Annotated in this window: 41 protein-coding genes and 1 pseudogene (1 of these 42 running past the window's edge); 18 read left to right on the forward strand and 24 right to left on the reverse strand. The window is 74.1% G+C overall.

From position 1 onward, the window contains the following. Positions 1–89: 89 nt before the first annotated feature. From GVV04_RS33435 to GVV04_RS25110, 12 genes are all read right to left on the reverse strand, one after another. Positions 90–713, reverse strand: coding sequence for a helix-turn-helix domain-containing protein (locus GVV04_RS33435; RefSeq protein WP_235966996.1), 624 nt, complete (start codon positions 711–713; stop codon positions 90–92). 441 nt (positions 714–1,154) lie between these two features. Beyond that, positions 1,155–2,030, reverse strand: a complete 876-nt coding sequence (locus tag GVV04_RS25060) for a phosphotransferase family protein (RefSeq protein ID WP_268926347.1) — start codon at positions 2,028–2,030, stop codon at positions 1,155–1,157. Between the two features lie 35 nt (positions 2,031–2,065). Further along, positions 2,066–2,935 carry a hypothetical protein gene (locus GVV04_RS33440; RefSeq protein WP_235966997.1) on the reverse strand — a complete coding sequence of 290 codons (870 nt, stop codon included), beginning with the start codon at positions 2,933–2,935 and terminating at the stop codon, positions 2,066–2,068. Between the two features lie 1,252 nt (positions 2,936–4,187). After that, complete coding sequence (locus GVV04_RS25070; protein WP_161691094.1) at positions 4,188–6,089, reverse strand: hypothetical protein; 1,902 nt, start codon at positions 6,087–6,089, stop codon at positions 4,188–4,190. Further along, positions 6,086–9,835, reverse strand: a complete 3,750-nt coding sequence (locus GVV04_RS33445; RefSeq protein WP_161691096.1) for a DUF5682 family protein — start codon at positions 9,833–9,835, stop codon at positions 6,086–6,088. Before GVV04_RS33445 ends, GVV04_RS25070 begins: the two co-directional genes overlap by 4 nt. Next, entirely contained in the window at positions 9,832–11,022 is a 1,191-nt protein-coding gene (locus GVV04_RS25080; protein ID WP_328822565.1) for an ATP-binding protein, read from the reverse strand. Before GVV04_RS25080 ends, GVV04_RS33445 begins: the two co-directional genes overlap by 4 nt. Positions 11,023–11,058: 36 nt before the next feature. Further along, entirely contained in the window at positions 11,059–16,197 is a 5,139-nt protein-coding gene (locus GVV04_RS25085; RefSeq protein WP_161691098.1) for a DNA-binding protein, read from the reverse strand. Next, positions 16,194–17,069 carry a DUF4132 domain-containing protein gene (locus GVV04_RS25090; RefSeq protein ID WP_328822566.1) on the reverse strand — a complete coding sequence of 292 codons (876 nt, stop codon included), beginning with the start codon at positions 17,067–17,069 and terminating at the stop codon, positions 16,194–16,196. Before GVV04_RS25090 ends, GVV04_RS25085 begins: the two co-directional genes overlap by 4 nt. Positions 17,070–17,563: 494 nt before the next feature. After that, entirely contained in the window at positions 17,564–19,666 is a 2,103-nt protein-coding gene (glgB, locus tag GVV04_RS25095; RefSeq protein WP_161691100.1) for a 1,4-alpha-glucan branching protein GlgB, read from the reverse strand. Then, positions 19,654–21,747: an alpha-1,4-glucan--maltose-1-phosphate maltosyltransferase gene (locus tag GVV04_RS25100; RefSeq protein ID WP_161691102.1), complete on the reverse strand. Its 2,094-nt coding sequence runs from the start codon at positions 21,745–21,747 to the stop codon at positions 19,654–19,656. The genes glgB and GVV04_RS25100 overlap by 13 nt, the downstream gene beginning before the upstream one ends. Before the next feature lie 82 nt (positions 21,748–21,829). After that, positions 21,830–22,675, reverse strand: a complete 846-nt coding sequence (locus tag GVV04_RS25105; RefSeq protein WP_161691104.1) for an SDR family oxidoreductase — start codon at positions 22,673–22,675, stop codon at positions 21,830–21,832. A 760-nt stretch (positions 22,676–23,435) separates the two neighbouring features. Continuing rightward, positions 23,436–23,663 carry a winged helix-turn-helix domain-containing protein gene (locus tag GVV04_RS25110; protein ID WP_161691106.1) on the reverse strand — a complete coding sequence of 76 codons (228 nt, stop codon included), beginning with the start codon at positions 23,661–23,663 and terminating at the stop codon, positions 23,436–23,438. Positions 23,664–23,718: 55 nt separating this feature from the next. Here GVV04_RS25110 and GVV04_RS33450 point away from each other — a divergent pair. The 4 genes and pseudogenes from GVV04_RS33450 to GVV04_RS25125 form a co-directional block, all read left to right on the forward strand. Then, a pseudogene (locus GVV04_RS33450) lies at positions 23,719–23,904 on the forward strand (helix-turn-helix domain-containing protein); the annotation flags it as partial. 310 nt (positions 23,905–24,214) lie between these two features. Continuing rightward, entirely contained in the window at positions 24,215–24,373 is a 159-nt protein-coding gene (locus GVV04_RS33455; RefSeq protein ID WP_235967078.1) for a hypothetical protein, read from the forward strand. Between the two features lie 97 nt (positions 24,374–24,470). After that, the gene (locus GVV04_RS25120) at positions 24,471–24,710 is read left to right on the forward strand and encodes an AbrB/MazE/SpoVT family DNA-binding domain-containing protein (protein WP_161691110.1); all 240 of its coding nucleotides are present in this window, start codon (positions 24,471–24,473) and stop codon (positions 24,708–24,710) included. Next, complete coding sequence (locus tag GVV04_RS25125) at positions 24,700–25,155, forward strand: type II toxin-antitoxin system VapC family toxin (protein WP_161691112.1); 456 nt, start codon at positions 24,700–24,702, stop codon at positions 25,153–25,155. Before GVV04_RS25120 ends, GVV04_RS25125 begins: the two co-directional genes overlap by 11 nt. A 7-nt stretch (positions 25,156–25,162) precedes the next feature. Here GVV04_RS25125 and glgA read toward each other — a convergent pair whose 3' ends face one another. Next, entirely contained in the window at positions 25,163–26,383 is a 1,221-nt protein-coding gene (gene glgA, locus GVV04_RS25130; RefSeq protein ID WP_161691113.1) for a glycogen synthase, read from the reverse strand. Between the two features lie 62 nt (positions 26,384–26,445). Between glgA and glgC the strand changes: the two genes are divergently transcribed. Together glgC and pgm are read left to right on the forward strand one after the other, a co-directional pair. Beyond that, positions 26,446–27,678 (forward strand): glucose-1-phosphate adenylyltransferase, encoded by a 1,233-nt coding sequence (gene glgC / locus GVV04_RS25135; protein ID WP_161691115.1) that lies wholly within the window; start codon positions 26,446–26,448, stop codon positions 27,676–27,678. A 67-nt stretch (positions 27,679–27,745) separates the two neighbouring features. Then, entirely contained in the window at positions 27,746–29,389 is a 1,644-nt protein-coding gene (gene pgm, locus GVV04_RS25140) for a phosphoglucomutase (alpha-D-glucose-1,6-bisphosphate-dependent) (protein WP_161691117.1), read from the forward strand. Here pgm and GVV04_RS25145 read toward each other — a convergent pair. The 3 genes from GVV04_RS25145 to GVV04_RS25155 form a co-directional block, all read right to left on the reverse strand. Then, positions 29,376–30,146: a GNAT family N-acetyltransferase gene (locus GVV04_RS25145; RefSeq protein ID WP_161691119.1), complete on the reverse strand. Its 771-nt coding sequence runs from the start codon at positions 30,144–30,146 to the stop codon at positions 29,376–29,378. The two genes, pgm and GVV04_RS25145, sit on opposite strands and share 14 nt — an antisense overlap. After that, a complete protein-coding gene (locus GVV04_RS25150; RefSeq protein WP_328822567.1) occupies positions 30,131–30,826 on the reverse strand; it encodes a sugar transferase in 696 nt (231 codons plus the stop codon). The genes GVV04_RS25145 and GVV04_RS25150 overlap by 16 nt, the downstream gene beginning before the upstream one ends. A gap of 227 nt (positions 30,827–31,053) precedes the next feature. After that, positions 31,054–34,164: a M14 family metallopeptidase gene (locus GVV04_RS25155; RefSeq protein WP_161691123.1), complete on the reverse strand. Its 3,111-nt coding sequence runs from the start codon at positions 34,162–34,164 to the stop codon at positions 31,054–31,056. A gap of 227 nt (positions 34,165–34,391) precedes the next feature. Between GVV04_RS25155 and GVV04_RS25160 the strand changes: the two genes are divergently transcribed. Then, positions 34,392–34,961: an acyltransferase gene (locus GVV04_RS25160; RefSeq protein WP_201754124.1), complete on the forward strand. Its 570-nt coding sequence runs from the start codon at positions 34,392–34,394 to the stop codon at positions 34,959–34,961. After that, entirely contained in the window at positions 34,961–35,665 is a 705-nt protein-coding gene (locus GVV04_RS34550) for an acyltransferase (RefSeq protein ID WP_161691127.1), read from the forward strand. The genes GVV04_RS25160 and GVV04_RS34550 overlap by 1 nt, the downstream gene beginning before the upstream one ends. Here GVV04_RS34550 and GVV04_RS25170 read toward each other — a convergent pair. Further along, entirely contained in the window at positions 35,551–36,843 is a 1,293-nt protein-coding gene (locus tag GVV04_RS25170) for a glycosyltransferase (protein WP_161691128.1), read from the reverse strand. The two genes, GVV04_RS34550 and GVV04_RS25170, sit on opposite strands and share 115 nt — an antisense overlap. Positions 36,844–36,951: 108 nt before the next feature. On the opposite strand from GVV04_RS25170, the gene GVV04_RS25175 reads away from it, so the two are divergent. The 5 genes from GVV04_RS25175 (at position 36,952) to GVV04_RS25195 (ending at position 43,298) form a co-directional block, all read left to right on the forward strand. Continuing rightward, positions 36,952–38,079: a glycosyltransferase gene (locus GVV04_RS25175; RefSeq protein WP_161691130.1), complete on the forward strand. Its 1,128-nt coding sequence runs from the start codon at positions 36,952–36,954 to the stop codon at positions 38,077–38,079. 3 nt (positions 38,080–38,082) lie between these two features. Next, positions 38,083–39,417 carry a glycosyltransferase family 4 protein gene (locus GVV04_RS25180; protein WP_161691132.1) on the forward strand — a complete coding sequence of 445 codons (1,335 nt, stop codon included), beginning with the start codon at positions 38,083–38,085 and terminating at the stop codon, positions 39,415–39,417. 113 nt (positions 39,418–39,530) lie between these two features. Continuing rightward, positions 39,531–40,490 carry an NAD-dependent epimerase/dehydratase family protein gene (locus GVV04_RS25185; RefSeq protein ID WP_328822568.1) on the forward strand — a complete coding sequence of 320 codons (960 nt, stop codon included), beginning with the start codon at positions 39,531–39,533 and terminating at the stop codon, positions 40,488–40,490. Then, the gene (locus GVV04_RS25190; protein WP_161691134.1) at positions 40,490–41,899 is read left to right on the forward strand and encodes a lipopolysaccharide biosynthesis protein; all 1,410 of its coding nucleotides are present in this window, start codon (positions 40,490–40,492) and stop codon (positions 41,897–41,899) included. The genes GVV04_RS25185 and GVV04_RS25190 overlap by 1 nt, the downstream gene beginning before the upstream one ends. Beyond that, positions 41,880–43,298, forward strand: coding sequence for a glycosyltransferase family protein (locus GVV04_RS25195; protein WP_161691136.1), 1,419 nt, complete (start codon positions 41,880–41,882; stop codon positions 43,296–43,298). The genes GVV04_RS25190 and GVV04_RS25195 overlap by 20 nt, the downstream gene beginning before the upstream one ends. Positions 43,299–43,435: 137 nt before the next feature. On the opposite strand, the gene GVV04_RS25200 is transcribed toward GVV04_RS25195, so the two are convergent. Next, on the reverse strand, positions 43,436–44,758 hold the full coding sequence (locus GVV04_RS25200; protein WP_161691138.1) for an O-antigen ligase family protein: 1,323 nt from the start codon (positions 44,756–44,758) through the stop codon (positions 43,436–43,438). 485 nt (positions 44,759–45,243) lie between these two features. Here GVV04_RS25200 and GVV04_RS25205 point away from each other — a divergent pair, with 485 nt between their 5' ends. The 4 genes from GVV04_RS25205 to wecB are packed head-to-tail and all read left to right on the forward strand — an operon-like array spanning position 45,244 to position 49,761. After that, the gene (locus tag GVV04_RS25205; RefSeq protein WP_161691140.1) at positions 45,244–46,284 is read left to right on the forward strand and encodes an SDR family NAD(P)-dependent oxidoreductase; all 1,041 of its coding nucleotides are present in this window, start codon (positions 45,244–45,246) and stop codon (positions 46,282–46,284) included. Further along, positions 46,278–47,405: a polysaccharide biosynthesis C-terminal domain-containing protein gene (locus tag GVV04_RS25210; protein ID WP_161691142.1), complete on the forward strand. Its 1,128-nt coding sequence runs from the start codon at positions 46,278–46,280 to the stop codon at positions 47,403–47,405. The genes GVV04_RS25205 and GVV04_RS25210 overlap by 7 nt, the downstream gene beginning before the upstream one ends. Next, positions 47,402–48,640 carry a glycosyltransferase family 4 protein gene (locus GVV04_RS25215; RefSeq protein ID WP_161691144.1) on the forward strand — a complete coding sequence of 413 codons (1,239 nt, stop codon included), beginning with the start codon at positions 47,402–47,404 and terminating at the stop codon, positions 48,638–48,640. Before GVV04_RS25210 ends, GVV04_RS25215 begins: the two co-directional genes overlap by 4 nt. Then, positions 48,637–49,761, forward strand: a complete 1,125-nt coding sequence (gene wecB, locus GVV04_RS25220) for a non-hydrolyzing UDP-N-acetylglucosamine 2-epimerase (RefSeq protein ID WP_161691146.1) — start codon at positions 48,637–48,639, stop codon at positions 49,759–49,761. The genes GVV04_RS25215 and wecB overlap by 4 nt, the downstream gene beginning before the upstream one ends. Before the next feature lie 48 nt (positions 49,762–49,809). On the opposite strand, the gene GVV04_RS34555 is transcribed toward wecB, so the two are convergent. From GVV04_RS34555 to GVV04_RS25250, 6 genes are all read right to left on the reverse strand, one after another. After that, the gene (locus GVV04_RS34555) at positions 49,810–50,865 is read right to left on the reverse strand and encodes a GNAT family N-acetyltransferase (protein ID WP_161691148.1); all 1,056 of its coding nucleotides are present in this window, start codon (positions 50,863–50,865) and stop codon (positions 49,810–49,812) included. Next, complete coding sequence (locus tag GVV04_RS25230) at positions 50,862–51,995, reverse strand: DegT/DnrJ/EryC1/StrS family aminotransferase (protein WP_161691150.1); 1,134 nt, start codon at positions 51,993–51,995, stop codon at positions 50,862–50,864. The genes GVV04_RS34555 and GVV04_RS25230 overlap by 4 nt, the downstream gene beginning before the upstream one ends. Before the next feature lie 443 nt (positions 51,996–52,438). After that, positions 52,439–52,819 carry a hypothetical protein gene (locus tag GVV04_RS25235; RefSeq protein ID WP_161691152.1) on the reverse strand — a complete coding sequence of 127 codons (381 nt, stop codon included), beginning with the start codon at positions 52,817–52,819 and terminating at the stop codon, positions 52,439–52,441. Positions 52,820–52,952: 133 nt separating this feature from the next. Further along, positions 52,953–53,417: a hypothetical protein gene (locus tag GVV04_RS25240; RefSeq protein ID WP_161691154.1), complete on the reverse strand. Its 465-nt coding sequence runs from the start codon at positions 53,415–53,417 to the stop codon at positions 52,953–52,955. A gap of 325 nt (positions 53,418–53,742) precedes the next feature. Continuing rightward, a complete protein-coding gene (locus tag GVV04_RS25245) occupies positions 53,743–54,174 on the reverse strand; it encodes a hypothetical protein (protein WP_161691156.1) in 432 nt (143 codons plus the stop codon). A gap of 73 nt (positions 54,175–54,247) precedes the next feature. Next, on the reverse strand, positions 54,248–56,764 hold the full coding sequence (locus tag GVV04_RS25250) for a Tex family protein (protein ID WP_161691158.1): 2,517 nt from the start codon (positions 56,762–56,764) through the stop codon (positions 54,248–54,250). Between the two features lie 176 nt (positions 56,765–56,940). On the opposite strand from GVV04_RS25250, the gene GVV04_RS25255 reads away from it, so the two are divergent. Then, positions 56,941–57,671: the 5' portion of a deoxyguanosinetriphosphate triphosphohydrolase family protein gene (locus GVV04_RS25255; protein ID WP_161691160.1), read on the forward strand. 781 nt of this gene lie beyond the right edge of the window; 731 of the gene's 1,512 nt are visible here — the first part of the coding sequence; its start codon is at positions 56,941–56,943; its stop codon lies beyond the right edge, outside the window.

Genomic DNA, 57,671 nt, shown 5'->3' on the forward strand with positions numbered 1-57,671 from the left:
GCGGCCATCGCGCATCACTCTCCTTCACTCGGACTTTGCCGTCTCGAAGGATCGCGCGGTGGCCGTCTCTCATCTACGCAACACGCCCATCACGGGCAAGTCGTACACCACTTCCGTGGACGCGACCGGGAGCCGGTCGCGGCGATGCCCGCGAGGGCGGCCAGGGCGTGGAACTGTCGGCGGTCCGTGGTGCCACCTCCTACATCGGATGCCGTGGTCGCGGCATCTGCCGGGGCTGGTGGGGTGCCCAGTCCGGCTGTCTCCCGGGGGCTGGCCGGTTGCTGTTCGTCTGCTTCCGGTGCGGGGTGGTAGGGCTGGTCGGGCAGGGCGAACCACAGGTGCTTGGCGGGTATGCGCAGGACCTGTGCCCAGTGGGCCAGCCGGTCCAGGTGGACGATCGGTGAGCCGTTCTCGACCCTGCTGAGCTGCGCCTGGGTGATTCCGAGCCATCCCGCGACCGGGCCCTGTGGCAGGGGGTTGCGCCCGTGGTACGGGTGGCAGCGGAAGGCCCGGATCACTCGCCCGAGGTGCCGATCGGTCAGCGCCCGGCGTACCGGCTCGTGCTCCCAGAAGGTGGCCGGGACCGTGGGTGGTTGGCTCAGCCGGTCGCGTTCGGCGGCCTGGCAGGGGGCGCACCGTCCGCCGTCGTTGTCGCGGGCCAGTCGGCCGCCGCAGCGGGGGCAGGTGGGGTGTGCCACGGGAAACCTCGCCATTCGCGGTGGCTCCATCCGTATCGCCTCGTTGAGCGTACCCATTCAACTCCGCTGCGTGCGGGACCGGTATACGTACCGCGCATATCGAAGCGGCGTGCCCGGATCCCTCCGGCGCGGCGGTCCCCGCAACCGGCCCGTCCTGTCCCGCCGCCGGTCCTGCCCCATGGGAGCCCCGCCCCGGGGGAGCCCTGCCGCGCCGAGCTGGTCGCCGCCGCCTTCGACTCTGCCGATCCCGCCCGAAGTTCGTCCACCTTCCGGAAACTCTGTTCCGCTCCTTAGGACGGCCGGAGATCTTGGTAGGAAATGGCCCCTCGAAGGGCCATTTCCTACCAAGATTTCCCGTGTGGCCAGCCGCACTGCCGCAGCCGCAGACCCGCTCGCGTACGGTCGTGGCCGAACCGAGGTCGACACCGTTGAGCTGCACCGACCCCGTGTCCGGGCTCAACCGGTCAGCTCGGCGAACGGCGTCCAGCGCGCCCGGTGGTCGCCTTCCACCACGGAACGGAGCCGGGTGGTGAACTCCCGGTCGATGGTGGCGGAACTCGCCAGCAGCGGAACGGCCGCCGCGATCATCTTCAGCTCGCGGGCCTCCCGCAGCAGGGGCCAGTCCGGGTCGGTGGTGACGTCGTACCCGTAGGTGTCCGCCAGCGATCGGTACGCGTCGTCGCCGCCGAACCGGGCTTCGCCGACGGCGACTGCCGCCAGGTCGACCTGCCGGGGTCCGAGGCACGTCGCGTCGAAGTCACACAGCACGACCCGACCTGACGGCTCGCGGAGCAGGTTGCCGACGTGGGCGTCGCCGTGGATCAGTTGCCCCTCCGTGGCCTGGCGTAACGCATCCAGCCGAGGTTCGAGGCGGTCGCACCAGTCCACCAGGAAGGCGCGATCGTGATCACCGAGCCCCTCGGCATCGTCCAGCCGCCGGCGCGCGTCGCCGACCGGATCCCACATCGGTAGCGGAAAGGGCGGAACGCCAGGCGTGTGGAACTCCCGCAGGGCTCGGCCGAGGTCTTCGGCGGTCGGGGCCGGCGAGGTCGGCGGAACGTACTCCCAGACGGAGGCCAGCAGGCGGCCGACCCGCACCGGCTGCTCGACATTTGCCGCCAGCCGGATGGTCGGCGAGTCGACGTTTGCGAACCACTGCGCGAGCCGGACAACCTTGCTTACCCGGTCATAGAGCTGGTGGGTGCGGGCGATACGGATGACGATCGCAGCGCTGGGCAGCGCGAAGACGGCATTGTTGGTCAGGCGCAGCAGCCGCGCATCCCCGGTGGGGACTCCCAGGCCGGTGGCGACCTGATGCATGGCCGCCGTCATCGCCTTCTCGGTGAACCGCCCCGGTTCAGCCACGCTCAGCCCGCTGCCGGCTGGATTGCCGCAATGCTCAGGCGATGTGCGAACTCGGCGACCGCAGGCAGCTTGCGGTGCCGCGTCAGATCGCGTCGCAGGTCGCCGACGCGGTCCATCACTCGCCTTGAACTCAGGGCTCGGGCCTGGTCCAGGACGCGCGCGCCGACCGTCAGCGCCTGCTCGGGCTGATCGGCGAGGAACAGCGCGCTGCACAAGCCGACCTCGTTGAGCACCGTGCTGCGAACGTTGCCCAGGCTGAAGGCGGCGATGGCGCTCTCCACCCAGCGCACCGCCTCCGGCGCGTGCTTCTCGTCCCGGCGTGCCAGGTCCCGATAGACGCGGCCGTACTGGGCGAACAACTCGCCGCGGTCGTAGAAGCTCATCCATTCCGGTTCGTGGCCGCTGCCGATGCGGTCGCACTCGTCACTGGCCCGGCCGAGGGTGGCCACCGCCTCCCGGTGCGCGCCGAGCGCGGCGAGCGAGGCGGCCTCCGCCCCCAGCAACAGCGCGTTGAGCGCTGGTGTGGCCTGTGCCCCGACGTGGGCGCGGGCAAGCTGCAACGTCGCCAGCGCGTCCCGGTTGTGGCGGAGGTGTTGTAGCTGCTTGGCCTGGGAATAGCGGACCAGGGCGGCCAACGGGGCATCGTCCGCAGCGAGTGCGGCACGCTCGGCTGCGACGAAGTGACGGTGGGCATCGCTGTGCTTGCCCGTGTCGAGAGCCGTCCACCCGGCCAACTGCCGAGCCGCCGCCACCGACGCGACGAGGCGGGAGGTCAACACCTGCGGGTGCGACCAGTCGAGCATCCCGTACACCGACTCCGCGAAATGAGCCACCTCTCGATACAGCAGGCCGCCTCCGCTCTCGCGGTCCACCGACCGGTACAGCTCCAGAACCGCGTTGAGGCGGGCGACGTCCCTGGCGTCGATGCGACGAGGATGTGCTACGCCCGTTGCCGCGATCAGCCCGGCCCCTGCGGCTACGGCTGCGATACCGGCCAGCAGCGCCCGCCGGCTCCCCTCGGGAGAGTCCCCGGAAGGGCGAGATGCGGGCGGACATCCCGTTCTTGCCCTGCCGTTCCCCTGGGGAAGCGAGAACCACAGGTGCTCCCCGGGGATGCGGAGCATCTGCGCCCAGTGGATGAGCCGGTCGAGGTGGACGACGGGTGTGCCCTTTTCGATTCGGCTGAGCTGCGCCTGGGTGATGCCCAGCCATCCCGCGACGGCGCTCTGCGGCAGGGGGCTACGTCCGTGGTACGGGTGGCAGCGGAATGCCCGGATGGCCCGCCCGAGGTGCCGTTCGGCGAGTGCCCGGCGGACTGGCTCGTGTTCCCAGAAGGTGGCCGGGACCGCCGGTGGTTGGCTGAGGCGGTCTCGTTCGGCTGCCTGGCAGGGGGCGCAGCGTCCGCTGTCGTTGTCGCGGGCCAGTCGGCCGCCGCAGCGGGGGCAGGAGGGATGTGTCACGGAAAATCTCGCCATTCGAGGGTGGCCCCGTTCGTATCGCCTGATGGAGCGTACCCAATGAAATCCGCTACGTGCAGGGCCGGTATACGTACCGTGCATAGTGAAGTCGCGCGTATGGATGCCGCCGGTGCGGCGGCTACCACGCAACCGGCCCGCCCTGTCCCGGATGCTTGCCCGCCTGAAGGGGAACAGGCTCGGCGGCTCCTACAGAGTTGCCCCGTCTATGCTCCCGCCCGTCGGTAGCACAAACGGGGCAGGTCCATAGGAGCCAAAGGAGGGAGAGCCGACCCGGCGGGAGCCCGCGTACCGACATCCCGGCCGGAGTGTCGCTCCGGTGGCCAACAGACGATCAAGGGGTAGCCCATAAAGAAGCGCGCCGGGCGACGGCGGGGCGTCCCCGTCCGGCTGCGTCGCACCGGTGCAGATCAATGGGTGATCGTGGTCCTGGCCTCTGCCCTGGGGCCAGCCCGCCTCAGACGTCGCTCGCCTGCTGCCGACCAGCGAGGACGACGTCCAGCGGGGACGACGTCCGCGACGTGATCCGCGTGCGACGAGCGGACGTTCGACACGCCCTACATCCGGGTCAGCCTCTGCGCAGCCAGAACGCGCCGAGTGGCGGCACCCGCAGTGCTACGGAGGCCGCCATCCCGTTCCACGGCGCAGGTCAGATATCCACCGAACCCGGGGCGGTCCAGGAGGAGCGGATCAGCTCCCGCTCGGTGGCGGCGAGGTGGGCGGTCGTGGCGAGCCAGGCCCAGGCGTACCGGTCCGGGTCGGGATCGATGCGCCGACCGAACACATCCCGCCCGCGCCGGTCGGACTCGTCGGCGAGCGCGGCGGCCACCGCGGCAGCGGTGGTGAAGCCGGCGCGGCGCAGCGTCCCGGTCAGCCCGGCGCCCTCGCTGCGGGCCGCCTCGACGACGGCGCGGCGACCGCCGGAGACGGCCAGCTCCACCAGCCGGCGAACCCGCCACAGCGGGGACTCCGCGACCGCGTCGACGCCCGCGCCGAGGACCGGTTCGGTCATCGACGCCGGTTCGCGAGGCGGTAGGTGGCCGCCCTGGATCTTGTCGTAGCCGAGGTCCGCCCGGCCGTGCCAGTCCGCCGGCAGCCGGAGCGTCGTGGCGGCACCGGGCACCGGGCCGACCGCGAGCGGGTGCAGCGTGCTGGCCCGGTCCGGGTCCAGCCGGCCGACCACCCGGATCCGCAGGCCCGGCCGGGCGGCGAGCTGCCGCAGGTTGGACACGTGGGCCAGCAGCGGGTGAGAGTCGATCGGCGCCAGCCGGATCAGCGGCCCATCCGGCGCCGGCGCTCGCTCCGGTCCGGCGTCGGTGCCGGGGGCCAGCTCGCGGGCCAGCACCTGGTCGCCGACGGCACCCACCACCATCAGGTCGCAGCCGACCAACGCGGTCCCCGCCCCTGCCGGGTCCTCCGGATCGTCGACGGCGAACTGGGCGGTCACCACCTCGGCGAGTGGGCGGGCGAACAGTTCCGCCAGCGGTCCGGTGGACCAGTCGGTCCGGGTGAGCGGGCTGGCGCGGACCCCCTTGCCGGCGCCGAGCCGGCCGTCCGGGGAGACGGTGGTGCCGGTGATCCGCAGGCCGCCGCGGGCCAGCACCGCATGGTTGACCGCGACCGCGCCCATCTCGGTGACCGCCTGAGCGCAGTCCCGTGCCCGGTCCGGGCCGCCCGGTTTCACGTCGCCGAAGGAGAGCCGGCGCCCGTCGGCGGCGACCAGGTGGGTGACCACCCCGGCGTATCCGTTCGCGCTGATCACCGGCTCCCGGCAGACGCCGTACACCTCCAGCGTCCCGTCCGGCTGGTAGGCCCGCCGAAGGATGCCGACCAGCGCCGGGTCGGGATCGCCGGCGGCCAGTCGGCCGGCCACGTACAGCAGGTCGTGCAGCACCTCGACCAGCTCGGCCAGCCGGTGGCCGGCCTGTCGTTCCCGGTGGGCGCGCAGGCCACGTACCGCGCGCAGCGCGGCGCTCTCGGCCCGAGGCAGGCCGGCCAACCGGGCGCCGTGCGCGGCCCGGAGCAGTTCGGCCTGGGGGACCGCGCCGGCGGCCGGCGCACCGGCGGCGAGCACCGCGGCGGCGGCCCGCCACAGCGCACCGGCGGCGGCCCGTTGCGCCTTCGTCGGTGCCGCGTTCTGGCCGGCAGGACCGGCCGCCGACTTCCCGGTCCGGCCGGTTTTCGCGCCATGGCTGTCCGGAGCGGACGACGCGACGGTGGACGCCGGGTCGGGATGGATGGCCGGGTCGGCGACCGGGCAGGCGACCAGGACCGCGGTCCGGTGCAGACAGCGGGGCGCCAACAGGCAGCTGCACCGCGCCTGGTGCGGTTCGGTGACCGCGCCGGTCGGTCCGGGCGTGAGGGTGACCAGGGCCTCGGTGCCGCAGTCGACCGATACGCCGCCGTCGACCCGGCCGACCGGCACCCCGGCCAGCCGTCCGACGGTGGCGTCCAGCCGCTTGTGCAGCCGGGGCGGCAGGGCGGCCACCGCCGCAGCGGCGACCTCCGGGAGCACCGGCGGCAACAGGTCGGTGGGTGTGCGGTCCGTCAACGTGATCCTCCGCGGATGCGATCGCCCACCCAGCGGGCGAGTTCGAGCGGGCTGAGAGCGGCGACCGGCATCCCGGCCGCGACGAGCTGCTCGGCGACCGGCACCGAATAGCAGGGCATCCCCCTGTCGTTCAGCGCGGCGCAGCCGAGCAGGTGCACGCCGGAGCTGGCCAGGGTGCGGACCTCACCGAGCAGCCCGGCCAGCGGGTAACCCTCCTCGAAGTCGCTGACCACCGCGACGATGGTGCGGCTCGGCACGGTCACCAGCGAGCGCGCGTGGGCCAGCCCGGCGGCGATGTGCGTACCGCCGCCGACGCGCACCTCCAGCAGCAGCGACAGCGGGTCGTCGACCCGGTCGGTCAGGTCGGCCACCTCCGTGGAGAAGGCGAGGAAGTGGGTGGACAGGGTGGGCACCCCGGCCAGTACGGCGGCCGTCAACGCCGACCACACCACCGACGCCTCCATCGAGCCGGACACGTCGACCACCAGCACCAGCCGCCAGTCGGCCTCCCTGCGGGTGCGGGTGTTGAAGACCGGGCGTTCCGGCACCACCACCGTCCGGCCGTCCTCGAGGCGCTGGGTGTGCCGCAGGTTCGCCTGGAGCGTACGGGCGAGGTTGATCCGGCCGCCGGGACGACGCGACGGACGCGGGTTGGTCAACCCGGTCAGCGCCGGGCGCACCTGGGTGGCCAACTGCTTGGTCAGCTCCTCGACCAGCCGCCGGACCAGTGGCCGCAGCTTGGCCAGATGCCCCTCGGGCAGGCCACCGGCCAGCGACAGCACCGAGGTCAGCAGCTCCATCGAGGGGCGTACCGAGGCCGGGTCGAGCTCGACGAGCACGTCGGTACGGCCGTTCTCGGCCGCCCGGGCGATCACCTCCTCACGTACCGCGGTGCCGAAGAGCGCCTCCAGTTCGGCGGCCCACTCGCGCGCGGTCGGGAAGGAGGCTTCCTGGCCGCCTCCGGCCGCCTGGCCGAGGTCGGTGGCGCCCTCGCCCTGACCCGCCCCGTACAGCTCGTCGAGGGCACGGGCGTAGCGGCGGGCGTCGGCCGGCAACCGGTCGGGTTGGCGGCCGAGCAGCAGCCGCCACCGGTCCGTGGGGGTGAGCTGGGCGGCCGGGGTGTCCGGGCCGGGCTCGGCGTCGGTGGAGCCGGTCGGCGTGTCCGGGCCGGGCTCGGCGTCGGCGGAGCCGCTCGACGGGCCCGGGATCGGGATGTCGCGGGCGATCAGGGCGGCCCGACCGGCCAGGTCGGCGGCGGTCCAGCGGGCCAGCAGCTCGGGCGGGACGGACAGGGTCAGGTCGAGCCGATCGCCGAGCCGGTCCGCGACGGTGTGCAGCAGGCGGTCCCGGGCCGCCGGGGTGAGCACGTGGAACCCGCCGCGCAGCGCCGGCAGCCGATCCAGGAACTCGGTGTCCGTGAGCCGCTCGATCCGCTCCAGTAGCGGGTCCAGCGCCGCCGGGGCGGACTGCAGCAGCGGGTGCGCCGCGGTGAGCAGACCCGCGAGCAGCCGGTGCAGGTGCCGGCGGGTGTCCGGGCCGGTCGCCGCGTCGATCCAGCCGGCCACCCGGGTGCCCAGGACCTCCAGGCCGGTCAGGTCGAGCAGCACCCGGGCGGCCAGGGCGGCGCCCTGGATCAGCGGCGAACCGGCCCGGGCCAGGTGGCCGAGGGCCTCGTCCAGGCGCAGGCCGATCCGATCCTCGCCGGCGCGGACCGCGAGGTCGACCAGCGCGGCGGCGTCGGCGGTGGCGTCGCTGCCGGCCAGGCCCGGCAGCCCGCGGACCGCCGCGTCCAGCAGCACGACGGCCAGCTCGGCCGCCCGGGCCCGGCCGTCGGCGGTGGTGCCGGGCAGATGCTCGCGGCGCAGGGCCTCCAGCAGGTCCAGGGCGGCCAGCAGCTCGGGCAGCGTGCCGGTGCCCGGCAGCACCACGGCGGCCAGCTCGAGCCGGTCGGTGACCAGATCGGGCAGGTCGCACCGGGCGGCGTCGCGCAGCCCGGTGAGTAGCCGCTCGGCGGTGGGGCCGCCGTCGGCGGCCTCCCGGCGGAACCGCTCCCGCAGGGTGCCGGCCGCGGCCAGCGCCGCGGTCACCCCGCGTACGCCGACCAGGTCCAGCCGGGCCGCCACGGACGGCGTCCAGGCCAGTTGCCAGCGGGTGGTCAGGGCGGCGCCGTCGCCGGTGCCGGAGACCGCGATCGGCTCGCCGTAGCCGATGCCGCAGACCTGCAGGCGTTGCAGCAGGATCTCCCGCCGCCCGTCCAGCTCGGTGCGCAGCGGGTCCAGCCGGACCTCGCGGGACTTCGGGCTGTCCGGGTTGGGCAGCCGCAGCGCGGTGAGTTCCGCCTCGACGGCGGGACCGAGGCCGGACCGCGGCGTGCCGGGGGCGATCCGGCCCCGCTCGGCGCCGACCAGCACGGTCTCCAGCGCCCTGGCCAGCGCTCGGCCACGGCCGAGCAGTTCACCCTGGCCGAGCACGGTGGTCACCGCCTCCAGCACCTCGCCCCGGCCGGGGGCGGGCAGGTCCCGCAGCCGGGCCAGGTCGCCGGCCAGCCGTACCGTCTCGGCGGCCTCGCCGGTACCGGCGGTGTGCCCGGCCGAGCGGAGTTCCCGGCACAGGTCGGTGACCGCCCGGGCGGCGGCGGCCCGGATCCGTTCCGGGTCGCCGGCAGCCGTGAAGACGGACTGCTGCCAGCGCGGGTCGCGGATCCCGGCCGGGTAGCCGGACCGGGAGTCGAGCAGGTCGAACGCGTACGGCACCAGCGAGGTGATCGCCGTGCCACTGCCGTCGGTGGCGGCCGGACCGGGCCGGACCTTACCGGCCGGGGCGGCGCTGGCCGTGCTGACGGTCCGGGTCGGCGCGTCGTCGGCGTCGGTCGACGCGGCGGCCAGCAGGGCGGGGGCCCCGTCGGCCTCGGTCGATCCGGCGGCGAGCAGGGCCGGGGCGTGGAACGCGCCGATGACGGCGGCCACCCGCCGGCCGTTCGCGCCGGCTTCGGCCAGCACCCGGCGCATGTGCCGCTCGCGGGCCAGGTCCCGGGCCGGTATGCCGTCGCCGCCGGCGCTGTCGGTACGCATCGCCCAGCCGACGCCGAGGGCGGCCCGACGGACCGCCTCGGGCGGGCAGCCCGGGGCACGCACCTCGACCACCCGGTCCCACAGGTCGTCGCCGTCCCGGCCGGTGCCGCTGGCGCTGAGGGCGGCGGCGTAGCCGGACCGGCGCAGGCCGGGCACCGGCTCACCGGCGTCCGGTTCGCCACCGGCGGTCGGCTCGGACCCGGCGGTCAGGTCGGGGTCGGTGGTGACGGCGCTCCAGCCGGGGTCGGTCAGTGGCAGGTCGCAGCAGAGCACCTCGACGCCGCGCTGCCGGGCCCAGCGGATCGCGGCCAGCTCCGGCGAGAAGTCGGCGAACGGGTAGAAGCCCGTCGGCCCGTCCTCGCCGTGGCTGCCGACCAGGGCCAGCGGGGCCCGGGCGGCGGGGTCGGACAGGTACGGCAGCCAGCGCTGGAAGTCGGCCGGCAACTCGACGCAGACCACCTCGGCCGCGGCGGCGTCGAGCAGGGCCGGGAGCGCCGCCGCCAGGGCGGGGCTGTGGTGCCGCACCCCGATCAGGTACGGCTGGCGGGAACCGGCGAGCGCGTCGACCACGGCTCGCGGGTCGGCCGGCGTCGGTTCGACGGTCGGCGGGTTGGCGGTCGGCGGCTCGGCGGTCGGCGAGGCCGCCCGGGGCGACGTGCGGGACGAGGTCGTCACCGCAGGTTCTCCCGCAGGTCCCAGAGCCGGCGCCACATCGCCGAGCCGTCCTCGGCGCGGCGGCGCACCGGGCCGTCCCAGTAGCCGAGCAGCCGGGCGTGGTCGTTCTGGTCGTCCTTGCGGACCACGCCGAGCAGGTGCCCGGGCACCAGGTCGAGCGCGTCCCCGCCGGGCAGGTACGCGGCGGCCAGGCCGAGCGACGCCGCCACCTGCACCGCCTCGGCCGTGGACATGACCGTGCCGGGCCGCTCCACGTCCCAGCCCTCGCCCGATCGGCCGGAACGCAGGTCGCGGAACACGGTGACCAGGGCATCCAGCACCGCGTCGTCCACGGTGTACGCCGCGCCGGCGCGCTGCACGGCGGCGGTGGCCTGCCGGCGGACCAGGTCGGTCTCGGTGTCCACGTCCGAGATCGGGTGGATGGTCTCGAAGTTGAACCGGCGCTTGAGGGCCGAGGACATCTCCGACACGCCCCGGTCCCGCAGGTTGGCGGTGGCGATCACGGTGAACCCGGGCGCCGCGCGGATCAGGCCGTCCTCGCTGCCGCTCAGCTCCGGCACGTTCATCCGCCGGTCGGACAGGAGGGACACCAGCGCGTCCTGCACCTCGGGCAGGCAGCGGGTGACCTCCTCGATCCGGACCACCCGGCCGGTACGCATCGCGGTCAGCACCGGCGAGTCGACCAGCGCCTGCGGGGTCGGGCCCTGGGCGAGCAGCAGGGCGTAGTTCCAGCCGTACCGGAAGGCGTCCTCGGTGGTGCCGGCGGTGCCCTGCACGGTCAGCGCGCTGGTGCCGCAGACCGCGGCGGCCAGCAGCTCGGACAGCATGGACTTGGCGGTGCCGGGCTCACCGACGAGCAGCAGGCCCCGCTCACCGGCCAGGGTGACCACGCACCGCTCGACCAGGCTCCGCTCGCCGACGAACTTCGCCGGGATGGTCATGCTGGCCGGCAGTTCGGTGCCGGCCGGGCCGGTGCTCCGGTCGGCGGGCAGCTTCAACGCCTCGCCGTCGCTGCCCCGGATGAAGGTGACCACGGCGCGCGGCGTCAGCGCCCAGCCCGGCGGCCGGGCCCCGTCGTCGTACGCGGCCAGGAAGGCCAGCTCGTCGGCGTACCGCTGTTCGGCGGAGAGGACCTGGGCGGCGATCTCCGCCGCCACGGCGGGGCGGACGTGTTCCGTCACGGTCACTGGTGTTCCTCGTTCTCTTTCGGGTTCGGACGGGGGTCAGCGGCGGGTGCCGCGGGTGGGCAGGTTGTCGAATCGGGGCCGGTCGCCGTCGCGGAGGCGTTGCCAGGCCCGCTGGTAGAGGTCGGCGGCCGGTTCGAACGGCACGGTCACGCCGAGCCCGGCCGTACCGTCAGGTGCGAGGTCGAACAGGGCGGTCTTCCAGCCCTCGATCGGCGCCTGCCCACGGCCGCGCTCCAGCCAGGGGCCGGGCAGGAACAGCGACCGGCCGGCCCGGGAGCGGCTGGCCTCGACGACCAGGTCGGTGCCGGCCAGCTCGGCACGGGCCACCTTCAGCCGGGCCGGCTTCCAGCCGGTCCACTTCGCCGCGTTGCGGTCGGTCGGGTCCGGCATGGCCAGCAGCATCAGGTACACCGCCGCCGCGTCGGCGCCCAGCCCGTGCTCCCCGGACGCCTCGGCGACCAGGTCGGGCACCGAGCGGGTCGGATCCTGCGGCCACCAGGTGCCGTCCGCCGCCCGCGCGCCGCCGCCCGGCTCCCCCGGATCGTTGAGCAGCGCCGCGAACCGTGGGTCGCGGGCCAGCCGCAGCGCCACCTCCATCGGGTACGGCTTGGCCGCGTCCGCCCGCAGCGCCGGCAGGTACGGGTCCGTCCCGTCGGCGTCGAGCAGGTCCGGCCGCAGCGCGGGCGAGGGCTGGCTGTCGTAGGTGGACAGGACGATGGCGCCGTAGCGTTCCCAGCCCGGGCCGGTCTCCGACGGGGTGCCGGCCACCTGGCGGAACTCGGGCAGGGAGACGTACTGGTTGAGGTCGAGCAGCAGGCCCGGGTTGGCCAACCGGCCCCGGACCGCGGCCAGCGCGGCCGGCAGCGCGGCCCGGCACGGCTCACCGGCCGGCGTGTGGTGGGCGACCCAGGCCGCGAGGGCGACCGCGGAGCCCAGCACCTCACCGGTGAAACCTGTTGCCTGGCCGTCGGTCGGCCGAGCCCGGTCGCCCTTGATCTCGAAGGCCAGGTCGGTGCTCAGCTCGGCCGAGCGGGCGGGGTCGAGCAGCGCCGGCAACGCCTTCGCGGGTCCCCAGTCGGTGCGCACCGCGCGCACCGCCTCGGCGAGCAGCTGCTCGGGCACCGCCACCCGGCGTCCCACGGCGGCGTTCCAGACCGCCGCGGCGGCGGCCACGTCCGGGCCGTCGGTCCACAGCCGGGCCGGGTCCTCCGGCAGCAGCGCCGAGACCACGGCCCGCCGGAGCTTCGTGTCGGCCTCGCTCAGCATCCCGAAGGCCAGCTTGACCTCGCCGACCTGCTTGACCCCGAGCGCCTTGCGCAGCTCGGGCGGCACGGTGCTCGCCGAGTCCGCGTACGGAAGACCGGCCAGCACCAGCTTCGCCGCGGTGGGGGTGACCCCGGTCAGCTCGGCGAACCGCTCGGCCGCTTCCGGCTGCCAGGGCAGTGCGCCGCGCGCGGCCCACTCGGTGCGGAAACCGGCCAGCCAGCCGGCCGGCCGTTCGTCGCCGACCGGCGCCGAGGAGCGCACCTCGTACGGCTCGGGCACGGCGAACACGCCGGCCGGGTCGTGGTGCAGCGCGTCGAGGGAGTAGCCGGTTCTCGTGCCGCTGAAGTGGAAGACGGCGATGAACGCCCCGTCGGGCAACGGCAGGATGCCCGGCCTGGGGTGCCGGCGCGTGCCGTCGGAGTTGTTCAGGTCCTCGTCGAGCAGGTGCAGCGTGGACCGGCGCCATCGGGCCGGCTCGGCCGCCGCGCTCAGGTCGAGCCGGTCGAGTGCGGTGAGCAGAGCGCGCAGCGTCTCCCGGTGTTCGTCGGGGGTGACGGCCGCGACCGCCCGGTAGGCGACGGCCGCGACACCGCCGAGCAGGGACTCCCAGTCCAGAGCGGCCGGCAGCGCCGGTCCGTCGAGGTGCAGCCGCACGGCGGGTTCGCTGCCGCCGATGGCGGACCGCTGGGCGGCGAGCGCCTGGAACTGGGTGAAGGCGTGGGTCGAGTTCGTCCCGTGGGTCGAGCCGCGCAGGCCGTCCAGCGCCAGGGCGAGTTGCTCGTCGGTGGGTCCGCTCGCGGTGGCCGCCGGTGCCGCCGCCCTCGGGGCGGACAGCGACCTGGTGACCCGTTCGGCCACCGCCTCCAGGTCGGTGCGCGCCCGGGCGGCCAGCCGCAGTACCCCGGCCACCCCGGCCAGCACCACGTCGTGGCTGATCGCCGGCATCGTCGAGCGGACCAGCTCGACCAACGCGTCCTTGTCATCTTGGTCGGCGGTGGCGCGGGCGGCGGATGCGCCGACGCCGGAGGTGCCGCCCGGATTGCCGACCATCGACGCCGGGACGCCGACGGGGAGGCCGGTGATGGCCTGCGTGGCCACGGTCAACCCGGATCGGGTCGCCGCCGGGGCCGCGGCCCGCGCGGCCGCTTCGGCCAGAGCGGCGCGGCGTTCGTCGAGGGCGGCCTCGAACAGGGTGGCTGCGGTCTCCCGAGCTACCCGCCGCAGCGCGGTGGATCCGGCCGGATCCCGGGGCAGCATGTTGCCGAGGAACTCCCGCATCGGCAGCGGGGCCGCGCCGGAGCTGCCCGCCCGGCTGGGCGACGTCCTGGCGCTGGCCGACACCACCCCGTCCGGGTCGACCAGGGCGAGATCCTTGAGGAGGGCCCGTGGGCGGTCGTCGCCGGGCAGCACCAGCGCCGCGATCGGCTGCTGTCCCGGTGCCACGGTCACGCTGCGGCCGGCCAGGTCCTCGCCGCGTACCGAGCCGTCCGGCAGGGTGACCACCCGCCAGCCGAGCAGACCGTCCACCGGAGCGGCGGCCGGGGTGGCCCGGTCGGACAGGGCCGGCCGCAGCCAGCTGGCCGACTCCTGGAGGCTGCTTCCGCTCACCGGCAGGTCGGCCAGGAACCGGGGCAGGCTGCGCCGGCCGTAGGTGTTGCTGGCCGGGTCGTACTCGCGCCAGCCGTGGTCGCCGTTCTCCCCGCCCTGGCGGTAGACCCAGTGGGAGGTGCCGTCGGTGATGACCCGCAGCTCCTCGGGGACGGCGGTGTCACCGGCGTGCAGCACGCCGTCGCCGGTGGTGCGCCCGCCGCCGGCCAGCGGCAGGGTGATCTTGTTGGGGCGCTGCCGGCCGTTGTGGAGATAGCCGTTGATGGCCTGCGGCTCGCCGGGCGACGAGTGCCAGTAACCGCACGCGTCGTAGTTGAATGCCCGGGAACGCCAGAAGACCAGCAGCTGGCCGTCGACGTAGTGGTAACCGGGATGTCTCCACAGGTCGCCGGCCGGGATGCGCAGGTCGTGGCGGAGCACGATGCCCTCGGCGCCGAGCACACGCACCGTGGTCGGCCCGCCCATGATCACGTACGGCCAGGCTTCCTGCTGGGTCACCTCGACCTTGTGGTCGCCGCCGGTCACCTCCTGCCAGGCCTGCTCCCAGTCCGGCCAGCCCAGCTCGTCGAAGAGCCCGCCGCGCAGGCTGCGGGCGACGTGCTCGGCGAGGTCGACGTCGAGGGCCTGCCTGAGCTCGCCGCCCGCCCCGGGCTCACCGGGCCCGTCGAGGTCGTCGGAGACCAGGCGCAGCGCCTCGACCGGGAGATCACCCAGCCACTTCACCGACTCCGGCAGGTACGGCAGCCCGGTGGTGAACCGGTCGCGGATCCGGGCCCGCAGCCACTCGTCCAGCAACGGCCGGACGCCCGGCGTCCCGACCAACCGGCGCAGGGCGTCCGGCCGACCGTCGAGCTGGTCGAGACCCCGGCGCAGCGCCCCGATGAACCGCTCGTCGCCAGCCAGGGCGAGCAACTCCCGCTCTCCCTGGAGATTCGTCCACTGCCCCAGATTGAGGGTGTCGTGTTCCTTCGGCAGGGCCACCGGCACGTCGAGGGTGAGCAGCAGGTCGAGCAGGTCCAGATCGCCGGTGGCGGCCAGGGGTTCGCCGCTGTCGGCCAGTTCGGCGCGCAGCCGGGCGGCCATCCGCTCGACGAGTGGGTACAGCTCCCGTGGTCCACGGTAGCGGTCCAGCTGGGCCCGGCGCACGAAGCGGCGCAGCCAACCGGCGGAGCCGTCCCGGGGGCGGGCCGGAGCCGGCACGTCCGGGTCGGACAGCCCGGCGAGTGCACCGGTGTCAGCCAACAGGGTCAGCCACCCGACCAGGTTGTCCCGTTCTGTGGGCATCAGGTCGAGCAGGTTGCCGCGGACCGCCGGGTCGCGGCCGGCCAGCGCCGTCACCGCCGGCAGGTGCGCCTTCCACCAGCCGGCCGGCGCCTCGGCGGCCACCGGCAGCCGGACCATCGCGGCCAGGTAGGCCGCCTCGCGGTCGGCGACGGCGACGGCACCGCCCTTGCTGGCACCGGCCTTTCCGGCGGCGGTCTTGCTGGCACCGGCCCTGGTGGTGGCGGTCTTGCTGGCGGCGGCCTTGGTGGCGGTACGGACCAGCCGGTTCACCGCGATGGCCGACTGCGTGGAGGGAACCACGCCGGCGGCAGCGGCCCGCAGCGCCAGCCGGCAGAACCGCTCCAGCGCCTCGTCGGCCGGCAACTGGGCGGACAGCTCCTTCGCGTAGCCGGCCAGCGCGGTCGCGGAGACCACCTTGGCCGCCGCGAACTCGACGTATACCTCGTCGAGCCGGCTCAGGTCGACCGGGAGGCCGTGCTGCGCCTCCGCCTTGCGCGCCTTGTTGAACAACTGCGTCGCGTAGGCGTCCTGCCCGGCGGCCAGGAACACCCGCGCGGCCTGCTCGAAGAACGTCGGCAGGAAGTGCGGCAGCGTACGGGCGAACCGGTCGGCGACGCTCTGGTGCCCGTCCAGGGCGGCCTTCGGCCGCGACCGCACCTGCTTGGCCAGCTTCTGCAACTCCGGCACCACCGCCAACGCGTGCCGGCCGTCCGCCGGGTGGTGCACCAGCACCCACTCCGGGAACGCCAGCGGGCGGCGCGGGCCCAGCCCGACGACGGCCGGCTCGGCAGCCGGCGTCAGACCGAGGAACCCGACCGCGATGTCCTCGCCCTCGCCCAGGGCGGCGTCGACCAGGCGGACCACCGGCCGGTCATCGAGGGCCGGGTGCCGGTACGTGCGGGCGGTCAGCGGCACCGCCCGGTCGCCGGCCCCGGCGGTGTCGGTCGGCAGCACCGCGCCGGCGGCCAGCAGACTCGCGGCCGAATGCTCGCCCGACGTGGTCGTCATCCCGGTCATGCCCTGCTCCCCGTTCCGGTCGAAGCGCCGGACAGGGCCGTCGCCATCCGTATTCCTTCCGACCAGGCCACCGGCCCGACCTCGGTCAACCGCAGTGTCGGCCCCTCGGTGACCGACCAGGAGAGGCTGCCCAGGGTCGCCTCGGAGTCCCAGTAGTCCTCGTCGAACGACAGGGTTGCCTCGACCGTGTGGCCGGCCTCCCAGACCCGGCACCTGATCTGCGAGCCGGAGACCCGGAAGCCGAGCGTGGCGGCCCGGGCGGCCAGCCGGTTGGGGACCGTGGTGCCGTGGAAGTCGGTGACCGTGGTGTCCAGGTCCTTCACGGTGGCGGGCCTGCCCCAGGTGCCCCGGTGTAGTTGCTCGACCCGCTGGGCGACGTCCAGTTCGTCGGCGAACTCGCGCAGATCCGCCAGGTCGGGAAGGCGCACCGGATGGGGCAGCGTGGCGCTGGCCGGCGAAAGCCGGACGGTGTCCCCGTCGAGGTTGACCATGCGCAGGTCACCGGTGTCGGTGACGTCCCGCAGGAAGCCCGGCTCGGCCGGGTCGTCCCCGAGCACCACGAGGTCACGCAGCGCGCCCTGCCAGGCCGGATCCGGCCAGACCCGGGCCAGCAGCCCGGTCGGCACCGGCAGCGAGGACACCACCCAGGCGTCGACCCGCGCCAGGCATTCGGCGGCGTGCCGGTCCAGCCACTGGCCGAGCTGGCGTAACCGTTCCACCTCGGGGTCGTCGCGCAGCGCCTTCGGCAGCGACTTCAGTGGACGACCGCTGGTGCGGGGGCCGGCGGACCGGGCCATCACCTTTCCGTCCACGAGAGAGACCTCGTAGGAGTCTCCCACCGGTAGCCAGCCCATCAGGAACACACCCTCCACAGTGGCAGCTCGGCCGAATTCCACGGCGAACTGGCCGAGACTGATCAACTCGGGCGCACGCTAACAGGCGCGACCGACACGATAGGAATCCGTCGGCCGGGCGGGGACGGAGGCGGCGGCCCGGGGCAGGTCGTTGCGTTGTCGCGGGTGCGGTCACGGCGCACGACCCTCGGTTCCGCCGGACCTCAGCTCTGCCACATTTCCCGCGAATGCCCCGGGAGTCGCCGCTACGCCGCCCATGCCCTCCCGCATACCGGGTGGTCCGACGACGGTCTGGTGAATGCCTGCCCACCTTGGTTGGGGACATGCCCGGCGGTCCCTACGGAGCTGCCCCGTCTACGCTCCCACCCCGCCGGTAGCACAAACGGGGCAGCTCCGTAGGGGCCGAAGGAGACCAGGCCGCCCGGCGAGGGCCGCCCGGCGAGGGCCGACCCAGCCGCCGTACTTCGCTGCGTCCTCACCCTCCGAGGTGCGAATCCCGGCTGACGCCCCGCTCAGTTCCGGCGCAGCCAGAGCGCGCCCAGCGGGGGCACCCGCAGCGCCACCGACGCCGGCAGCCCGTGCCACGGCACGTCCTGCGCGTGCACCTCGCCCAGGTTGCCTACCCCGGACCCGCCGTAGTGGTGGGCGTCGGTGTTGAGCACCTCCGTCCACGTGCCGGAGGCGGGCAGGCCGATCCGGTAGTCCTCCAGCGGCAGGGCGGAGAAGTTCGCCACGCAGACCAGGGTCGCGCCGTCGGGGGCGATCCGGACGAACGACACCGTGTTGTGGGTGACGTCGTCCCCGGCGATCCAGCGGAACCCGGCCGGCTCGGTGTCCTGCGCCCACAGCGCGGGCGTCTCCCGGTAGACGCGGTTCAGGTCGCCGACGAGGCGCTGCACGCCGGCCCGGGCCGGGTCGTGCAGCAGGTACCAGTCGAGGCCGCGCTCCTCGCTCCACTCCCGGTCATCGGCCAGCTCGCAGCCCATGAACAGGAGCTGCTTGCCCGGGTGCGCCCACATGTACGCCAGCAGCGTCCGGACGTTGGCCAGCCGCTGCCAGGCGTCACCGGGCATCTTGGCTGCGAGGGAGCCCTTGCCGTGCACCACCTCGTCGTGGCTGATCGGCAGCACGTAGTTCTCGCTCCACGCGTACGCCAGGGAGAAGGTGAGCTGGTGGTGGTGGTGCTGTCGGTAGACCGGGTCCTTCGAGGTGTAGAGCAGGGTGTCGTGCATCCAGCCCATGTTCCACTTGAACCCGAAGCCCAGCCCGCCGTCGGCGGTCGGCCGGGTCACCCCCGGCCAGGCGGTGGACTCCTCGGCGATCATCACGACGCCGGCGTGGTGCTTGTAGACGGTGGCGTTGACCTCCTGCATGAGGGCGATCGCGTCCAGGTTCTCCCGGCCGCCGTGCTCGTTGGGCAGCCACTGCCCCTCAGGACGGGAGTAGTCGAGGTAGAGCATCGAGGCGACGGCGTCGACCCGCAGCCCGTCGACGTGGAACTCGTCGCACCAGTACAGCGCGTTGGCGACCAGGAAGTTGCGCACCTCGCGGCGGCCGAAGTCGAAGACGTACGTGCCCCAGTCGGGGTGCTCGCCCCGGCGCGGGTCGGGGTGCTCGTACAGCGGGGTGCCGTCGAAGCGGCCCAGGGCCCACTCGTCCTTGGGGAAGTGCGCCGGCACCCAGTCCAGGAGCACCCCGATCCCGGCGTGGTGCAGGGTGTCGACGAGGTGCCGGAAGTCGTCCGGGTCGCCGAACCGGGACGTCGGCGCGTAGTAGCCGGTGACCTGATAGCCCCAGGAGCCGCCGAACGGGTGCTCCATCACCGGCATGAACTCCACGTGGGTGAAGCCCAGCTCGGTGACGTACGCGGTGAGCTGCTCGGCCAGCTCCCGGTAGCCGAGGCCGGGCCGCCACGAGCCGAGGTGCACCTCGTACACGCTCATCGGCTCCTGGTGCGGCTGCCGCCGCGCGCGTCGCGCCAGCCAGTCGGCGTCGGTCCACTCGTACGTGGAGCGGTGCACCACCGACGCGGTGGCCGGCGGAACCTCCGCGTACGCGGCCAGGGGGTCGGCCTTGTCCCGCCAGTGCCCGTCGGCGCCGAGCACCCGGTACTTGTACCGGGCCCCCTCGGGCGCGTCGGGAACGAAGATCTCCCACACCCCGCTGGAGCCGAGCGAGCGCATCGGCCAGCCGTCGTCCGGGCCCCAGCCGGTGAAGTCGCCGATCACCCGCACGCCGCGCGCGTTGGGCGCCCACACGGCGAACGCCACGCCCCCGTCGCGGACCCGGGCGCCGAGCGCCTCCCACAGCCGCTCGTGCCGGCCCTCGCCGATCAGGTGCAGGTCCAGCTCGCCGAGGGTGGGCGGGTGACGGTACGGGTCGTCGCGCACCGCGCCGTCGACCTCGACCCGGTAGTCGAGCACCTCACCGGGCAGGACGGCCTCGAAGACACCGGCGTCGTGCACCCGGGTCGCCGGGTGCCGCTCGTCGCCGACGAGCACGGTCACCGCCTGAGCGCCCCGGCGCAGGGTGCGGATGGTGGTGTGCGCGTCGGCGGGGTGCGCGCCGAGCACGGCGTGCGGGTCGTGCGCCGCGCCGGCGATCAGCTCGTCCATCGTGCGTCGTCCTTGTCAGCCGCAGCGGTGGGGGCGGTGCCCCCGGAGAGTTCGGAGGGCACGTCCTGCACGGTCAGGTCGGGCGCGGCGGGCGCGGCCGGCTCCACCGGGGGCGGGACCGGCCGGCGCACCGTGAACACGTGCGCGGGTTGCAGGTACGGGTCGAGCCGTACCGCGTTGTGCTGCCCCCAGTCGTAGCCGGCGCCGGTCAGCTCGTCGTGCACGGTGAACCGCTCGTGCCAGTCGAGCCCCAGCGCCGGCATGTCGAGGGTGACGTTGCCCCACTGGACGGCCTGCGAGTCGAACGAGCAGACCACGATCACCGCGTTGCCGGTGTCCGGGTCGTGCTTGGACCAGCAGAGCAGCGCCGGGTTGTCGATGTCGTGGAAGACCAGGTTGCGCAGCCGGTGCAGGGCCGGGTTGTCGCGCCGGACCCGGTTGAGGGTGGCGACGAACGGGGCCAGCGAGCGCCCCTGCGCCTGCGCGGCGGCCCAGTCTCGGGGGCGCAGCTCGAACTTCTCGTTGTCGAGGTACTCCTCCGCGCCGGGGCGGGCGGTGTGCTCGAACAGCTCGTAGCCTGCGTACATGCCCCAGGAGGGGGAGAGCAGGCTGGCCAGCACCGCCCGGATCTTGAACATCGGCGGGCCGCCGTGCTGCAACGTCTCGTGCAGGATGTCCGGCGTGTTCGGCCAGAAGTTCGGCCGCATGTGGTCGGCCGACGCGACCAGCTCCTCGCAGTACTCCCGCATCTCGGCCGGCGTCGTGCGCCAGGTGAAATAGGTGTACGACTGGGTGAAGCCGATCTTGCCGAGCCCGTGCATGATCGCCGGCCGGGTGAACGCCTCGGCGAGGAACAGCACGTCCGGGTCGACCTGCTTGACCTCGGCGATCAGCCAGTGCCAGAAGTCCAACGGCTTGGTGTGCGGGTTGTCCACCCGGAAGATCCGGATGCCCTCGCCGATCCAGTGCCGCACCACCCGCAGGATCTCCGCCCGGATGCCCTCCGGGTCGTTGTCGAAGTTGACCGGGTAGATGTCCTGGTACTTCTTCGGCGGGTTCTCCGCGTACGCGATGCTGCCGTCGGCCCGGGTGGTGAACCACTCCGGGTGCTCGGTCACCCACGGGTGGTCGGGGGCGCACTGCAACGCCAGGTCCATCGCCACCTCCAGGCCCTGCTCGGCGGCGGCGGCGACGAAGTCGCGGAAGTCCGCCGGCGTACCCAGATCGGGGTGGATGGCGTCGTGGCCGCCCTCGGCCGCGCCGATCGCCCACGGCGAGCCCACGTCGTCCGGCCCGGCGGTGAGCGTGTTGTTGCGGCCCTTGCGGTTGACCCGGCCGATCGGGTGGATCGGCGGCAGGTAGAGCACGTCGAAGCCCATCGCCGCCACCCCGGGCAGCCGGTCGACGGCGGTGCGGAAGGTGCCGGAGCGGGCCGGGGCGTCGACGGTGGCCGGGACCGCGCCCTCGGAGCGGGGGAAGAACTCGTACCAGGCGGAGAAGAGCGCCCGGGGGCGGTCCACCCAGAGCCGGTGCTCCTCGCCGGTGGTGACCAGCTCCCGCACCGGGTGCGCCCAGAGCAGGTCGGCCAGGTCGAGGGCCGGTGCCACCCGGGCGGGCAGCTCCAGCCGCTCGTCGCCCAGCGCCGTCACCGCCGCCTCGACCCGCTCGCGGTGGGCGGCGGGGACCAGCTCGTGGGCCGCCTCCAGCACGCGTACGCCCTCGGCCAGGTCGTTGGCCAGCTCGGCCGGGCCCTGGCCGGCGGCGACCTTCTTGGTCACCGCGTTCTGCCAGGTCAGGTACGGGTCCTGGAACGCCTCGACGGCGAACGTCCACGCGCCGACGGCGTCGGGGCGGATGGTGGCGTGCCAGCGGTCCTGGCCGGGCTCGCCGGGGCGCATCCGGGTGAACGGCCGGGCCTTGCCGTCGGGGCCGAGCCAGGCCACGTTGCAGCCCAGCGCGTCGTGCCCCTCCCGGTAGGCGCGCGCCGACACGGGCACCGCCTCGCCGACCACCGCCTTGGCCGGGTAGCGACCGCAGGAGACGACGGGGGAGACGTCTTCGATCGGGAACCGTCCAGTCACCCCGCCAACCTACTGCCCGAGATCCTTTCGCGCTCGGTTGCGCGCCCCTTCGGCTCCGCCGCCCGCCGAACGGGGAGCCGGGTCAGTGCCGGGCCCGCCACGCCTTCGCGCGCCGCAGGTAGCGGATGATCCCGGCGGGGCCGGTGGAGGCGGGCCAGTCGTCGGTGCGGAAGTAGGCGTCGGAGCCGCCGTCCAGGAAGATCACCGAGCCGCAGAGGAAGTCGGCGGCCGGCGACAGCATGAACGTCACCCACTCGCCGACGTCCGCCGGCTTGCCGCGTCCGCCGATCGGCACGGCCAACTGCTCGACCGACTCTTTCTCGCCCCGGGCGATCTGCTCGTCGAGCAGCGGGGTGGCGATGATGCCGGGGGCGAGGACGTTGACTCGAATGCCGGCGCCGGCCCACTGCGGCGAGATCGCGCTGCGCCGCGCCCACCGCGTCACCGCCATCTTCGAGCTGGCGTACGCGAAGGGCGCCGAGCGCTTGCCGAAGCGCCGCAGTACGCGCATGGCCTTGTCGGGGTTCCGAGCGAGCAGGGCCCGCACGACGCTCTCCGGCACCATCGGGGTGAGCGTGGTGGAGTTCGAGCCGAACACCACGACCTTGCTGTTGCCGGCGGTGGCCAGCGCGGGCCGCCACGCCTCGAGCAGTTCCACGACGCCGAAGAAGTTGACCTGCTGCACGAGCCGGTCCCGCCCCGGGATGCCGCCGAGCCCGGCCGCGCAGACCGCGCCGTCGAGCCGGCCGCCGACGCGCTCCAGCACCTCGGCTGCCGCCGCCGCGCGCCCCGTCGGCGTGGACAGGTCGGCGATGACCTCGACGTCCCGCAGGTCCACCCCGACGACGGTGTGCCCGTCGCGACGCAGCCGCTCGGCTGTCGCCCTGCCCATGCCCGAGGCCGCTCCGGTCACCGCATACGTACCCATGTCGGTTCCTTCCCGTTCTCCGGCAGCCGGTCGGACCCGGCCCGCCCCCCTTGCCGGATGCTGACACGCCGTGGTCGCCTCGGCCCGACAATCGCACCAAATCGTCGCTGGCTGGTTCGCGGTCGGGGCGGGACCAGCCCACTCTGTCCCACCGTCGGTCCCGCCCAAACTCGTCCATGCACCGGGAATTCCGTACCACTAACTGGGATGGCCGGAGATCTTGGAAGAAAGTGGCCCCTGGAGGGGCCGATTCCTTCCAAGATCTCTCGTGCGATCAGGCGTGGCGTCGAAGGTGGCGGTCCTGGGCGGTGGTGGGTGGGATGAGGGCCGGGGTCTCGGTCTCGGTGTCGGCGAACCTCAGCTGTGCCACGTCTACCCGCGAATGCCCTGGGAGTCGTCGCTTCGCCGCCATGCCGTCCCGCGCTGGGTAGTCGGATGGTGACCTGGCGAGCCGGAGCGGGTCACCGACCGGACGCGCCCGAATGCTGTCTGCCTGGTGAGGGCATGCCCTCCGGCCCCTACGGAGCTGCCCCGTCTGCGCTCCCGCTCGGTCGGTAGCACGAACGGGGCAGCTCCGTAGGGGCCGAAAGAGGGGTAGGTCGACCCGGCGGAGGTCGACCCGACACGGGTTGATGATGTCGGTAGGCGGGCGCATTTCCCCCGGGGCCTGCGACGGCCGAGTGGTGGCCAGTTCGGCGACCGACTTTGGCCCGGCGGGCGGCGGAGCAGCCCAGCAGTCAGCAGTCAACCCGGATCGGCTCTATGCGGGCGGGTTCGGGGCCACGAACGACCCCCTGCCCTGGTGCACCTCGATCCAGCCCCGCTCGTCCAGGATCCGTAGGGCCAGCCTGATCGGCGTTGCGCTGGCCCTGTACTGCTCGGACAGCTCCGCGATGGACGGCAACTTTGCTCCGGGGCGCAGTGCCCCGGACTTTACCGATGCGATCACATCGGCGATGACCTGCTCGTACACGGGTTGTCTGGGCATGGCAACGGGCCGCCTCTCGTCAGCCCATTGAGCATGCCACCCGACACAACATGCTGTGAATGTTGTGTTGACTCTGCACTCACTGCACTCTAAGCAGCAGTTCGCCGACCGCCTCGGCAAGTCGGAGAGCTGGGTGGACAAGGTCGAGCGCGGGGTGCGCCGGCTGGAACGGGTCTCCAACCTGCGGGAGATCGCCGACGCGCTCCGCATCGACCTGGAGATCCTGCTGGCGGAGCGCCCCGGGCAGCCGGACCCGGCCGCCGCCGGGCTGGAGGGGGTGCAGGCCGCCCTCGCCGCAGCCGGCCGGGGAAACGAGAGCGTCGCCCGCGAGTTGCTCGACCGGGCCGAGGGAGTTGCGGACGAGGGCTTCGGCCGGGCGGCGGTCGAGGCCGCCCGGGTGGTCGCCGAGGCGGCCCTCGGCGACGTCACGGCAGCGACGGTACGGCACGAGCGGCTGACGGCCGGCGACGAGTGGCGGTGGCTGCCGCCCGAGCATCGGGCCGCGTACCTCGTCGACGCCGCCCGCGCGTACGCGCGGGCGGGCGGGCGACATGCTCCGGGCGGGCCGGGCGCTGCTGGACGCGGAGCGCACCGCCCACGGCGAGGTGCACGACCGGCCATCGGTACGGGACCTGGTCGCCGTCGTGGCCCGCTCCGCCGCCGCCCCGCCCGGCCTGGTCCGGCTCGCCGCCACCCTCCACGTCACCTGACCTCGGCGTCACCGGGACACGGCCTTTTCCTGAAGTCAGCAGCCGGCTTGTGGGTTGCGACACGTATCATGCGTATTACGTATCAGGGGGGCCCGCGATGAAGTTGAACAGCAAGGGGCAGGTGACCATCCCGGCCGAGCTGCGCGCCCGGCACAACCTGCACGAGGGCGACGAGGTCAACGTGATCGAGGAAGGTGGCGCACTGCGCATCGTGCGCGTCAGTGACGCCGAGACCCGTGGCCGGCGCTTGGTCCGGCACATGCGCGGACGAGGCAGCGCCCGAGAGGTGCAGAGCATGTCGACGGACGACCTGATGGACCTGCTTCGTGGCGAGTGAACGGATCCGGGCCGTCGCCGGCCGGACGGCCGACACCGTCGCCACCCTGGTCGACACCAACGTCCTGCTGGACGTCTTCACCGAGGATCCGCGGTGGGCCGAATGGTCGGGCGAGGCACTAGCCGCCGCACGCGACACGGGCGTCCTGGTGATCAATCCCATCGTGTACGCCGAGGTGTCCGTACGGTTCGCCCGCGTGGAGGAACTCGACGACGCCCTGCCCGCCACGGACTTCCTCCGCGAGGACCTGCCGTACCCTGTGGGCTTTCTGGCGGGCAAGGCATACGCGCGGTACCGCAGGCAGGGCGGGACCAAGCGTTCGCCGATCGCCGACTTCTACATCGGCGCGCACGCTGCGGTCTGCCGCTACCGCCTGCTCACCCGCGACAGCAGCCGCTACCGTTCGTACTTCCCCACCGTGAACCTGATCGCGCCCGAGGGGTAGCCGCCGGTCAGCCGGTGGCGCCGACCGAGCGGTAGAGGTCGAGGGTGCGGGCGGCGATGGCGTCCCAGGAGAAGTGGGCGACGGCACGCCGCCGCCCGGCCCGGCCGAACTCGGCGGTGCGGGCCGGGTCGGCCAGCAGGGTGTTGATCGCCGCCGCCAGGTCGGCCACGAAACGGTCCGGGTCCAGCGGGGTGCCGGAGCCGTCGGCGGCCTGCTCGATCGGGACGAGCAGCCCGGTCTCGCCGTCGGCGACGACCTCGGGGATGCCGCCGGTGGCGGTGGCCACCACCGCCGTCTCGCAGGCCATCGCCTCCAGGTTGACGATGCCCATCGGCTCGTAGACCGAGGGGCAGGCGAAGACCGTGGCGTGGGTGAGCACCTGGATCACCTCGGGCTTGGGCAGCATCTCGGCCACCCAGACCACTCCGGACCGGTTCGCCCGCAGCTCGGCCACCAGGCCCTCCACCTCGGCGGCGATGTCGGGGGTGTCGGGGGCCCCGGCGAGCAGCACGAGCTGGGTGTCGGCGGGCAGCTCCCGGGCCGCCCGCAGCAGGTACGGCAGCCCTTTCTGCCGGGTGATCCTGCCCACGTACACCACGCTCGGGCGGGTCGGGTCGATGCCGAGCCGGTCCATCACGTCGGTGCCGGTGTCCGGGGCGTACTGGACGGTGTCGATGCCGTTGTGGAGCACCCGCACCCGGTCCGGGTCCACCGCCGGGTACGCCGCCAGCACGTCCGCGCGCATCCCCGCGCTCACCGCGACGATGGCGTCGGCCGCCTCGTACGCCGTCCGCTCGCACCAGGAGGAGAGCGCGTAGCCGCCGCCGAGCTGCTCGGCCTTCCACGGCCGCAGCGGCTCCAGGCTGTGCGCGGTGACCACGTGCGGGACGCCGTGCAGCAGCTTCGCGGTGTGCCCGGCCAGGTTGGCGTACCAGGTGTGGCTGTGCACCACGTCCGCCCCGGCGCAGCCGGCGGCCATCTCCAGGTCCACGGCCATGGTGCGCAGCGCGGCGTTCGCGCCGGCCAGGGCGGCCGGTTCGGCGTACGCGGTGACGCCCGGCTCGGTGCGCGGCGCACCGAAGCAGTGCACCCGCACGTCGGCGAGCCCGCGCAGCTCCCGGGCGAGGTACTCGACGTGCACCCCGGCCCCGCCGTACACCTCCGGCGGGTACTCGCGGGTGAGCAGATCGACGCGGAGTGCTCCGGTGGCCGGGGTGGAGTCGGTCATGCCCGCACCCTAGTGCAGCCGTCCGAGTGGTGAAGTGGCACGCGGGTGGTTAGCGTCTGGTCATGGCTGACAAGGTGCTCGCGATCGTCCTGGCCGGTGGGGAAGGCAAGCGCCTGATGCCGCTCACCACGGACCGGGCCAAACCGGCCGTTCCGTTCGGCGGGATGTACCGCATGGTCGACTTCGTCCTGTCCAACCTCGCCAACGCGGGCTTCCTCAAGATCGTCGTGTTGACCCAGTACAAGTCCCACTCACTGGACCGGCACATCACCAAGACGTGGCGGATGTCGACGTTGCTCGGCAACTACGTCACGCCGGTGCCGGCGCAGCAGCGGCGCGGCCCGTGGTGGTTCGCCGGCTCGGCCGACGCCATCTACCAGAGCTTCAACCTGGTCCACGACGAGCAGCCGGACTACGTGATCGTCTTCGGCGCCGACCACATCTACCGGATGGATCCCCGGCAGATGGTGGAGGCCCACATCGCCTCGGGCGCCGGGGTGACCGTCGCGGGCATCCGCCAGCCGCTGTCGACGGCCGACCAGTTCGGCGTGATCGAGGTCGGCGAGGACGGCCGGCGCATCCGGGCGTTCCGCGAGAAGCCCACCGACGCGGCCGGGCTGCCCGACGCGCCGGACCAGGTCTACGCGTCGATGGGCAACTACGTGTTCACCACGAAGGTCCTCCTGGAGGCCGTCGAGCGGGACGCGGAGGACAAGACCAGCAAGCACGACATGGGCGGCAGCATCATCCCGATGATGGTCGAACGGGGCGAGGCGAACGTCTACGACTTCCGCGACAACGAGGTGCCCGGCAGCACCGACCGCGACCTCGGCTACTGGCGGGACGTGGGGACGCTCGACTCGTTCTACGACGCGCACATGGACCTGATCAACGTGCACCCGGTGTTCAACCTCTACAACTTCGAGTGGCCCATCTACACCGAGCAGCCGCCGTACCCGCCCGCGAAGTTCGTCCACCAGTGGGGCGAGCGGGTCGGCCGGGCCGTGGCGTCGATGGTCTCGCCCGGCGCGGTGATCTCCGGCGGCCTGGTGGAGAACTCGATCGTCTCGCCGAAGGTCAAGGTGCACTCCTGGGCGCACGTCGACGGCGCGGTGCTGATGGAGGGGGTCGAGATCGGCCGGCACGCCGTGGTCCGCCGCGCCATCCTGGACAAGAACGTCGTCGTCCCCGAGGGGGCCGAGATCGGCGTCGACCTGGAGAAGGACCGGCAGCGCTACACCGTCTCCGACAACGGCATCGTGGTGATCGGCAAGGGCCAGCGGGTCGAGCCCTGAGCCACGTGTGACCCCGGCCGTCTCCGGGAAAAGAGTCAGCGTCCGTCCCGTCCCTGGAGGTTGCGCAGTGGCCCACCCCCGTGCCGGTCAGCCCGCCGAGCCCGCCGACCTGGTCGACGTGCCCCGGCTGGTCACCGCCTACTACGCCGAGCACCCCGATCCGGACGACCCGACGCAGCAGGTGTCCTTCGGCACCTCCGGGCACCGGGGGTCGAGCCTGCGCAACGCGTTCAACTCCGACCACATCCTCGCCGTCACCCAGGCGCTCTGCGACTACCGCCGGGAGCAGGGCCTCGACGGCCCGCTCTTCCTCGGCCGGGACACCCACGCGCTGTCCGCCCCGGCGGCCGTCGACGCGCTGGAGGTGCTCGCCGCCAACGGGGTCACCGTGCTGCTGGACAGCCGCGACGGCTACACCCCCACCCCGGCGGTGTCGCACGCCATCCTCACCCACAACCGGGGCCGCACCTCCGGCCTGGCCGACGGCATCGTGATCACCCCGTCGCACAACCCGCCCGACGACGGCGGGTTCAAGTACAACCCGACCAACGGCGGCCCGGCGGACACGGACGTCACGAGGTGGATCCAGGACCGGGCGAACGCGATCCTCGCCGCCGGGCTCAAGGAGGTGCAGCGCATCCCGTACGCGCGGGCCCGCGCCGCCGACACCACCGGCGAGTACGACTTCCTCGCCCGCTACGTCGACGACCTGCCCGCCGTGGTCGACCTCGACGCCGTCCGGGACGCCGGGGTGCGCATCGGCGCCGACCCGCTCGGCGGGGCCAGCGTGGCGTACTGGGGGGAGATCGCGCAGCGGCACCGCCTCGACCTCACGGTGATCAACCCGACGGTCGACCCGACGTGGCGGTTCATGACCCTCGACGGGGACGGCAAGATCAGGATGGACTGCTCGTCGCCGAACGCGATGGCGTCGCTGATCGCCGCCCGCGCCGACTACCAGGTCTCCACCGGCAACGACGCCGACGCCGACCGGCACGGCATCGTCACCCCCGACGGCGGCCTGATGAACCCCAACCACTTCCTGGCGGTGGCGATCGGCCACCTGTTCCGCACCCGGTCGAAGTGGGGCAAGAACGCCGCCGTCGGCAAGACCCTGGTCTCCTCCTCGATGATCGACCGGGTCGCCGCCGACCTGGGCCGGCCGCTGCTGGAGGTGCCGGTCGGGTTCAAGTGGTTCGTGCCGGGCCTGCTCGACGGGTCCGTCGGCTTCGGCGGGGAGGAGAGCGCGGGGGCCTCGTTCCTGCGCCGCGACGGCAGCACCTGGACCACCGACAAGGACGGCATCCTGCTCTGCCTGCTCGCCTCGGAGATCATCGCGACCACGCAGAAGACGCCCAGCCAGCACTGGACGGAGCTGGCCGAGCGGTTCGGCGCCCCCGCGTACGCCCGGATCGACGCCCCGGCGAGCCGGCAGGAGAAGGCGGTGCTCGCCAAGCTCTCCCCGGACCAGGTGACCGCGACCGAGCTGGCCGGCGAGCCGATCACCGCGACGCTGACCACCGCCCCGGGCAACGGCGCGCCGATCGGCGGGCTCAAGGTGACCACCGCGTCCGGCTGGTTCGCCGCCCGACCCTCCGGCACCGAGGACGTCTACAAGATCTATGCCGAGTCCTTCCAGGGCCCTGACCACCTGGCCCGGATCCAGCAGGAGGCGCGGGAGCTGGTGTCGGCGGTGCTCAGCCGGGCGTGACGGGCCGCAGCATCCTGGTGAACCGGGCGAAGCCCTCGGCGTCCCGCCCGTCCCGGACGGCCCAGGCCCGGGTGACGCCGAGCGGCCCGGCGAGCGCCGTGGCGAGCCCGCCGGCCTCCGGGCCGGCGGGCACCCGCAGCGTCGTGCCGACCGCCCGGACGGTCACCGGGCCGGCGGCGGCGAGCACCCGCAGGTCGCCGAAGCCGTAGGCGGCGCGGTGGGCGGCGAAGGCCGGCCAGTCGGCGAAGCGGAGCCCGGGGCCGGCTCCCGTGGCGATCGGCACCTCGGCCCAGGAGCTGTGCGTCCGGCCGGCGAAGCCGAAGCGCCGGTACAGCCGCCGGGCGCCGGCGTTGTCGCGCGACACGTCCAGGGCCAGCGCGGCGCACCGCAGCCGGCGGGCCAGCCGCAGGCCGTCGGCCAGCAGCGCGCCGCCCAGGCCCGACCCCCGTACCCCCTGGGCCACCGCGACCCCGTTGAGCAGCAGTTGCCGCCCGAGCCACCGCCAGTCCGCCACGGCCAGCACGTCCGCGCCGTCGCGCACGCAGCGCAGCAGGACGGTGCGGGAGCCGGCCGGCGGGGCCAGCGCGGCGGACAGGAACGCCGCGTACCCGGGCGCGTGGTACGGCACCAGGCCCGCGCAGTCGGCCGGGATCGCCTCGGCCAGCAGCCGGGTGACCGGGCCCAGCGCCGGGTCGGTGGGCCCGTCGAGGGCGGTGACCTCGGCGGTGACCCCGGCGGCGGTCAGGACGGCAGGCACGTGAGCTGCCGCTCCTGGTCGAGGTCCAGCATGTGCGCGGACGGGTCGAGGACGACGCCGGTGCCCCGCAGCACCTTCCCGACCGTGCGGGCCAGGATCCACAGGTCCAGCCGCAGCGACCACTCGTCGACGTAGCGGGTGTCCAGGGCGAGCCGGTCGTCCCAGGCGAGGGTGTTGCGCCCGCTGATCTGTTGCAGGCCGGTCAGCCCGGGCGGCATGAGGAAGCGGCGGCGCTCCGGGTCGGTGTACCAGGGGTCGTAGTGGGGCAGCAGGGGGCGCGGGCCGACCAGGCTGAGGTCCCCGCGCAGGACGTTCCAGAGCTGGGGCAGCTCGTCGATGCTGAGTCGACGCAGGACGGGACCGATCCCCCGGCAGCGGACCCCGTCGGGCAGCAGGGCGCCGTCGGCGTCGCGCTCGTCGGACATCGTGCGCAGCTTGTAGATCCGGAACCGCCGCCCGTGCCGGCCGGTCCGGACCTGGCTGAAGCACACGGGCGGGCCGAACTGGGCCAGCACGAGCAGCGCGGCGACCGCCACGACCGGCGCGGTGAGCACCAGCAAGGTCAGCGCCAGCAGCACGTCGACGGCGCGCTTGACGCGCAGCCGGGCGGGCGAGGGCCGCCCGCTCACCCGGCCGGTTTCCGATCCCCATGGTGTCGCCAGCTCCCGGCGAACGTTCACGTTCCGACCTCCCAGGACTCGGCGGTGAATAGGCCGAATCGTGTTTCTATCAGCTATGGGAGGCTTTCGTATGATGTTTCCGGTTTCCGCTCTCATGCCGTTTTCCGGCGCGGTACACGCGGCGGCGTGTCGGCCCCGGCACGCCGGGCGGACACGCGGGTGCGCCGGCGGCATCCCACCACCGGCGCACCCGTCACCCGGTCAGCGGCGCCCCGCGCCGCGCGACGTCACCGGCGGGAGCCGCCGAGCAGGTGGGTCAACGAGCGGGCCACCAGATCGTTGCGGGCCGCCGGGGCCAGCCCCTCCAGGCCGAAGCCGAGGTAGACGGTGTCCGGGGTGACCACCGCAGCCCCCTCCTCGAACGCCTGCTGGCTGCGCGACCAGTCGTTCGCCCCCGGCGCGGAGCCGGGCGGCGGACCGGCCACCGTCCAGCCGCCCAGGTCGGCGGCCTCGAACGAGGTCTCGCTGACCGTGGCGCCGTCGACGATCACCCGGGCGTCGTCGAGGAAGACGCCGAGACCCTGGGTGCCCCAGTCGGAGACGTACGAGATGGAGACCTCGACCTTCCTGCCCGCGTACGCCGACAGGTCGACCGCGAACTCCTGCCAGCCGCCGGACGCGCCGGTGGCCGCGTTCCAACTCCCGGTGCTGCCCGTCGGGGAGCAGTCGGGGCCCTGGTAGTGGGCCAGGAACGGGTGCAGCTCGTTCGCCCAGCCGGACTCGCAGCTCTCGCCGGTGGCGGTGCCGGTGTGCCCGTTGGCGTCCGGCAGGGTGGTCCAGTCGTCGCTGCCCACCTCGTGCGCCTCGACGGTCAGGAAGTCCCAGTTCTCCTCGATGTCGTAGGAGGTGAAGAAGCGGAGCTGGGCGCTGCCGGCCGAGGTCAGATCGACGGTCCGGGTGAGCCGCTTGTACGACTCGTCGGCCCGGCCGCTGTACAGGTACCACTCGCCGGTGCGCGGGTCGAACGGCGCGTTGCCCGGGCGAACCCAGTCCACCGTGGCCGCCCCGCCGAGCTGCGGGAACTCGTCCGGCGGCAGGAAGCTCGACGTGGTCAGGAACGACGCGGTGTGGTCCTGGTTGCCGGCCGAGCCGTCGGCGTTGAGCCGGCCGGCGAACCCGGCGAAGGCCCCGGCGGACCCCTGGACCGGGTACGGCGCCCCGGCGGCGTCGCCGCCCCCGCCGCTGACGTACGTGTACGCCCCCAGCCAGTACTGCTGGAAGTCGTTGAGCACCGGCAGGCAGGTGGCGTCGTCCGGGTCGGTGCACTCCGGCGGGGCGTCCGGGCGGTACAGGTACGAGCCGTTCGCGGCCTGGGCGAACAGCGCGTACTTGCCGCTGACCAGCACCTTGCCGCCCTCGTTGAGGTAGTCGCGCACCGCCAGCTCGGTGGTGAGCGCGGCCTCGGCCGTGGTGCCGCCCACCTGGCCGGGGGCGCGCAGGATCACGTCGTCGCCGGTCTCCCAGACCACCGCCCGGTAGTGCGACAGCACGCCCAACGGGTGCGGCGCGCGGCGGCCCATCGCGTCGAAGTCGTACACGTCGCTGCTGCGCCCGGCGGCGCTCAGCGCGGCGGCGACCTCGTCGGCGTACTTCGCCGTGGTGGCGTCCTGGACGGGGCTCAGCCCGGTGACGTCCTCCATCGCGAGGACCAGCACGTCCCCGCCGACGTCGGTGTGCACCCGGTAGGTGAACCGCTCGCTGGCCACCGGGCCCTTGCGCGGCTTGACCCCGGTGAACCAGACCTCGACCCGGTCGCCGGGTCTCGTGCCGGTCACCGTGCCGCGCTGCTCGGCGTACCAGACGTTGTTGGTGTCCCCGTACCGCTCGCCGCCGCGCCACTCGCGGACCTTGACCGTCCTGGGCCGGCCGCCGTTGACCACGTAGTGCATCCGCACGTCGCGCAGCGCCCGGCGGGCGACCGTGGCCACCTGCTGGGTGCGCCCGTACGAGGTGTCGAAGGCGTCCACCACGAAGTCCGGGGTGCTGCGGCCGACCACCGACACCGGCTCGTCCGGGTCGGCCGCCGACTTCGCCACGGCGAGGGCGAACGGCAGGTTCTTGGCCACCTCGCCGGCGATCAGCCTCTCGTCGTCGGGGAAGACGAAGCCGCTGACGCAGTCCTCCGGCCGCCACTGGTCGTCCGGGTCGACGGCGGAGGCCGTCTCGCAGGTGGACATCTCCGGGGTGAAGCCGAGCGTGCCGTAGCGGACCTGGGCGTGCGAGTCGGTGTCGCCGTTGGTGGTGTACAGCTCGGCGGAGAGGTCCGGGTCGTAGCCGGGCACCGCCGGGTTCGCGTCGTCGCCGACCATCGCCTGGTAGATCACGTCGTCGGGGGTGGGGGTGCTCACCTGCCAGCCGACGCCGTAGAGCAGCAGCTGGGCCGCCGAGTGGTAGTTGACGAAGAACTCGAAGCCGACCCGCCGGAACAGCCGGTCCAGCGCCTTCGTCTCCGGCTCCGAGCCGGGGGCGGGGCCCCGGTAGGTGTCGCTGTTCGGCTCCGGCGAGGAGCCCTCGTTGTCGTACCCCCACCGGTAGCCGAAGTTGCGGTTCAGGTCGACGCCGTCGGCGGTGGTGATCCGCCCGTCGCCGTCGTTGTCCCGCAGGTTCTTGCGCCACAGCCGGTTGCCGGGGGTGAACGTGTGGTCGTAGCCGTCGGGGTTGACCACCGGCAGGAACCACAGCTCGGTGGTGTTGAGCAGCCGGGTGATCCCGGCGTCCGTGCCGTAGTTGTCGAGCACGTGGTGCAGCAGCCGGCGGGTCATCTCCGGGGTGATCCACTCCCGGGCGTGCTGGCTGCTGGCGTACAGCACCGCCGGGCGCTTACCGTCCGGCACCGTCCGGGCGTCCCGGGTGACCTTGACCGCGAGGATCGGCTTGCCCTGTACCGTGCGGCCGATGGTCTCCACCTTGGCCAGCTTCGGGAAGCGCGCGGCGGTGGCGGTCAGCTCGTCGCGGATGCCGCCGGCCTCGCTGTATGACCGGAACGCCGACCACCCGGCGGCGGCCTGCTCGCGCAGGGCCTGGGAGGCGTCCCGGCCGTGCACCCGCTTCACGGCCAGCCGGACGCCCTGGCCGGCGAGCCGGTCCGCCTGCCGCCGGCTCAGCACCGTCTCCACGCGGGTCGCCCCGGCCCCGTCGGTGCCGCGCTGGTCGTGGCCGAGGTCGACCCCGGCCGCCCGCAGCTTCTCCCGCTGCTCCGGCGTGACCGTGCCGACGTACACCTCCAGGCCGTCGCGGCCGGTGGGGTCCGACGGTGGCCGGGCGCCCGCCGGCGGGGTCAGCGCCAGCGCGCCGAGCAGTGTCAACACGCCGGCGACCGCCAGCCGTGCCTTCTTCATCCGCGCTCCTCGGGTGTGCAGGGACCTGTAGCGCGAGCCTTCTGGTGGATTCATTACATGTCAATGCCTCGATGCGTTGTTCCGCTCCGGCGGCCCGGGGCGGGCGGCGGGCCCCAGGACGACCGGCCCGCGATGGTCACCCGCGGCGGGGATCTTCGTTGCACCGTTCGGCGGGTCGGACAACGGCCGGTGTCGAGCGGACTCCCGATGTCGGGAGGGGACGGGTGATGGGGATGCTCCGTGCGCTGTGGGCGTCGGTACGGGACCGTCGGGCGGCGGCCCGCGACCCGGAGGGCTTTGCCAGGGCCATCGGCGTGGACCTGCGGGGCCGGGTCCGGTTCTACGGGATCAACCGGGCGATGTTCGGGTCCGAGCCGTGGCTGGTGTCCCTCGGTGACAACGTCTACATCACCGCCGGGGTGCAGTTCGTCACCCATGACGGCGGCACGCTCATCCTGCGTCGGGAGCATCCGGACCTGGAGTGGACGGCGCCGATCAGAGTGGGTGACGACGTGTACCTAGGGGTGCGCACGCTTGTCCTCCCCGGGGTGACGATCGGTGACCGGTGCGTGATCGGGGCCGGCTCGGTCGTCACCCGGGACATCCCCGCCAACAGCGTCGCCGTCGGCGCCCCCGCCCGGGTGGTGCGCACCGTCGACGAGTACCTGGACCGGATGCGGGCCAAGTCGCTGGGCTGTGGCCACCTGCCCGCCCAGGAGAAGGCGGCGGTGATCCGGGAGATCTACGGTGTGCCGGCGCGCGCTGACCGGGCCGGCGCGGGGCGGGGGCGGGCCTGATGCGGCTTTCGGCCAGCCGTCCCGGCCCGGTCCTCGGGGGGCTGGCCAGTGCCCTCGACCGGCTCTGGACCCTCGGCTCCCGGGCCCGGCGGGCGGTGCGCGGCCTGGCGGTGGCCGGCCGGTTCGCCGCCCGGGGGGACGGCTTCGTCTTCGACCCGGACGGCGTCTACACGTACGAGACGATCGAGGTGGGCCGCAACGTCGACCTGGGACACCGGCCGGTCCTCATCGCCGCCCGGTCCCGGATCCGGATCGGCGACAACGTCATGTTCGGGCCGCAGGTCACGATCCGGGGCGGCAACCACCGGGTGGACCGGGTCGGCGTGCCGATGACCGCCGTGGGCAAGCAGCCCGGCGACGAGGACCTGGACCGGGGCGTGACGATCGGCGACGACGTCTGGGTCGGCACCCGGGCCGTCATCCTGCACGGCGTGACGGTGGGCCGGGGCGCGGTGGTCGGGGCCGGTGCGGTGGTGACCCGCCCGGTGCCGCCGTACGCGATCGTCGCCGGCAACCCGGCTCGGGTGATCCGGTTGCGGTGGCCGGTGGCGACGATCGCCGCGCACGAGCGCGCGCTCTACCCGCCCGCTCACCGGCTGACCCCGGACGAACTGGCCGCGCTGGCGGACCTCCCCGGCGCTTCGTCGGGGGCGGGCCCCGGGCCGGCGACGAACGCGCTGACAACCGGGGCCCACAACCGGTAGTCGAAGGACCCGGCCCGTTCCCGGGCGGCCCGGCTCATCGCCCGCCAGGCGGCCTCGTCGAGGGCCAGGGCGCGGGCCAGCCCCTCCCGGACGTCGTCGGCCGTGGGCCCGGCTAGCACCAGCCCTTCGCGGCCGTCCACGACGTACCGTCCCAGGTCGCTGGTGGAGTTCAGCAGCACCGGGCACCCGGCGGCGAGGCTCTCCGGCACCTTCGAGGGGAAGCCCGCCTGCGCGTACCCGGCCAGGGGCCGGACCAGCACGGAGAAGTGCGACCGGCGCAGCTCCGCCAGCACCCGGTCGCGGGGCACCCGGCCGAGGAAGGTGACCCGGTCGGCCAGCTCCGTGAGCAGGCCCTCGTCGAGGTCCGACAGGCTTGCCGCCCGGTCCCGGTCGAAGCCGGCGATCACCAGGCGGACCCGGTCCCGCTCGGCCCGGGGCAGCCCTCGCATACCCGCCAGCACCACCGTAAGCAGGTCCTTCGGCCCCGCCGAGCCGGCGTAGAGCAGCCGGATCCCCTCGGCGATCGGCGGCGGCGCGGCCGACGCGGTGTGCTCGGCGAGGTCGACCTGCGGCGGTACGACCAGGGTCGGTAGTCCACGCCGGACGAAGTGCCCGGCGAGCGTCTCGGACACGGCGATCACCCGGTCGGCGAGCCGGCCGGCCAGGAACAGGCTCCACCGGTGCCGCAGGAAGTAGGGGGTGATCCGGCCCCGGGGGAACTGCTCCGGGTCGTGGCGTTCGAGCACGTCCACCGTCACCGGGCAGCGCGTCGCGGAGCGAAGCACCGCCCAGGTGGTGAGGTTCCACAGGCTCAGCGGCAGGTAGACGCCGGTCAGGTCGCGGGGTCGAACCCCGGCGCGCCGCAGCGCGGCCAGCACCCGCAGCGGCCGGGTGCGCCCTCGCAGCCAGCGTGCCAGCGGCCCGTGGGTGCCCCCGCCGAGGGAGATCAGCCGTACGCCCGGCGGCAGGGGCGGGTCGGCGGGCGGCCGGGTCCCGTCGGCCGGCCAGTCGTTGACCACGAGGGTGGGCGTGCCGGGCGGGGTGGCGGACCGGGCCAACTGGAGCAGCCGGTTGGACATCGCGTCGCCGTGCGGGAACCGGAAGGCGGCCAACGCGAGCAGCCGTGGCGGCGTGGCACCTGGCGGCGGGGCGGTGTCCTCTTCAGATGATGTCGGCATATTCCCCATCTTTGCGTGTCTGCGACTTGTGCACGATAGATCGGTTTAGTGTAGGCACTCCGGCGGGGCAGGGCCCGCCTCCTGCCTGGCGCGTCGATAGGAGCGGGTGTGGACCTGAGCACTGACCTCGCCGGTGCCCGGCGCGCGGAGCCCGGGACCCGCATCCGCCCCGTGGTGGTGCAGCACTCGTCCGGGACGCCGGGCGCGAACGGGCCGCTCACCGCCGTCGAACGGGTCCTCGCCTCCCGGCTGGCCGACCGGTACGACTTCGTCCGGATGCACCAGAGCAGCGGCAACGGCGCGCTCAACGTCGGCCTGCTGCGGGACTGGGTCGCCTTGCTGCGCCGGGTCCGGCCCGACCTGGTGCACGTGCGCGGCCTGCAGAACGAGGGGTTCCACGGCGTCCTCGCCGCCCGGCTGGCCGGCTGCCGGCGGGTCCTGGTCACCGTGCACGGGACCGTGCGGGACCTGCGGCGGGTCGACCGCCCGGTGCGCCGGGCGCTGCTGGTGCGCGGCGCCGAGCCGCTGACCCTGCGGGCGGCCAGCCACGTCGCGACCGTCTGCGAGTACGCCGCAGGCCGGGACTTCCTGCGCGGCTGCGCCGACCGGTTCCTCGGCGTCATCCCGAACGGGGTGCCCGTGCCGGCGCGGCCGGACGCGGCCCGGGACCGGGTCCGCGCCGACCTCGGGCTGCGCCCCGACGACCTGGCGATGATCGTGGTGGCCAGGCTGACCTGGGAGAAGGGCTTCGGCGTGCTGGCCGAGGCGCTGCGCCGGCTGCCGCCGGCCCCGAGCCGCCCGGTGCTGCTGGTGGCCGGCGACGGCCCGGCCCGCGCCGACGTCGAGGCGGCCCTGCGGGGCGCCGGCGCGGCGCGGGTACGGATGCTCGGCAACCGCGCCGACGTGCCGGACCTGCTCTGTGCCGCCGACCTGTTCGTCTTCCCCACCCTGCACGAGAACCTGTCCAACGCCCTGCTGGAGGCGATGGCCCACGGGCTGCCGGTGGTGGCCTCGGCGGTGGGCGGCAACGTGGAGGTGCTGCGCGACGGCGGCGGGCGGCTGGTGTCGGCCGGCGACCCGCAGGCGTTGGCCGACGCGCTCGCCGCGCTGCTGGGCGACGCCGGGACCCGGGCGCGGCTCGGCGCGCGGGCCCGCCGTACGGTCGTCGACCGGTACAGCCTGGACGCGATGCTCGGGGCGCTGGACACGGCGTACCAGCGGATCCTGGCGGGCTGAGCGGTGCCGGCCGGCGACGCGCGTGACCGGGACGTGCCGCCCCGGGTCGTCCTGCTCGGCTTCACGCTGCCCGACGAGGCGCTGGGCCGGGTGATGGCCGGGGACGCCGTCCACTCCACCCAGACCCACGCCTTCGCCTGGGGGTTGGTGCGGGCGTTGCGCGACGCCGGCTGCCCGGTCCGGCTGCTGTCCGCCGCCCCGGTCTCCACCTACCCCCGCAACCCCCGGATCCGGTACCGGGCCGCCCGGTTCCGCCACGCCGGGGTGGACGGCCAGCTCCTCGGCTTCGTCAACCTGCTCGGCCTCAAGCACCTGACCCGGTTCGTCGCGGCCTGTCGGCGGGGCGCCCGGATGCTGCGGGAACAGCCCGCCGACGTGCTGCTGGTCCATGGGGTGCACACGCCGTTCCTCTGGGCCGGCCTGGTGCTGGGCCGGCTGCGCGGGGTCCGGGTCGTGCCGGTGCTGACCGACCCGCCGGGGGTGCCGCTGCCGCACGAGGGCCAGCTGGTCCGGCTGCTGCGGTCCGTGGACGTCGCGCTGGTCCGGGCCGCCCTGCGCCGGTGCGCCGGCGTCGTCGCCCTGACCGGTCCGCTCGCCGAGGACTTCGCGCCCGGCCGCCCCCGGCTGGTGCTGGAGGGGATCTGTGCCCCGCCGGTCGGGGTCCGGCCCAGGGCCGCGGCCGCCGACACCCGGCAGATCGGGTACGCCGGCGGGCTCAGCCGCGCCTACGGCGTGGACCGGCTGGTCGAGGCGTTCCGTGGGCTGCCGGAGCCGGACCTGCGGCTGTGCGTCTTCGGCCGGGGCGAGCTGGAGGGGTGGCTGCACGAGCAGGCCGCGCTCGACCCGCGCGTCGCGCCACCACGGCTGCTGGACCGCGGCGACCTGGCCGGGTGGCTCGCCGGGGCGACGGTGCTGGTCAACCCCCGGCCGGTCGACCAGCACTTCGTGCCGTACTCGTTCCCGTCCAAGCTCATCGAGTACCTCTCGGCGGGGGTCCCGGTGGTGACCACCCGGCTGCCCGGCATCCCCGCCGACTACGACCCCCACCTGGTGTACGCCGCCGGCGACGGCGTTGCCGGGCTCCGGGACGCGATCCGGCACGTGCTGGAGCTGCCCCCGGCGACGGCCGCCGCGCTCGGCGCGGCGGGACGGGCCTTCGTCGCCGAGACCAGGAACCCGGCCGCGCAGGGCCGCCGGCTGCGGGTGTTCCTCGGCGCGCTCGGTCCCGCTGCCGGCCCGATCGCCGCCGGCGGTCACCGGACCGGGGGTGCCCGGCAACCGGCCGGCGGGCGTGGGGCGGAGCGGCAGCCGCTGGCCGCGCCCGAGCCGCAGCCGTGAGCCGCCCCCGGCGGCCGACTCCTCCTCCGTCCCTTTTGCAGTAACTTGCCGGATCGGCGGTCGTTGTTCAGCGGGTGGCTCGGCTACGCGCCGGCCGCCGTGGAGACCGACCAGTGCTGGGGGAGATCGTGAAGGTAGTGGTGACCGGAGGCGCGGGTTTCATCGGCGCCAACCTGGTCCGGGCGCTGTGCGAGGTCCCGCAGGTGACCGAGGTGGTGGCGGTCGACGACCTCTCCACCGGGGCGGTGGAGAACCTGCTCGACGTGCCGGTCCGGCTCGCGCGGGGCACCATCCTCGACCCGGACCTGCTCGACGGGGCCCTCGTCGGCGCGCAGAGCGTGGTGCACCTGGGCGCGCTGGGCTCGGTGCCCCGCTCCATCGACCGGCCGCTGCCCAGCCACCACGCGAACGCCACCGGCACCCTGATGGTGCTGGAGGCGGCCAGGCGGCACGGGGTGCCCCAGGTCGTCCTCGCGTCGTCCTCCTCGGTGTACGGGGCGAATCCCGTCCTGCCCCGGCGGGAGACGCTGCGGCCGATGCCGGTCAGCCCGTACGCCGTGTCCAAGCTGGCCGCCGAGGCGTACGCGCTGTCCTACGCGTCCTGCTACGGGCTGTCCGTGCTGCCGTTCCGCTTCTTCAACGTGTTCGGCCCCCGGCAGGCGGCGCACCACGCGTACGCCGCCGTGGTGCCCCGGTTCGTCGTGGCCGCGCTCGCCGGCCGGCCGCTGCGGGTGCACGGCGACGGCCGGCAGACCCGCGACTTCACCTACGTGGGCAGCGTGACGGCGGTGATCGTGGAGGCGGTGCTGCGCCGGGTGGCGGCGCCCGACGCGGTCAACCTGGCCTTCGGAGCCCGGGTGTCGCTGCTCGACCTCGTCGCCGAGCTGGAGGACGTGCTCGGCCGCCGGCTGCCGGTGATACACGAGCCGCCCCGCCCCGGCGACGTGCGCGACTCGCAGGCCGACTGCGGCCGGCTGCGGGAGCTGTTCCCCACGGCCCGCCCGGTGCCGCTGCGCGTCGGTCTGGAGGAGACCGTGGCCTGGATGTCCGGCCACGTGCTCGCCGGACACTAGTGCCGAACGCCCCGGCCGGACTCGTCGAGCGGGAGAAACCCCCGCCCGGGGCCCACCGGCGGGCGCCCGACCGTACCCGCCGGCTCGTCACTGGCGTCTGCACCGCCGTGCTCGGCCGGCTGGCCGGGTTCGTGGTCCCGATCGTGCTGGTCCCGGTGACGCTGCCCTACCTCGGCACCGACCTGTACGGCCTCTGGATGGCCGTGGCCGCGCTCGCCGGGATGGCCGCCTTCGCCGACCTCGGCCTGGGCAGCGGCCTGATGACCAAGCTGGCGCCCTGCCAGGCGGCCGGCGACCACGAGCTGGCCCGCCGCTACGTCTCCAGCGCCTACCTGACGCTGTCCCTGCTGGCGGTCGCCCTCTGCGGCGTCCTCTGGCTGCTCGCCGACGCGGTGCCCTGGGCGTCGGTGTTCAACACCACCGGCCAGATCGGGCCCGGGCAGGCGCGGACGATCGCCCTGACCTGCCTCACCGCGTTCGTGCTCAACGTGCCGCTCTCGCTGATCGTCCGGGTCCAGTACGCCTGCCAGCAGGTCGGCCGGAGCAACCTCTGGCAGGCCGGGGCGGGCCTGGTCGGGCTGGTGGTGGTGCTCGGCATCGTCCGGGCCGGGCTGCCACCGGTGGCGATCATCGTGGCCTCGGCGGTCGCGCCGCTGGTGGTCAACCTGCTCAACAGCCTCTGGTTCTTCTGGCGCGACGGCTCCCGGATCCGGCCCCGGCTGCGCTGCGTCGACCCGCGCGCCGCCCGCGAGCTGCTGAGCCTCAGCGGGCTGTTCTTCGTGGTGACCGTGGTGACGTCGGTCGCGACCAGCGTGGACACGCTGATCGTCGCCCACGCCCTCGGCCTGTCCGCCGTCGCCGCCTACGTGGTGCCGGCGAAGCTGCTCGCCCAGCTCGGCCAGCTCGTGGTGCTGGTGAACGTGCCGCTCTGGCCGGCCAACGGGGACGCCCTGGCCCGGGGCCAACTGGACTGGGTGCGGCGGATCACCCGCCGGATGACCGTCGTCTCGGTGCTGGCCACCCTGCTGCCCACGGTCGTCCTGGCGCTCGCCGGTCAGCGGCTCCTCGACGCCTGGCTGCCGGTGCCGATCGGGGCCGACCCGTGGCTGCTGGCCGGGCTGGGCGGCTGGTGGGTGGTGCAGGCGGCGCTCTCGCCGCGCTTCATGGTGCAGAACGCCGCCGGCGTGGTCACCCCGCAACTGGTCGGCTGGGCGGTGTTCGCCGTCCTGTCGCTGGTCGGCAAGTGGTACGGAGCTTCCTGGTTCGGGCTCTGGGCGGTCCCCTGGGTCGCGGTGGCCGGGTTCGCGCTCACCGTCGTCCCCGCCGCCCTGTACGGCTACCGCAAGGCGCTGCGCCGGGCCGGGCGTCCGGCGCCGGAATGGAGATCCGATGGACAACTGGTCGGCTGAGGAGCATCCCCGGGTGCTGGTCGTCGGCGCGGCGGGGTTCGGCCGAGCCTCGGGCACCGGGATCACCCTGTCCAACCTCTTCGCCGGTTGGCCGCGACAGCGGCTGGCCCAGCTCTACGCCGAGGACCTGGAACCCGACACGGACGTGTGCCAGCGGTTCCTGCGGCTCGACCCGCGCTCCGCGCCCGTGGAGTACCACCTGTTCCGCTGGCGGGCCCGGACCACCCGGGGGACGTCGCCGGGCGCGCGGAACGGCTCGGCCGTCACCGGGGTCGGCGGAGTCTCAGCCGGCGGGGCTGGGGCCGGCGGGGCGGGTGTCGAGCCGGGGCCGCTGCGGGCCCGGATGCGGGCCGAGCTGCGGGCGTTCGTCGACCTCAGCCCGCTGCGGGTGCCCGCCGACGCGCGCCGGTGGCTGCGGGAGCAGCGACCGCAGGTGGTCTACGCGACGCTGGGCAGCATCCGGCAGATGCGGCTGGCCGTGCTGGCGGCCCGGGAGTGCGGGGTGCCGCTGGTGCCGCACTTCATGGACGACTGGCCCAGCACCCTGTACGCCGACCGGCAGACGCTCGGCGTCGCCCGGCGCGCGGTGCTCGCCGGGGTCCGGGAGGTGGTCCGGCACTCGTCGTACGGCCTGGGGATCAGCGATCCGATGGCGCGGGAGTACCAGCGCCGCTACGGGCTGCCCTTCGCGGCCTTCGGCAACTGCGTCGACCCGACGGACTTCGCCGACCGGCCGGGCCCCGCCCGGCCCGCCGCCGACGGGGCGGTGCTGGACCTCGTCTACGTGGGCGGGTTGCATCTGGACCGCTGGCGGTCACTGCGCCGGGTCGGCGAGGCTGTCGGCCGGCTCGCCGCCGACGGCCTGCGGGCCCGGCTGACCGTGCACGCGCCCCCGCAGGACCTGGCCCGGTACGGCGAGCGGCTCGGGCTGCCCGGCGTCCGGCTGGGCGGGTCGGTGGCCAGTGACGAGGTCGCCGCGGTGCTGCGCCGCGCCGACGTCCTGGTGCACGTCGAGTCGTTCGCCGAGGAGCACCGCCACTACACCCGGTACTCGCTGTCCACCAAGATCCCCCAGTATCTCGCCGCCGGCCGCCCGGTGCTCGGCTTCGGCCCGGCGGAACTGGCCTCGATGGCCCACCTGGACGCGGCCGGGGCCGGTGCGGTGGTCGGCGTGGACGATCCCGCCCGGCTGGCCCGGGAGGTCGCCCGGCTCTGCGGGGATCCCGCGCTGCGCGAGCGGCTGGGCCGGCAGGGGCTGGACTTCGCCGTCCGCCACCACCGGGCGGACCAGGTGGCCGCCCGGTTCGCCGAGACCCTGGCGCGGGCCGCCCGCCGGCCGGTCGGCCCCACACCGGAGCCCCGCCACACTCCGGCCGGGGCCAGGGTCGGCCCGGGCTGAGGGTCGGCCCGGGGTGAGGATGGGCCGGGGTGAGGATGGGCCGGGGTGAGGGTGAGCCCGGGCCGGGGAGCGGCCAAGGCGGGTCGGTTCCGGTCAAGACCGACTGAGCGGGGCCCGAGGGGCGGTTCAGCCCTGGCTCACCCGGTGGCCGGGACCTCGGCTGCCGGCCGCAGGCAACGCGCTCGGTGCTGCGGTGTCGCCGGGGCGCGGAGCGTGGGCAGCACGGTCAGCATGGCCAGGGCCAGCCAGGCGGCCGGTGACGCCTCCCACTGGCCGGTGAGCCAGATCGGCAGCATCAGCGCGGTGAAGCCGCAGGCCAGCAGTCGGCCGACCGGCGTCGCCCGGGCGGTCGCGACCAGGGCGGCGGCGAGCGTGCCGAAGTAGAGCAGCACGCCGATCAGCCCCAGGTCGTTGCCGACGGTCAACAGCAGGTTGTGCGGGCCGACGCCGTACGGGTTGGTCGCGATGAGCACCCCCGGCCCGGAGCCGGTGAGCAGGTGCTCCGACCAGGTGGTGACGGCGTAGGGCCAGAGCCACAGCCGCCCGGAGATGTCGCCGGTGGCCCGGCCGTACATGCCGTCGAGCCAGGTCATCGTCCAGCTCGGGGTCCTGCCGAGCGGCACCAGGAAGAGCAGCGCGGGCCCGAGCACGCCGAGGAAGGGCACCGTCAGCCGGGGCCAGAACCGGGCCGCCAGCAGGGCGATCACGCCGAGCAGCACCCCGATCGCGGCGCCCCGGGACCCGGTGAGCAGCACGGCCCAGAGCAGCAGCGCCCCGGCGGCCGGCGGCACGAGCCGCCACCGCCGGTGACGTGCCACGGCCGTGGTCAGGATCGCGGCGACCACGATCCCGGCGACCAGCGTGTAGGCGGTGAGATTCACCTCCCGGCCCTCGATGCCGAACCGGTGGGCCACGTCGAGCACCTGCCCCCGCGAGCGGAGGTCCTCGGCGGCGCCGGTGAGCACCTCCTGGGCGACGACCACGCACCCGGCGAGGAACGTCCCGGCCACCAGCAGCAGGTCCCGCCGGGTGCGCAGCACGTGCCGGCAGGCCACGAAGAGCAGGCAGACCGTCGCGTACCGGTAGGCGCCCGCCGCCGTGAGGTCCGGCCGGTCCGACCAGAAGCTGGTGTTGTACGCCCAGCCCGCGGTCGCTGCCGCCAGGGCGTCGGCCCAGCGCGGCCGGGGCAGCCGGCCGCTGAGCAGCAGTGCCAGCACGGCCATCGGGGCCAGCCAGTTGAACGACCACCACGGCGGGCGGGCCGCCCAGAACGCGATCCAGCAGAGCAGGACGACGCTGGGCAGGCCGGTCGGCCACGCGCGGAGCAGCCACCCGGCGGGCTCGCCCGCCCGACGACGCCGCCCCGGTCCCGGTCCCGGTCCCGCCGGACGGTCGGCTCCCCGCGACTGCCGCGCCCCGGCGGAGGTACGCGGGCCGAGTCGAGGTGGCGAGGTGGTCATCGGAGCGTGCACCGCCCGGGGGCGGCCACGGTCGGGCTCGCGCCGGCCGGGCGGCACCGGGCCGGGTGCGGTGGTCGAACTGGCGGCATGGTGCTCCTTCGCTGACGGACCGCGCCGCCGCCCCGGTCGACCACTCTGCTGTGGAGCGTGACGGAACCGGCCGGGACCGCATGGTCCGCGCCCTTTGTACCAGTTGTGACGTGCCGAGGTGAGGGAATCGGCGCGAACCGCCGTCGGTTGGCCGACCCACGGCAGGCCCGCCAACGGGGGCCGGGAGGGTAGTTCCCTCCGTCTTATCCGCTTGAGAGTATTTCGAGGATATGGCCCGAAACGCGTATCTGCGCGTGTGGGGCCGTCGTTGACCCGGGTGCCGCACCGGAGCCAGGTCAGGTCCGGGCGGTCGCCCGCGCGGCCGGCGGATCGCCGCAGCACGGGCGGGCGGAACGGGGAAAGCCGTCCGCCGGCCGTGACGAACGGGAGAGGCTATGGCTTTCACGACCTCGGGCCGCCGGGTGCTCATCACCGGCGGCACCGGTTCCTTCGGACAGACCATGACGCGCCGCCTGCTGTCCCAGGACGTGGGCGAGGTGCGCATCCTCAGCCGCGACGAGGCCAAACAGGACGCGATGCGCCGAGCACTGGGCGACGAGCGGGTCCGCTACCACGTCGGCGACGTCCGGGACCGGGACACGGTCGAACGGGCGACCCGCGAGGTCGACTTCGTCTTCCACGCGGCGGCGCTGAAACAGGTGCCGTCCTGTGAGTTCTTCCCGCTGGAGGCGGTGCGCACCAACGTCCTCGGCAGCGCCAACGTGGTCGAGGCCGCCGCGCGCAACGGGGTCGGCTCCGTGGTGGTGCTCAGCACCGACAAGGCGGTCTACCCGGTCAACGCGATGGGCATGAGCAAGGCCCTGATGGAGAAGGTGGCCCAGGCCCACGCCCGCAACGACCCGCGCAGCGCCACCACGGTCTCCTGCGTGCGGTACGGCAACGTGATGTACTCGCGCGGCTCGGTCATCCCGCTCTTCGTCGAGCAGGTCAAGGCCGGCCGGCCGCTGACCGTCACCGACCCGACGATGACCCGGTTCCTGATGTCGCTGACCGACTCGGTCGACCTGGTCGAGCACGCCTTCCACCACGCGCAGCCCGGCGACGTCTTCATCCGCAAGGCGGCCGCCGGGACCATCGCGGACCTCGCCGAGGCCGTCTGCCGGCTGTTCGACGTGCCGTGCAAACTCGACGTCATCGGCGTGCGGCACAGCGAGAAGTGGCACGAGACGCTGGCCAGCCGGGAGGAGCTGGCCCAGGCCGACGACTTCGGGGAGTTCTTCCGGGTGCCGATCGACGGGCGGGACCTGAACTACGCGCTGTACGTCTCCGAGGGCGAGCTGGGCGAGGTTCCCCGGGAGGACTTCAACTCGGCCAACGCGCCCCGGCTCGGCGTACCGGAGATCATGGAGCTGCTGCGCGGCCTGCCGGAGATCCGCGCGGAGCTGGCCCTGCGGGAGCCGGTGCCGGCGTGTTGAGGCTGGCCGTCACCGGCGCCGGTGGCTTCCTCGGCTGGCACGTCCGGACGCTGCTGCGCGCGCTGGGCCGACCGGAGCCCGTCGTCGTCACCCGGGCGGACCTGACCGACCCGGACGCCGTCGCCACGAAGCTCTCCGGGGTCGACCGGGTGCTGCACCTGGCCGGCGTGAACCGGGGCGACCCCGCCCAGGTGGCTGCCGGTAACGTTCAGCTCGCCGCGCAGCTCGCGCACGGGCTGCGGCGCTGCACCGTTCCGCCGGAGGTGGTCTTCGCCAACTCGGTCCAGGCCGGCAACGGCACCCCGTACGGCGACGCGAAGGCCACCGCGGCGGGGATCCTGGCCGGCGCCGGCGCCGCCCTCGACGACGTGCTGCTGCCCAACCTGTACGGCGAGCACGGCCGGCCCCTCTACAACTCCGTGGTCGCCACCTTCTGCCGGCTGCTCGCCTCCGGCGACACGCCGCAGGTGCAGCTCGACCGGGACATGGAGCTGGTGCACGTCACCGATGCCGCCGCCCGGCTCGTCGGCGTGCCGGCCGGCGGGTCCTGGGACCCGGACATGCCGGCGCTACGGATCGGGGTGGGCGAGCTGGCGCACCGGCTGACCGGCTTCGCCGACGCCTACCGCCGGGCGGAGGTCCCGCCGCTGCGCGACCGGCACGATGTGCGGCTGTTCAACACCTACCGCTCGCACGTCTTCCCGTCCGGCGTGCCGATGCCGCTGCCCCGGCGCTCGGACGCCCGGGGCGAGCTGGTGGAGACGGTCAAGGTGCACGACGGCGGCGGCCAGACCTTCTGCTCGGGCACCCACCCCGGGGTGACCCGGGGGGAGCACTTCCACCTCGCCAAGATCGAGCGCTTCGTCGTGCTGCGCGGCTCGGCGGAGATCGCCCTGCGCCGGATCGGCCACGACGACGTCGTCCGGTTCGCGGTCGCCGGGGACGAGCCGGTCGCCGTGGACATGCCGACGATGTGGGCGCACCGGATCACCAACACCGGGCCCGGTGAGCTGGTCACCCTGTTCTGGACCAACGAGATCTTCGACCCGGCCCGACCCGACACGTACCCGGAGCCGGTCGACCTGCCGGCCCTGGTGCCGAGCGCGGTGGTCGCCGGATGAGGATCGGCCTGGTCAGCCAGTGGTACCCGCCGGAGGGCGCCTTCATCCAGGACAATCTCGCCGCGGAACTCGTCGCGCGCGGGCACGAGGTCAAGGTGCTCACCTCCTTCCCGAGCTACCCGTACGGCCAGGTCTACCCCGGCTACCGGCAGCGGTGGTACGACTGCGTCCGCACGGGCGGGCTGACCGTGCGCCGGGTGCCGTCGTACCCCAGCCACGACCGGTCGCCGGTGCGCCGGGCGGCCAGCTACCTGTCCTTCGCGGCGACGAGCGCGGTCGCCGCGGCGCGCTACCTCGCCGACGTCGACGTGACGTACGTCTACCATCCTCCGCCGACGTCCGTCGCCGCGGCCGTCGTCGGCCGGCTGCTGCGCGGCACGCCGGCCGTGCTGCACGTGCAGGACCCGTGGCCGGAGTCGGTGCTGCACTCCGGGATGGCGCCGCAGGGGCACGCGGGTCGGCTGCTCGACGGGGCGATCGCCGGGGCCATGCGCCGGATCTACCGGTCGGTCACGGCCATCGCGGTGATCTCGCCGGCGATGGCCGAACTGGTCATCGAGCGGGGCGCGGACCCGGACCAGGTGCGGGTGGTCTGGAACTGGACCGACGACCGGCTGTTCCGTCCGGTGCCCGCCACCGACGCGGCCCGCGCCGCCATCGGCCACACCGGACGCTGCACGATCATGTTCGCCGGGAACCTGGGTCTGCTCCAGGGGATCGAGACGGCGGTCCGGGCCGCCGCCGCGACCCGCGACCTCGTCGACCTGGTGCTGGTCGGCTCGGGGGTGCAGGAGGAGAGCGCCCGCCGGCTCGCCGCCGACCTCGGCGCCCACAACGTCCGGTTCCTCGACCGCCGCCCGCCGGAGCGGATGGCCGAGCTGTACGCCGTGGCCGAGTACCAGCTCATCTGCCTGCGGGACGCGGCCGGCCTGCGGGGGACCGTCCCGTCGAAGCTCCAGGCGGCGCTGGCCTGCGGCCGTTCGGTGATCGTCTCGGCGGGCGGCGACGCCGCCCGGCTGGTCCGCTCGGCCCGGGTCGGACTCACCTGCCCGCCGGAGGACTGGCGGGCGCTCGCCGACCGGTTCGCCACCGCGGCGGCCCAGCCCGCCGCCGAGCGGCGGGCGACGGGCGATCGCGCCCGCCAGGTGTACCTGGACCGCATGTCGCTGCGGGTGGGAGTCGACCAGTTGGAGGACATCATGATCAAGGCTGCGGACCGGGGGAGGCGTCGATGACGCGCGTCATGACGGTGGTCGGGACCCGACCCGAGATCATCCGGCTGTCCCGGGTCATCGCCCGGCTCGACCGGACGGTCGACCACGTGCTGGTGCACACCGGGCAGAACTGGGACCCGACCCTGTCCGACGTCTTCTTCACCGAGCTGCGGCTGCGCCAGCCCGACCGCTACCTCGGGGTGGACACCACCTCGCTGGGCAGCGTGCTCGGCGGCGTGCTGACCGGGGTGGAACGGGCGATCGAGGACCTGCGGCCGGACGCCCTGCTGGTGCTCGGCGACACGAACAGCTGCATCGCCGCGCTGATCGCCCGGCGGATGCGGGTGCCCGTCTACCACATGGAGGCCGGGAACCGCTGCTTCGACCTCAACGTGCCGGAGGAGACGAACCGGCGGGTGGTCGACCACGTGGCCGACTTCAACCTGGTCTACACCGAGCACGCCCGACGCAACCTGCTGGCCGAGGGGCTGCACCCCCGGCGGATCCTGCACACCGGGTCGCCGATGCGGGAGGTGCTGGAGCACTACCGTGCCGAGATCGACAAGTCCGGCGTCCTGGAGCAGCTCGGGCTGGCCCCCGGCGGCTACTTCCTGGTCAGCGCCCACCGGGAGGAGAACGTCGACGACGCCCCCCGGCTGGCCCGGCTCCTGGACTGCCTGCGGGCGGTCCGGGAGCACTGGGACCTGCCGGTGCTCGTCTCCACCCACCCCCGCACCCGCAAGCGGCTGGCCGCCCTGGCGCCCGACCCGGCCGACCTGGCCGGCATCACGTTCCACGAGCCGTTCGGCCTGTTCGACTACGTACGCCTCCAGGCGCAGGCCCGCTGCACCCTGTCCGACAGCGGCACGATCAGCGAGGAGGCGGCGATCGTCGGCTTCCCCGCGGTGACGCTGCGCAACTCGATCGAACGCCCGGAGGCCCTGGACAGCGGCGGCATCCTGCTGACCGAGCTCGACCCGGACGCGGTCCGCGAGGCGGTGACGGTCGCCATCTCCCAGGTGGCGTCCGCAGGAGTGCCCTGCCCGGCGGACTACCAGGTCACCGACACCTCCCGCCGGGTCGTCAGCTTCATCCTCTCCACGGTGCGGCTGCACCACGGTTGGGCCGGCATCCGGCGCTGACCGGCCCGACCGCGCCGGCGCCGGGCCGGGGGCGGGGGCGGGGGCGGGTCAGCGCCCGCCGGCCCGGTAGGCGGGGAAGAACCCGCCGTCGCGCAGGTCGGTGACCGGGCAGCCCAGGCGCTGGGCGCGGGCGGCGGTCAGCGCCGCGTACCGGTCCCGGTCGAGCACCACCGCGCCCGTCCACCAGGGGACGAGGGCGCCGCCGAACGACGTCTTGAAGCGGAGCAGCCCGTCGTCGCCGCGCACCCCGCCGCCGAGGTGCACCCGACTGCAGCCGGTCTCGGCGGCCCACTCCAGGATGCGCCAGACCAGCAGGTTGTTGGCGCCGTCGCGGGCGGCGGCCGGCTCCGAGCCGGCGAGGTGGTAGTGCGCCCGGTCCCGGTGCCGCAGCACGAGCGCCGCCGCGACGACCTCCCCGTCGGCGTCGCGGACGGAGACGAGCAGCAGGTCCTTGTCCAGCCCCGACGACAGCAGCCGGTAGTACCTGTCGGGGAACAGGTAGTGCTCGGCGCTGCCGATGCGGCGCATGGTCCGCTCGTACACCCGCCGGAACGGCGCGGCGGCGGTGAGGTCGAGGGCCGTGGCCGGCCGCAGCTCGGCGGTCAGCCCGACGTTTCCCGCCTTGCGGACGGCGGTGCGGGCCCGGCCCGCCATCGCCTCCCACACCCGGCGCGGGCCCGCGTCCACGGCGACGGCCACGGTCTCGCCGTGCTGCGCCAGCCGCACCGCCCCGAGTGCCCGGACGGCCGCCACCGGCGCGGGGTCCAGCGGCGAGAAGCGGAGGAAGAGGCTCACCATGCCCTGGTCGCGCCAGCCGGCCACGGCCCGGGCCCAGAACCGGGCCAGGTCGCTGGGCGGGCAGCCGGGTTCGACGTGCAGGCCGCAGTAGCCGTACGGGCTGACCCCGTCGGTCGCCCCGTCGGCGACGGCCCGCAGCACGTACGGGAGTTGGATCCGCCGCCCCAGCCGGGCGCTGTGCCAGGCGCCGCCCTGCGCCGCCGCGTCCGCCGTCCCGTAGCCGGCGGTGAAGTAGACGTCGGGACAGTCGGCGTCGAGCCGGCCGGCCTGCGGGCCCGGCCCGGTCAGGGCGAAGTCGCCCGTCACCGGCGGTCCAGGAACCGTTCGACCGCCCCGCACACGCGGTCGATCTGCCGCTCGTCGAGCGCGGACCCGCTGGGCAGGATGAGACCGGTGTCGAAGAGGCGCTCGGCTGTGCCGGTGACCGACGCGGGCGCGTCGGCGTAGACCGGTTGCAGGTGCATCGGCTTGAACACCGGCCGGGTCTCGATCTCGTCGAGGGCGAGCGCGGCGGCGAGGTCCGCCGCCCGCCAGCCCGCCCGGGCGGGGTCCACGACCACCGTGGACATCCAGCAGTTGCCGCCGCCGTCGTCGTCGCCGAGCAGGCGTACGCCGGGCACCGTGGCGAACAGCTTCGCGTACCGCTCCCGCAGCAGCCGCCGCCGGACCAGCATGCCGTCCAGGCGGTGCAGCTGGCCGCGACCGATCGCGGCGAGCAGGTTGCTGGGGCGGTAGTTGTACCCGACCTCGGTGTGTTCGTAGTGCACCACCGGCTGGCGGGCCTGCGCGGCCAGGTATCGGCAGCGCGCGACGAACGCCTCGTCGTCGGAGAGCAGCATCCCGCCGCTCGACGTGGTCATGATCTTGTTGTGCTGGAAGGAGAGGACGGCGGCGCGGCCGAACGAGCCGGCCGGGCGGCCCCGGTGGGTCGCGCCCAGGGACTCGGCCGCGTCCTCGATCACGGGCACCCCGGCGGCGGCGCACACCGGCAGCAGCGAGGTGTAGTCCGCGCAGGTGCCGAAGAGGTCCACGGACATGACCGCCCCGACCGGCGTCCCCGCCGCCCGCAGCCGGGCCAGCAGCGCGGCCAGCAGCGGCACGTCGAGGTTCCCGGTCTCCTCGTCGCAGTCCACGAACACCGGCCGGGCGCCGGTGTACGCGACGGCGTTCGCGGTGGCCGCGAAGGTCAGCGTCGGGACGATCACCACCTGCCCGGGGCCGACGCCGAGGCCGAGCATGGCCAGGTGCAGGGCGGCCGTTCCGGAGCTGGTCGCCAGCGCGGCCCGGGTGCCGACCCGCTCGGCGGTCGCGTGTTCGAGCGCGGTGATGTCCGGGCCGAACGGACCGACCTGCCGCGCCCGGAACGCGGCGAGCAGGTAGGCCTCCTCCACCGGCCCGAGGTCGGGCGGGGAGAGGTAGACCGGGTCGGCGGTCATGACGCCACGGCCCCGGCCGTGCTGGGCGGAAGGTCGGTACTGCCCTGCGGAATACGGGAGGAATCCACGTTTTCTCCGTCTCTCGCCTGGACCACGTCACATCGGTCAGAACCGTTCTACCAAACGGCAGACCGGCGACCGTCGCTTTCACGTATCGGGCGTGGTCGCGCGGGTCGGGCCCGGCGGGCCGGAGGTGTGTCGGCGGACGGTGGAGTGCTGCCGGCTGCGCGGGGCCAAGCGCGCGGGTACGTCTGCCAGAGCCGTTGGACGTCAGCGCTGGTGACCGTGTCTCATGCACCCTGATCACGGAAAAGCCCTTGGTAGATATTCTTTCCTGGACAGGAAGAACATCTACCAAGGGCTGTTTCCATGATCGATCGGGCCCGGAGTGGGGGCGGCGCTCCTCGTCAAACCGAGTCGGGGTTGATTCCTCTTGCGCTGCGTCAGACGCCGCAGGCCAGCGTCGTCGTTGACGTCTTGGACGCGCCGGTGGCGGCGTTGTAGATCGCGCCCTTGAAAGTCTGGCTGCCCGTGCCGGAGCACGTGTGGCTGGTGGAGCGGCTCGTGTTGCCGCTGAAGCTGACGTAGTTCAGTAACTGCCAGCTCGCCCCGTTCCAGACGTAGAGCTGCGTCTCCCAGCCGGACGAAGCGCCGCAGCCTGCGGTGGTGCCCGTGGTGACCGCCTTGCCGCCGCTCTTGACCGGCGTCGAGATGGTCCAACTGCACGCTGCCTGAGCGGCCTGGACAAAGGCTGTCGACGCCCCGGCCCCCAGCGCGCACGCCGTCGCTACCACGGCCCCCCGGTACCACAATCCGCGTATCATGATCGATTTCCTTCCGACAGATGTTCCAGTCTTCGGACGACGTCTGAACAGGGGTGCGACGCATGAGCACAAGACTCATTCGGCCGGAGTCCTACGAGCGTGCCCGCCGGCGTCACCTCCGCGGAGGGTGAAACTAGTTGTTGTTACGCCACCAGGACGACCAGCCGGAACAGCCCCAAGCGCCGCATGCCCGGAACCGCACCCGGCTGCCCTTGTCGCCGAACTTGTGGGTCGTGCCGTCCTCATAGAAGTCGTAGTTGCACACGCCCCATTCGCCCTCGCCCTCGAGGTTCTGGCAGTCGTCGCTGCGGTAGGCGTGCCAGGCCCCGCCGTAGTAGAGCTGGTTCTCCCACATTCCGATGGCGGCATAGGGGGTGTCGAAGTCATAAACCCAGATCTGGTCCCCGTAGGCGCGGAAACAAGCTTGAGCCGGGGGCGGCGAATTCGAGTAGGGGCCCGGTGCGTACAAGCAGTCCGTCACATCAGGCGGCGATCCGGCCGGATCCGCGATAGTCGCTGCTGCCGGCGTACCGGCAAGCAACACGAAGAGGGCCACTAGAGCCACAACGAAAGCGGGGCGCTTTGCTTTTACTGACATGAGGCGAGTCAAGCAATCCCGCCCGCCCCGAACAAGGCATCACGGCGTACGAGACTGTACGGAACCGTCCCGAACAGCCGTAGACGCTCACGGATGCAGCGGCCACCACGGCGGCCAGTTCGGCTCAGCGTCGTCGTCCCGGTCGGCCAGGCGGGCAGCGCCGAGGCTGGCCGCGACGGTGGCAGCGACTGCTCCGGTGGGCGGCAACCGTCGGTTCGGTCGCCGGAAGCCGGCGGCGGCACCTCGTCGTTCCCGCCCGTCGGCTCCGGTTCTCGTACCCGATGCCACCGGCTCGCCGCTGGTCTGCCGACCGGGCAGCGACCGGTCACCAGTCGTCGCCGGCCGCCAGCCGCCGGGTGAGCAGGTCGCGCAGCGGGAACGACTCGCCGTCCCGGCCGCCCTCGCCGACGATCAGGGGCGCGGGGACGGGCGGCGGGTCGGCACCGAGGAGCCGGGCCCGCAGGCCCGCCGGGACGGTCAGCAGGTACCACCGCCCGGCGGTGTCCACCGCGCGAGAACGGGCCCGGTCGACGTACCAGCCGGTGAGCCGGGTGCGGTACCGGCCCTGGCCCGTGTACGGCACGGCGGCCAGTCGGGTGGTGCGCAGCCCGCGCCGGGTCGCCTCGGCCGTGAACCAGGCCACGATCTGTGCCGCCTCGGCGCGTTCGGCCGCCCGTCGCCGCTCGTCCGCCTCGGCGTGCGCGCGCACCGCCCGCCGCTGCCGCTCCCGCCACTGGACGTCGTCGTCGCCACCCATGCCGGCGACGGTACGCGCCGCGCCCGCCGCCCGCGCGGGCGGCGGGCACCGGGACGGACCCCGCTGCGACCGGTCAGGCCAGGCCGGCCCGGCGCAGCGCGTCGGCCATCGGCCCGTCGGCGGGCGGGGGAGTGCCGCCGCCCCGGCCCGGCCGCTGCTGCGAGCCGCCGCGCCCCTGGCCGTCCCCACGGGGACCGCCCCGCCCCTGGCCGCCCCCGGACTGCTTCCCCTGGCCGTCGCCGGACTGCCTGCCCTGGCCGTCGCCGGACTGCCCGCCCCGGCGACCCCCGGACTGCCCGCCTCGGCCGCCGCCGGACTGCTCCCCCCGACCGCCGCCGGAGGGCTCGCCCCGGCCGCCGCCGCGCTCGCGTCGCCCGTCGTCCGGGCCGCGCCGGCCCGCCTCGGTCTCGTCCTCCAGCCGCAGCGTCAGCGAGATCCGCTTGCGCGGCACGTCGACGTCGAGCACCTTGACCCGGACCACGTCGCCCGACTTCACCACGTCGCGCGGGTCCTTGACGAAGGTCCGGGACATCGCCGACACGTGCACCAGGCCGTCCTGGTGCACGCCGACGTCGACGAACGCGCCGAACGCCGCCACGTTGGTGACCACGCCCTCCAGCAGCATGCCGGGGGTCAGGTCGCCGATCTTCTCCACGCCCTCGACGAACGTCGCGGTCCGGAACTCCGGCCGTGGGTCCCGCCCGGGCTTCTCCAGCTCGGCCAGGATGTCGGTGACGGTGGGCAGGCCGAACGTGTCGTCGACGAAGTCGGTGGCCCGCAGGCCGCGCAGGATGCCGCTCTGCCCGATCAGCGAGCGCAGGTCCTGGCCCGTGCTGGTGAGGATCCGCCGCACCACCGGGTACGCCTCCGGGTGCACGCTGGAGGAGTCCAGCGGGTCGTCGCCACCGGGGATGCGCAGGAAGCCGGCGCACTGCTCGAACGCCTTGGGGCCGAGCCGGGCCACCTTCTTCAGCGCCGCCCGGGAGCGGAACGGGCCGTTGGCGTCCCGGTGCAGCACGATGTTCTCCGCCAGCCCCGCGCCGATGCCGGAGACCCGGGTCAGCAGCGGCGCGGAGGCGGTGTTGACGTCCACGCCGACGGCGTTCACGCAGTCCTCGACCACGGCGTCCAGCGACCGGGAGAGCTTCACCTCGGACAGGTCGTGCTGGTACTGCCCGACGCCGATCGAGCGCGGGTCGATCTTGACCAGCTCGGCGAGCGGGTCCTGGAGCCGGCGGGCGATGGAGACCGCGCCGCGCAGCGAGACGTCCAGCTCGGGCAGCTCCTGCGAGGCGTACGCGGAGGCGGAGTAGACCGAAGCGCCGGCCTCGGAGACCACCACCTTGGTCAGCGTCAGCTCCGGGTGCCGCTTGATCAGGTCACCGGCGAGCTTGTCGGTCTCCCGGCTGGCGGTGCCGTTGCCGATGGCGATCAGCTCGACGCCGTGCGCCCCGGCCAGCCGGGCCAGGGTGCCGATCGAGGCGTCCCACTGCCGGCGCGGCTCGTGCGGGTAGATCGTGTCGGTGGCCACCACCTTGCCGGTGGCGTCGACCACCGCGACCTTGACCCCGGTGCGCAGGCCCGGGTCCAGGCCCATGGTCGGCCGGGTGCCGGCGGGGGCGGCGAGCAGCAGGTCGCGCAGGTTGATGGCGAAGACCCGCACGGCCTCCTCCTCGGCCGCCTGCCACAGCCGCATCCGCAGGTCGGCGCCGAGGTGGATGAGGATCCGGGTGCGCCAGGCCCAGCGCACCGTGTCGGCCAGCCACCGGTCGGCGGGCCGGCCGTGGTCGGTGACCCCGAACCGGCCGGCGATCGCCGCCTCGTACCGGCTCGGGCCGGTCGGCGCGGCGTCGGGGTCGCCCTCGGTCTCCGGGGCCATCGTCAGGTCGAGCACGCCCTCCTTCTCGCCCCGGAGCATCGCCAGGATCCGGTGCGAGGGCAGCTTCGGGTACGGCTCGGCGAAGTCGAAGTAGTCGGCGAACTTCGCCCCGGCCGGCTCCTGGCCGTCGCGTACCCGGGAGACCAGCCGCCCCCGTGACCACATCTGCTCGCGCAGCGTGCCGATCAGGTCGGCGTCCTCGGCGAAGCGCTCGATGAGGATGGCCCGCGCGCCGTCCAGCGCGGCGGCGGCGTCGGCCACCCCCCGCTCGGCGTCGACGAACCCGGCGGCCCGCTCCCGAGGCTCCTGCCCCGGATCGGCCAGCAGCGCCTCGGCCAGGGGCTCCAACCCGGCCTCGCGGGCGATCTGCGCCCGGGTCCGCCGCTTCGGCTTGTACGGCAGGTAGATGTCCTCCAGCCGGGACTTCGAGTCGGCCGCCATGATCTGCGCTTCCAGGGCCTCGTCGAGCTTGCCCTGGCCACGGATGGACTCCAGCACCGCGGCGCGGCGCTCGTCCAGCTCACGCAGGTAGCGCAGCCGCTCCTCCAGGGTGCGCAGCTGGACGTCGTCGAGCAGGCCGGTGGCCTCCTTGCGGTAGCGGGCGATGAACGGCACGGTGGAGCCGCCGTCGAGCAGCTCCACGGCCGCCCGTACCTGTCGTTCGGCGACGCCGAGCTCGTCGGCTATCCGCTGGTGCACAGACTGGGTCACGATCTGATCCGCCTTCTGGGTGGGTTCCGCCCTGCATTGTGCCGGCAGCCCCTGACGGGACGCGCCGCACCCGCCGGTCGGCCCGCCGCACGCTGGTCACCGCGCTGGTCACCGCGCCGGTCACCGCGCCGGTCACCGGGATGACCCGAGCCGCCGGCTGCGCTAGCGTGGCGATCATGGAACCTCCCGCTGACCCGCGAGCGCGTCGGCTCTTCGGCGGCAGCGCCCGGGCCCTCGGCGACCTCGCCGGCAGCCCGTTCCGGGCCGACCGGGACCGGATCGTGGCCTCGCCCTTCTTCACCCGGCTGGGCGGGGTCACCCAGGTGATCAGCCCCGGCGGTTCCGGGCTGCTCGTGCACAACCGGCTCACCCACAGCCTCAAGGTGGCCCAGGTGGCCCGGGCGATCGCCGAGCGGCTCACCGCCGACGACCGCTGGCGGGGCCTGCTGGAGAAGCTGGGCGGCTGCGACCCGGACGTGGTGGAGGCCGCCGCGCTCGCCCACGACCTCGGCCACCCGCCGTTCGGGCACCTCGGGGAGCGGGTGCTCGACCGGCTGGCCCGGCACCGGCTCGGCCTGGCCGACGGGTTCGAGGGCAACGCGCAGTCGTACCGGATCGTCACCAGCACCGAGATCCGGGGCGCGGCGACCACCGGCCTCGACCTGACCGCGGCGGTCCGGGCGGCCCTGCTGAAGTACCCGTGGACCCGGCTGGACCACCCGGACCCGCACCCCCGGCACCTCGCCCCGCCGCCCCGGGGCGCCGCCGCCCCGCCCGACGACCCGGACAGCGGCTCGGCCAAGTTCGGCGCGTACCGCACGGAGCTGGTCGACCTGCGGCAGGCCCGGGAGCCGTTCGCCGGGCGGATCGCCGACTGGCAGCAGACCGTGGAGGCGTCGGTGATGGA

The sequence above is a fragment of the Micromonospora rubida genome (genome assembly GCF_009908295.1).
GTDB lineage: Bacteria > Actinomycetota > Actinomycetes > Mycobacteriales > Micromonosporaceae > Micromonospora > Micromonospora rubida.

Bases quoted from the DNA above. Each gene is read 5' to 3' on its own strand.
- GVV04_RS25170 (WP_161691128.1), bottom strand. From the start codon at position 36,843: ATGCCGACATCATCTGAAGAGGACACCGCCCCGCCGCCAGGTGCCACG.
- GVV04_RS34550 (WP_161691127.1), top strand. From the start codon at position 34,961: ATGCGGCTTTCGGCCAGCCGTCCCGGCCCGGTCCTCGGGGGGCTGGCC.
- GVV04_RS25060 (WP_268926347.1), bottom strand. From the start codon at position 2,030: ATGACGGCGGCCATGCATCAGGTCGCCACCGGCCTGGGAGTCCCCACC.
- GVV04_RS25195 (WP_161691136.1), top strand. From the start codon at position 41,880: ATGGACAACTGGTCGGCTGAGGAGCATCCCCGGGTGCTGGTCGTCGGC.
- GVV04_RS25110 (WP_161691106.1), bottom strand. From the start codon at position 23,663: ATGCCCAGACAACCCGTGTACGAGCAGGTCATCGCCGATGTGATCGCA.
- GVV04_RS25155 (WP_161691123.1), bottom strand. From the start codon at position 34,164: ATGAAGAAGGCACGGCTGGCGGTCGCCGGCGTGTTGACACTGCTCGGC.
- GVV04_RS25235 (WP_161691152.1), bottom strand. From the start codon at position 52,819: ATGATACGCGGATTGTGGTACCGGGGGGCCGTGGTAGCGACGGCGTGC.
- GVV04_RS25215 (WP_161691144.1), top strand. From the start codon at position 47,402: ATGAGGATCGGCCTGGTCAGCCAGTGGTACCCGCCGGAGGGCGCCTTC.
- GVV04_RS25200 (WP_161691138.1), bottom strand. From the start codon at position 44,758: ATGACCACCTCGCCACCTCGACTCGGCCCGCGTACCTCCGCCGGGGCG.
- glgC (WP_161691115.1), top strand. From the start codon at position 26,446: ATGGCTGACAAGGTGCTCGCGATCGTCCTGGCCGGTGGGGAAGGCAAG.
- GVV04_RS25240 (WP_161691154.1), bottom strand. From the start codon at position 53,417: ATGTCAGTAAAAGCAAAGCGCCCCGCTTTCGTTGTGGCTCTAGTGGCC.
- GVV04_RS25105 (WP_161691104.1), bottom strand. From the start codon at position 22,675: ATGGGTACGTATGCGGTGACCGGAGCGGCCTCGGGCATGGGCAGGGCG.
- glgB (WP_161691100.1), bottom strand. From the start codon at position 19,666: ATGGACGAGCTGATCGCCGGCGCGGCGCACGACCCGCACGCCGTGCTC.
- GVV04_RS25205 (WP_161691140.1), top strand. From the start codon at position 45,244: ATGGCTTTCACGACCTCGGGCCGCCGGGTGCTCATCACCGGCGGCACC.
- GVV04_RS25245 (WP_161691156.1), bottom strand. From the start codon at position 54,174: ATGGGTGGCGACGACGACGTCCAGTGGCGGGAGCGGCAGCGGCGGGCG.
- GVV04_RS25120 (WP_161691110.1), top strand. From the start codon at position 24,471: ATGAAGTTGAACAGCAAGGGGCAGGTGACCATCCCGGCCGAGCTGCGC.
- GVV04_RS33435 (WP_235966996.1), bottom strand. From the start codon at position 713: ATGGCGAGGTTTCCCGTGGCACACCCCACCTGCCCCCGCTGCGGCGGC.
- GVV04_RS33455 (WP_235967078.1), top strand. From the start codon at position 24,215: ATGCTCCGGGCGGGCCGGGCGCTGCTGGACGCGGAGCGCACCGCCCAC.
- GVV04_RS25160 (WP_201754124.1), top strand. From the start codon at position 34,392: ATGGGGATGCTCCGTGCGCTGTGGGCGTCGGTACGGGACCGTCGGGCG.
- GVV04_RS25085 (WP_161691098.1), bottom strand. From the start codon at position 16,197: ATGACCGGGATGACGACCACGTCGGGCGAGCATTCGGCCGCGAGTCTG.
- glgA (WP_161691113.1), bottom strand. From the start codon at position 26,383: ATGACCGACTCCACCCCGGCCACCGGAGCACTCCGCGTCGATCTGCTC.
- wecB (WP_161691146.1), top strand. From the start codon at position 48,637: ATGACGCGCGTCATGACGGTGGTCGGGACCCGACCCGAGATCATCCGG.
- GVV04_RS25230 (WP_161691150.1), bottom strand. From the start codon at position 51,995: ATGACCGCCGACCCGGTCTACCTCTCCCCGCCCGACCTCGGGCCGGTG.